This window comes from Robiginitalea rubriflava (assembly GCF_052540725.1).
In genome coordinates this window covers 3025400-3081452 of the sequence record NZ_CP199309.1, presented here as the reverse complement: position 1 = coordinate 3081452, position 56053 = coordinate 3025400, and the positions used below count along the sequence as shown (strand labels likewise).

The window sequence follows — 56053 nt, the reverse complement described above, 5'->3', positions numbered from 1 at the left end:
TCTTCCAATGGTCCGGGTTATAATATCCTTATCCAGGTCCCACCCCCTTGCCGGGGAATATTCCCTGCCATACCAGATAATCTGCAGGTGAAGTTTGTTCCACAGCTCTTTTGGGAATAGTCTTTTGGCATCTTTTTCGGTTTTTACAACATTTTTGCCTGTAGAGAAACCCCAGCGGTACATCAGCCGGTGAATATGGGTGTCTACCGGGAAGGCCGGAATGCCAAAGGCCTGTGATACCACCACGCTGGCGGTTTTATGACCAACTCCCGGCAATTCTTCGAGTGCTTCCAGGGTTTCTGGAACAGCCCCCTTATATTTCTCGAGTAAAATTTCAGATAACCGGTGTATTGCACGGGCCTTGGTAGGGGAGAGGCCTACCGGTTTTATGATTTCCCGGATCTCTTCTACGCTCAGGCGGACCATGGCTGCCGGGTTGTCGGCCCGGTCAAAGAGGATTGGGGTTGTTTTGTTAACGCGTACGTCGGTGCTTTGAGCCGACAATAATACGGCGATCAGCAGGGTATAGGGGTCGGTATGATCAAGGGGGACGGGAATTTCAGGGTATAGTTCATCGAGTGTTTTAAGAACGAAAGCGACCTTTTCTTTTTTAGTCATATATTGTTTAATTTTGCGTAAAAATAAGTAAACAAAAAAAATCAAACATATGCAAACACTGAAAGCAGGAGACAAAGTTCCTCAGTTTACCGCCCGGGACCAGGATGGAAATACCATTTCGAGTGCCGACTATAAAGGTAAAAAATGGATCGTTTTTTTCTATCCAAAGGCCAATACCCCTGGTTGCACGGCCGAAGCCTGTGACCTCAGGGACCACTATAAGGAACTTCAGGAAGCTGGTTACTCCCTCTTGGGGGTGAGCGCAGATTCTGAAAAAAAGCAACAGAATTTCCGCAATAAATACGATTTCCCGTTTCCCTTGTTAGCAGACGAGGATAAAACGGTTATTGAGGGTTTCGGTGTTTGGGGACCAAAGAAATTTATGGGCCGTGAATTCGACGGTATTCATCGCAAGACTTTTATCATTGATGAACAGGGAGTGATAAGCCGGGTGATTGATAAAGTAAAAACCAAAGAACACGCCTCCCAAATTCTGGAGGACTAATTATAAAAGCCGGCTAGCAGCCGGCTTTTTTTATTTTACGGTCTCTGTAGATTCTTCCTTTTTGGGGAGGAATAAACGCTTTTCTTTAATTATTTCCGCGATTCCTTCAGGAAGCATGTCTTCCCAGCCTTCTTCCCCGTTAGTAAGCTTTTTCAGTACATCCCGTGAGAAAATATGAAGGATATCGGGATCGTAATCGATAATATCCATCACCTTTCCATTGTATTTAAAGAACTTGTATAGTTCTTTCATACGCGGGTGTACTTTGATATTGTTGCTGGTCATGATCTGCCCGGTTTCCGGGTTTTTCATCGGATAGAGATAGACTTTAAGATCCTTGAAGAATAATTTTCCGAAGGCTTCCAGGATGCCCCCGCTCAGATGGCGGTAATATTTCTCGTCAAAAACCTCAATGAGGTTGTTAACCCCCATAGTCATACCTATTCGGGACTTGGTGTAGTTATTAAAATATTCCACAACCTTGTAATACTCCTGGAATTTTGAGATCATTACCATATGGCCCATGGAACAAAGCAGTTCCGCCCGGTCCATAAAATCCTGTTCGTCTATCTCTCCTGAGGCCTTCAGATTGGCAAGGGTAATCTCGAAAATCACGATTGTGTTCTCTTCATCCACCGTTTGCTCCCGTATAAAGATATCATAGGACTTCTGGAACATGTCCATATTCACTTTGGTAACCGGCCGGAAACTTCCGCGCAGGGCAAGGATATTCTTTTTATACAGCACGGCAGCCGGCAGGAGGTTATTCCCGTCTGCCCCGAACATCACAGCATCTGTCATATCGTTTCGGATCAGCTGCAGGCTCATCAGTCGGTTATCCACATGGGCGAAATTCGGTCCGGCAAAGTTTACCATATCGATCTCAAGGGTGTCCTTATCGATATGGTCATACAGGTATTTAAGGAGTTTACGCGGTTTATGGTATTTGTAGAAGGCTCCGTAAATCAGGTTTACCCCAACAATTCCGAGGGTTTCCTGTTGCAGGCGCGCCTCGTTCTGCTTAAAGCGTATATGCAGGATAATTTCATCGAATTCCTTTTGATTCGGGTCCAACTGAAAGCGGATCCCAACCCAGCCATGGCCTTTGTAGCGCTTGGAAAAATCAATAGTGGCCACGGTATTGGCGTATGAAAAGAAAAGGCGGTCCGGATAGGTTTTCCGGTCTATACGCTCTTCCATCAGTTGCATTTCGTAAGCCAGCATTTTTTTTAAGCGGCTCTGGGTAACGTAGCGCCCGTCTTCTTCCAATCCGTAAATAGCGTCACTGAAGGCTTTGTCATAGGCACTCATCGCTTTGGCAATGGTTCCGGAAGCACCTCCGGCCCTGAAAAAATGCCGTGCCGTTTCCTGACCGGCCCCAATCTCTGCAAAGGTTCCGTAAATTTCAGGGTTCAGATTGATGCGCAGGGTTTTGGCTTTGATGGAAGGAATATTCTCAAATGCAAATTCTTTCTTCTGAACCGTAGCCATATTAGGGAAGTTTCTGTAAGCAAAGTTAAAAAGATTGCGCATTTGGAGTAATAAATAAGTTATAAATTTGAATAAAATAGACCAGGCGTTGAAGATTACATTTTTAGGCACAGGTACTTCTCAGGGTATTCCCGTAATTGGCAGTGATGATCCGGTTTGCCTGAGTGAGGATCCCAGAGACAAACGCCTGCGGGTATCGGTAATGATTAGTTTTCCCGGCCAGAATTATGTTATTGACTGCGGACCGGACTTCAGGCAGCAAATGCTGCGTCATAATGTACAGCGTTTAGACGGTATCCTCTTCACCCATGAACATGCAGACCACACGGCGGGAATCGATGATATCCGTCCTTTTTTCTTCCGTCAGGGGGATATTCCCGTGTATGCGCATGAACGGGTTATAAAATCCCTTAAAAGGCGCTTTGATTATATTTTTGCAGGGGAAAACCGCTATCCGGGGGCCCCTGCCGTGCAGGTTCACCCCGTTTCAGGCGAAGCCCCATTCTTACTGGGCAAGCATTGGGTAACCCCCATCGAGGCCTGGCATAACCGCCTGCAGGTTTTTGGATACCGCATCGGGGATTTCGCCTACCTCACCGATGTCAAGACCATGGAGGAGACTGAAATCAAAAAGCTGGAAGGGGTACGAGTTTTAGTCATCAATGCTTTGCGGATAGAGCCGCATCACTCTCATTTCAATTTAAAAGAGGCGCTGGAATTCATAGAAATGGTGGGGCCTGAACGGGCCTATCTTACACATATCAGCCACCGGATGGGCTTTCATGCAGAGGTGGAAAAGACCTTGCCGGATCACGTCAGGCTGGCCTATGATAATTTAATACTTAATATTTGAACTTATGAGTCGGAGAATTTTTATGTATTTGTTCTTTTTTGCTGCCCTGATCATCCTGTATTTGGCTGTTGGCGGGAATAGACAATCCAAAAGCTGGCAAAAGGAAAAGTCGCGGATGCAGGGAAAGATCGGACAATTAGAAGATTCTATCCAGGGATTACACCTTGACCTTCTCGATATGCAGTATTTCAGCCTGGCAAATAATGATGACGCCCTTGCCTACTATGACCACCTCGGGATGGATGACCCGTCCGGATATATATCCGATAAACTCCTGGAGTCAAATGAAAGGGCGGGAGACAACCCGCTGGTCCCCTACGAGGGCATGCAGGGTGACTTTAAAATCAATAAGATTAAAATATTGAATCACAAGTGGATTGTAGCTGATTTTTCAGACGGGAAATTCTGGGGAGAATTGTTTTTACAATATGAACTCAAAGATAATGGCGATGTGGATTTTACGCTACTAGACCATCTTTTGTATACCCGTTCGCAATAATCAGTACACCCGGGAGAGCCAGCTTTGAAAATCCCTGAAATTTTCGGCTGACACCCCGTGGCCAACGGGAAACTCCCTGAATTGAAAACTCTTTAAGTCTACCCTGGCCAGAAAATCAGCAGATTGCTGGGCCCATGAAATCGGAATTACCGGGTCTAGTTGCCCGTGCGAAGCATAAATTTCCAGTGTACTGTGATCTTTCTTTTGCCAATCTGCCAGCAGCATTTCCCGGTCAATATACCCACTGAGGGCTACTATACTTCTGAATTGTTCAGGGTAGGAGAGGGCCAGGGCATAACTGAGGATGCTTCCCTGGCTAAAACCCAGCAGATTGATATGATTTTCATCGAGATTATAGGCTTCAACCGCTTCCCCTATAAAGGTTCGCAATCGTTCCCGGGTTTCACCTGCCTGTTGCACATCATTCCATTTTCCCTGTGGGGCATCGAAATGAATGCTGTACCAGGCATATCCGAAGGGTTGCAGGGCAAAAGGAGCCCGAATGGAAATAATACATAATTCCTCCGGCAGCTCAGGGGCAAAAGAAAAAAGGTCCTCTTCATTACTCCCGTACCCGTGCAGCAAAAATAGTACCGGGGCCTTGGCGTCCGTATCAATAGCGGGTCGGATAAGATGGGAAAGGGATAAATCTTTGGGATTCATAGGAGGGAATCTAGGAAATAAAGGTGAACCATTTCTGGAAATATTCTCCCAGGAAAGGAACCGGATTCATTTTATTGTTGATAGCCGAGAGAAATCCGTAAAGCCACAGGGCGAAGTAACCAACATACAGTCCGTACCAGGCGTATTGATTAAACCATACACTTAAAAATAATGCGAAACCCAGAAATCCAAGGTGTAGCCCGAATGCCTGGCGGCAGTGAAACCGGGCAAATGTGTATTTGGGTTCCGAATTCATGGTGATGGCAATTAGGGCTCCCACTATTGTCAGATAGGCTATAATAGCTGTTATTCTGGCTTCCTTCTGAGGATTTTTCATTTAGAGGTTTGTGCGGTTTCCAACAATGATGCCATATACCCTTCCCTGAAGTTCGGTCCCCACATACATGGAATTTTTGGAGGTAGAAGCCAGCTTGTCAACCTCTTGCGTATATCTGTAATCCGGGTCAAAAAGGGTAAGGTTGGCTTTTTCCCCAACGGCTATGCGGGGCTCCGGCAGCTTAAAGCGGTCCCTGCCCCGGGTAAGTAATTCAATACAGGTGTTCAGGTCAAAGAGCTGGTTAAGGATGCCAAAACTGCTTTCCAGGCCCAGACTACCAAACTCTGAACGGTCAAATTCCTGCTTTTTTCCTTCTATGTCTATCGGACAGTGATCGGAGCAAACAAAATCTATAACACCAGATTTTACGGCCTTAAGCAACGCTTTTTGATCAGAATTCCCCCTTAGCGGCGGCAGGATCTTATAAACGGAATCAAAATCTTCAAGGGCTTTATCTGTTTTGGCCAGATTGTGAATTGAAACACTGCAGCTAACATTAAGCCCTTTTTTCTTGGCGCCGGCAATCAATTTAACAGCCGCCTCCGTAGATATGGTTGGGATATGCAGCTTACCACCGGTATACTCCAGGATGGCAAGATCCCTTTCCACCCTCAGTTGTTCAGCCAGGGCGGGCATGCCTTTCAGCCCCAGCCTGACCGAAACCTCGCCTTCGTGCATCTGACCCTGTCCGGCCAGTTGTCCGTCCAAGGGAAAGGAAAAGACCAGGCCGTCAAAACTCTGGGAATAGAGCAGGGCCATCTTTAGCAGGTTGGGATTTTCAGTCGGATTTTTATAATCGCTGAACCCTACGGATCCCGAGAGATGCATATCGTAATGCTCAGCCAGGTCCCTGCCTTCAGACATCCGGCTTAGGGCCCCCAGAGGAAATAATTCGGTCAGGCTGCCCCTGGCCGTTTCCCTTAAATAACTGATGTCCCCGCTGGAGTCCGGTACCGGATGCGTATTGGTATTGAGGACAATCCCGGTAAATCCGCTCTTTCCGGCTACTCTAAGCCCGTTTTTAATGGTCTCCCGTTCCTCAAATCCGGGTTCCCCATAGCTAACACTACTGTCAAACCAACCCGGGGATACGTGCAATTTGTCTAAACGGATGGTTTTGACCGATTCGTCTTCCGAAACGCGGTTGGCTATCTTGGTAATTTGACCATTTTCAATTAGGATATCCTTTTTTTTCAGGTGTAGATCCGGCTGCTTCGGGTTTACTATGGTAGCGGATTTTAAAAGAATGGTCATTGAAGCGTTTTTTGGAGGATCATTTCAGCCAACACAAACAGCAGTGCTAAAATAACAAACCATTTCCAAAGCGACCTAATATTTGTTTCATTTTGATATTGTTCCAGTAATGCCTCTATACTTGGGGAGGTATAAACGTTTTCCGGAAAATTTAACTCCGGGTAAACCGATACGCTTTCTGTTCTGGGGAAATTAAAGCTGAGGTCCCTTAAAGGGTTATCGCCGTATCGGATGGTGAATATTCCGGCTATTTCGGGTTCTTCTGAAAAAAACAATCTGGTCTTCCTGGCAAATTGTTGTTGCCTTGGGATAAAGGCATAAGACTCAGACTGTAGTTCCATAACCCCGTCTTGCCGGGCTTTTGCTTCGAGGTCGAGGGAGTTCTGCCGGCCAATTTCAAAATATAAGGGGGCTGGGGAGAGGCTCTCTTTCGCAATCCTGTAAAAAGTAGGGACTATCAGGGGCGAGGCCGAAAAATTACTTTCATCCGGATTGATGGGAGCTGTAAACAAATAAGTTCCAGCCCTTCCACTGAGGAACGCCTCCCCGTTTTGTAATTCCAGAATCTTTGATGGGCCATTGATCAGTGGAAAATAAGCTTGAAGTACCGGAAAATCAAAATTGGCAACCTGTTTTTCAAAAACCTCACGGAATAAGGGATGTGCCGTATTGACCTTTGTAATGCGTATTTCCGTATCGAGCCGCTCCCCATAGCGAATACTCCCAAGCCCGGATAGCAGCTGGTTAATGCTGCTCACATTCATTTCCCTGTCAGGAATGATCAACAAACTCCCTCCCGTATCCCTGTAATCGCGGATAAGTTTTCCAAGCGACGGGCTGATATCCTTCAATTCGTTGAGGATGATCAGCTGCTGCTGTTCCATAAGTTTATAATCCAGCTGGCGTTCCGACATGCTGAGAAATTCAAATTCGTCAGGTGTGTAGATACGTTTCAAATAGTCGACAGGCCCTGGACCCAAAGACAATACCCTGATCAGGGGGTCCTGAAAAAGGTTGAAATAGAGCATATTGTCGTATTTCAGCCCATCGTCCATGACACTCAAAGTCCCATTTATGTTTTTGTCAGCGGGGAGGCTGAAAATAACAGCTGCACTACCATCGGATCTCATTTCCGGTGATGCCTTGGCTATAAGCGTATCGCCATTGAAAAGAGAAACCGGCTTTTTTTGCAGGCTGTCATCCAACCGGATCCCTACCTCTAATTCCAGGCCCTCGGCATTGTGGTTCAGTATAAAGGCGGTATCCAGAGAAATATTAAAACGCTTTTCGGGACGGGCCACCACAGTCCGAATTAAAAGGGAATCCGGACCTGAAGCTTCAGTGAGCCGCAAATTCTGGAAATCACTGATAAGCCAGAGTTCTTTGCGTGTCCTGTTATTTTTTGAAAAAAGTGCCCGGGCTTTCAATTGTAACTCTTCAAAATCCGGGGAATCGGCTGTGTATTTTAGGCCCAGCAGACTTTGTTGTATCTCTTTGGGACGTACACCAGGAAAACTACCGTTATTGGTTAAAATATGGAATTGTCGATTTTCAGGACTGTTTTGCAGCAGCGACTGCACTGTATTCTCCAAAAGCGTTGCATCTTCCTGTGGGGCCTGCATGCTAAACGAATTGTCCAGATAGAGTACAATTTCCCGTTCCACTTTGGCGGTGTCTGAGACTTCAAAAGGATTTGCAAAGGCAAAAACCAGCGCCGCGACCAGCCCAAGCCTGCTCAATAGTAATAACCATTTTTTGAGTTCACTGCTCTTTCGGGATTCTGCGAGGAGCTTTTGTAAAACCCTGACATTTGTAAAGGGGGTCTTCTGAAATCTCCGAAGTCGAAAAAGGTGAATTATTACAGGGATGACCAGCGCAAGCAGTCCCCAAAGAAGATCAGGTTTCTCAAACTGCATAAATCGATAGAGCTTGCTCCAAATATACGGAAATCCGAACGCCATGCATTCCGTTGTTTCCCAATTTATCCCTAAAACGAATAAGCCGGCCTAATCCTCCAAAATCCAAAGAAAAAGAATCCAAAGAAAAAGAATGAAGTAAGACCCAAAGGCCGGAGACCCCCTAACTTGGATTTGCAAATAGATGGGTTTGATTAGTTGAAAAGCAGTCAGAAATGGACCTGGAATGCAGGAGGAACTTCTAAGTTGTTTTCTGGGATTATTTCTGTGCTTTTTTAAGTGCCTTTTGAATGGCTGCTTCCGCCAATGGGCCCATGATGCGATAACCTGCAGTTGTGGGATGTACACCGTCTTCGGCCAGTTCAGGATCAAGGCCATTGGCCTCATTTACCATGGCAGAATAGTAATCCAGGTATACAATTCCCTTATTATTTGCATGTTGCCTTATCAGGGTATTGAGGGCCGGAATCTTTTCGGAGGGCTCTATTCCCGGTTTCCAGGGATACTCTGTCGCAGGCAGTACGGAACATAAAACAGGTATAATATCATTGGCCAGGGCGAGTTCCGTCATGGATTTCAGATTATCGAGAATTTGCTCCAGGCTCATTGGCCCGGTATTGCCTGCTATATCATTGGTGCCCGCCAGAATCAAAACGACCCGTGGTTGCAGGTCAATCACATCCTGCCGGAAACGCAGTAGCATTTGCGGGGTGGTTTGCCCGCCTATCCCTCTGTTTATATAGGGTTTTCCTTTAAAAAACTCCGGGCAGGCAGCCAGCCAGCCAATGGTAATTGAATTCCCCATAAAAACCACGCGCCCGGTCTCCCCTGATGGTTTTCCAAGCTCTTTATTCTCTTGCTGGTAGGCCGATAGGTTGGCCCAGTCTTGTGCGCTGCTATTGGTACTGCTCAACAGGAAAATATATAGGATTACGGCCGGCATTCGGCATTTTAAATTCATCTGATGCATATTCAAAAGGGGCTGTACGGGATTGTCCCATTCTATCTAAGGCCTTAGGTTTAATTGGATTTGGGGGGAGAAATCATAATATGTGCACGGTGGGTGCCCGGGTCCATCAGCCAGGCATGTCCGGGAGGGGTGGGAGTGGTGGGCAGACCTGTAGATTCCCCTGTTGCAAAAGGAATATACACCACATACCGGAGGTACGGGTCTTTGATTTCACCAGTTTCCTTTTCAACAGTCCCGGTAAATACACAAAGCGTAGCCCTTTCCGGCATAGGTAATTTCCCGTCCCTGACCTCGGCCTCGCGAATATCGAATACCTGCTTAAAATCTTTTCCCTCTGCCCGCAATTCCCTGCCCCTTGCCATAAATGGTTCGAGACTTTTATGATAGGCGGCTGTAGAAAAGTTCTCATTTGAAGGGTTGTCAGCCAGGGCTATATAGGCATTGTTTCCTTCCCTGAGGGTCGTAAAATTGCCCATGGCATCATATCCGTATACTTTGGCGGCATCCCGGTATTCCTCTGGTACGGCCATCAGAGCTGTTTTGATCTGCCACTCTTTAGGTGGAATGTACTGGCAATAAGCATAACCTGCCAGCAGCAGCATGCCCAGGAAGCCGGTAATAGTTTTCATCGGTTCAGCGGTTTTTAATGTATGTACGTTTTTAGTTTCCATTAAGATAGCCAATTTTATCACTAAATAATGGGAAGCCGAACCTTACCTCAATATTTGGCACTTTTCCCCTTTGCCTGGGTGCGGAGGATAAAGGCGCGCAGATCATCGTTGGCTTGTTTTAAATCTTCCCTTCGCAGATACATCATATGCCCGCTTCGGTACCCTTTGAATTCAAACCGGTCTTTCATGCGCCCGCTTGGGTCTACCTGCCACATGGTGTATTTCGCATTGAAATAAGTAGTGGCACCATCGTAATAGCCAGATTGAATGAGCACATTGAGATAGGGATTCTGAGCCATGGCCTGCCTGAGGTTGTCCCGGGTATTGTCGTTTTCGTTATTCCAGGGGCGTACGGGCCCAAACATATTGTATTTAATGTCTGTTTTAAACTTGAGCTCTTCCTGCAGGTAATAATTGATGGCAGGTGTAAAACTGTGAAGCCAGGAGGTAATTTCGGAATTATAATCGGGCCTTGTCCCGGCCAGCATTTTATCTATCCCCAGGTAACGGCTATCCAGCCTGCCTACAGTATAGCCACCGCGATCCCTGAGCAGTGCCTTCCAGAAATATGAAGTAGGGACATCCAGGTTGTGGTCCAGGATTTCCTTTTCGCTCAGGCCCGAGTAGTAGGACATTTTTGAAGCAATTGCCTGCCTTTCCTGCTCAGGGATAAAGCCTCCCTTGGCTATGGCCGGTATCAATTCATTAATGGTAAAGGTTTCGGATTCCGGTAAAATTTCCAGCAAGTCCTTTTGTTGCAGTGACGGAGGCAGGGCTTTCTGATGCCAGGCAGCTGCTGTATAATAAGGCAGGTTCAGGGCACTGCTAACCGGATTGTCTTGCCTGAGGACCTTGTAATCAGCCGGGGAGACCATAATAACGCCATTTAAATACATCCATTGCTGATTTTGCATGGCCAGGGAAAGCCCCATGACGCGTGTTCCCCCGTAGGATTCGCCAATGATATATTTGGGGGAACTCCAGCGATTATGGCGGGTAACAAAGGTGTTGAGCCATTCCGCCAGGTAAGCGACATCTGCGTTGATCCCGAAAAATTTATCCCGGTCCACATCTTTGCCCGTCTCCGGAATCGTTCTGGAATATCCGGTATTTGCAGGGTTCACGTAAACGATGTCTGTTACATCCAGCACCGAGTAGGGGTTGGAATCCACGCCATAGGGCTGTACCGGGTAACCTTCGTCATCAATCCGCAGTACCCGAGGGCCTGTATAGGCCAGGTGCATCCAGACGGAGCCGGAACCAGGGCCTCCGTTAAATGAGATCAATAAAGGCCTGGAAGCCCTGTCTTTTATGTTGTTACGGGTGTAATAGGTATAATGCAAGGTAGCAATGGGTTCGCCCATTTCATCCCAGACCGGTTGGGTTCCGGTCTCGGCCGTGTAGCTAAAGCTCTGGCCGTTGGCCGTAACCGAATGCTGCGTGACAACTGTGGTATCTACAGGGATTTTCCTGTTTTGACTGCTGAGTAGCAGAGTGGACAAAAAAAGCAGAGAGGTGCAGAAGTATTTAGTAGTCTTCATGTAATTGTTGGTTTAAAGCTCCTAAAAATAACATTTTTAAAGCAGTTGGGAGAGTGCACTGATACTGAATTTCATTTTTTCAAGCTCCTGATTCTTTAGTATCTTTTCAAAAACCGAAGTTATGGCCCCAGTAAACAGAAGACAGTTTAACCAACGGATGGGAAAGGGCCTGTTGGGAACCCTTGCCCTGGGAAGTTTGCCGCTGAACAGACTGATGGCCTCGTGCAGCTATCCCCAAAAGAAACTGGGTATTGCGCTGGTAGGCCTGGGCAGTTACAGCACTTACCAGCTGGCACCTGCTCTGCAGCAAACACAGTATTGCCGATTGACGGGAATTGTAACGGGTACCCCTGAAAAAGCCGAAGTTTGGAAAAAGAAATACAAACTGTCGGCTGAGCATGTCTATAATTATGAAAATTTTGACCATATCGCAGCCAACCCGGCCATAGATATTGTGTACATCGTTTTGCCCAACAGTATGCATGCCGAATATTCGATTCGGGCAGCCCGTGCCGGGAAGCACGTAATTTGTGAAAAACCCATGGGCCTGAATGTGGCGGAATGCGATGCCATAATCGCAGCTTGCAGGGAAGCAGGCGTAGCGCTGGGGATGGGATATCGCTTACATTCCGAACCCTATACGCAGCAAATCAAACGCTTTGTAAGGGACAAGACTTTTGGGGAGGTTCGTTTTATTTCGGCGGATGCTGCCTATATTTCCAGGGGGAACCCCAATCAATGGCGCCTGAACAAGGCCTTGTCAGGCGGTGGTGCACTGATGAACATGGGGGTCTATTCCATTCAGAGTTGTATTTATGGAAGCGGAAAAAACCCGGCAGCCGTTACAGCTCAGGAATTCAGTACCCGACCTGACTATTTTGGGGAAACCGATGAAACCATAACTGCCCAGTTTGAATTTCCCGGCGGAACCGTTGGGCAGATGATGACCTCGCATAATGCAAGGGCAAACCGCCTTTACGGTTCCTGCGATTCTGGCTGGTTTGAGCTGCAACCGGCTAACAATTACGGCCCGTTAAGCGGAAGGACCTCCCAGGGCCCTATTTCCTTTCCCCATGAAAGTCAGCAAAAATTGCAAATGGATGATTTTGCCAGGCACATATTGGAGGGTACTCCCAATTCAGCACCCGGGGAGATGGGTCGAAGGGACATGGTAATAGTTGAAGCGATATATCAGTCCATCCGGGAGGGCGGAAAACGGATCGCTATAGACCTGCCCGAAAACTATGGGATGGGCGGGTGATTTCAGAATTTTAAATTTTTACCCAAACTTTTCAAAGACACCCAGGCCGAATAGAGCAAAATCATATTTTACCGGATCATCAGGGTCTAACTTTCGCAAGGAGGCATCCAGTTCAGCCACAGCCCTGGCGTCATTTTGTTTGCGCTTAAGGAGTCCCAGGGCCCTTGCCACCTTTCCGGAATGCACATCCAGGGGGCAGGAAAGCTGGGACGGGCTCAATTTTTTCCAAAGGCCGAAATCCACCCCGGAATCTGCGGGGCGGACCATCCACCTCAGAAACATATTGATGCGCTTTGCTGCAGAACCTCTTTCAGGATCAGAAAAATGTTTCCGGCTTCGCTGCGGGTGCGGGATTTCAAAGAAATGCTGTTTTACAGCTGAAATAGCCGGTTGCAGGTTTTGGGCTTTGGCATAGCGCGCAAAAAGATGCTCCAGCCCTCCGTGATTCCTATAAATATTCCGCAAAGAGCGGATAAAGTGTTCGAGATCTGTTTCATTAAAAGTACGGTGCACAAAGGGTCCTAGTGCCTGAATTTCCTTTTCGGAAGCATTCATGACAAAATCAAACGGGCGGTTTTCGAAAAGCGAAATCAGCCTTCGGCCGCTTGTAAGAATGCTTTTGCGGTTACCCCATGCTATGGTGGCAGTAATAAAGCCTGCTATTTCAATATCCCCCTGATCTTCAAACAAATGAGGGATTTGTATCGGATCCGTTTCGAGAAAGGATGGGTGCTGGTAGGTCGCAACTTTTTCATCCAGAAATTCCCTGATTTCCGCTTTTTTCAATGGTTAACTGCTATTATCTGTTATGCCCTCAGCTTTGGCGGCAGGACATCTAATCTAGGATGAGGCCGTCCACCATGGTGAGTTTGCGATCCGCCATATCCGCAAGCTCTTCATTATGGGTCACTATAACAAAGGTCTGCCCAAAAGTGTCCCGGAGTTTGAAAAAAAGTTGGTGTAACCGATCGGCACTGGCCGAATCCAGGTTCCCGCTGGGTTCATCTGCAAGGACCACGGCCGGCTTGTTGATCAGTGCCCTTGCAACAGCTACACGTTGCTGTTCCCCCCCGGAAAGTTGTCGTGGCTTGTGTTCTGTACGGCCAGAGAGCCCCAGAAACTCCATGAGCTCCCTGGCGTGCTCACGGGCCTCTTCTGAGGGTACGCCCTGAATAAAGGCCGGAATACAAATATTTTCTATAGCTGTGAATTCCGGCAAGAGCTGGTGGAACTGGAATATAAATCCTATATGCCGGTTCCTGAACCGGGCTAATTTCTTTTCCCCCAGCCGGGTTACATCTACCTGGTCGATTTCTATCAGGCTCTCTTTGCCAGGGTCCGGACTATCCAGGGTCCCCAATATTTGAAGCAGGGTGGTTTTTCCAGCTCCTGAGGCACCTACAACCGATACGATTTCTCCAGCCTTTATCTCCAGATTTACCCCTTTGAGCACTTCTAGGTCCCCGTAGGTTTTATGTATATTCCGAGCCCTTATCATCCCCTGAAATTTGTTGGCCTGAAAGTAAACATTCGCTTACACTTGGCAAAATAGCATTCTATAAAAAACTCTTGGGAATACCCGGTGTTTTCTGTGGTAATTTTCAATAGCATTTAATCAGAATCCTATTGATCTCAACTTTTTTTAAGATATTTAGGCAAAAACCAAGCTATGGCTCCTTACAGGCACTTAGAGGAATACAATATTGAAATCACCAACGAGGTGCGCACCCGTTATGAGCGCATTCTGGATGAAATTGGAGAGGATGTAAAAAGGGAGGGCCTGGTTAAGACCCCGGAGCGGGCCGCCAAGGCAATGCTTTTTTTGACCCAGGGATATAAACAGGATGCGGTGGAAATCCTTAAAAGCGCCATGTTTAAGGAATCTTACAGCGAAATGGTGATTATCAAAGACATTGAGGTGTATTCCCTCTGTGAGCACCATATGCTACCCTTTTTCGGGAAAGCCCATATCGCATATATCCCGGACGGCCACATTGTGGGGCTGAGTAAAATCCCACGGGTGGTAGACGTCTTCGCAAGACGCCTGCAGGTACAGGAACGACTTACCGATGACATCCTGGAATGTATCAACAAAACCCTCAAACCCAAGGGGGTTGCCGTTGTGATTGAAGCTGCGCATATGTGCATGATGATGCGCGGGGTTCAGAAGCAAAACTCGGTTACCACTACCTCAGGCTTCAGGGGGCAGTTCGAGAAAATTGAAACCCGGAATGAATTTTTAAAGTTGATCAGTTCTCACTTGTCCTGAAACTTGCTTTACTAATTATCCTATGGGGAACTTTCCAGATAAATACAAGAAATTACTTGCCGGGCTGTTTTTCGATGGCCTTGGGATGCTTTCATTTGCCATCCCTGGCATAGGCGAATTTTCAGATATGATCTGGGCGCCCCTGGCCGGGTGGCTGATGACACGGATGTACAAGGGACGAGCCGGAAAAGCTGCAGGTTTTATTGCTTTTGTTGAAGAATTGATCCCCGGGACGGATTGGTTCCCTTCCTTTACACTGATGTGGATTTATACGTATCTCATCAACCCCGCAAAAAAAACGCCTGTCCGAAAACAGGCGTAAATCAGCATATTGCTTGGAGTTTTATTCGATAACAAGGCTAAAGCTTTGTGCAATGTCGGTCTCACCCCCTGCATCAAACAGACTTCCGTCATTGGGTTTTTTAGGCTCATGCCTCAGGGTAATGCTCAGGGTCCCGTTCCCCGCAGCAGCTGTTACCAGCTGGAAACTTAAGCCAAGGGGGTTGCCATTGGCATCCTGATCTGTTGCCGCAGCAGTATCTAAACTACCATCAATGTCAAAAAAGAATTGATGTTCTTCTGCCTCTTCCGCCACTTCTTCGGTAATATCTTCGGCAGGATTTACAGTTTCGTTGAGTAGTTCAATAGAACCCTGGTACGTGGTATTGGCACTGAGTGCTCCAGATATAGTTATCACAGGCGGATTCGGCCCGTCCCCGTCAAGGTCTCTTGCCTGAAGGGTTACAGTCGGATTTCCGCTGCTAAGCAGGCTAACATTCATGGTAGTAATGGTTTCCTCCTCGTCTATAGGTTCGGGGTTGTCGTTGTCATTGCTGCAGCTCAATAGCAAAAAAGAGCTTAAAGCAGCCATTAAGAAAATAGAGGTATGTTTCTGAAATTTAGTGTATTGTAACATGGTTTTATATTTATTAATAAGTGAATTTTATGTTTAAAATCATATTGATGCCCTGGTTGTCTGCAAAATAGCGCAGGCGATCCAGGTAGTCTCTGAAACGGGTGTTGAATAGGTTTCTTGCAGTAAGGGAAACTGCCAGTGCCTGGCTCTCGCCGAGGTCAAAATCAACACTGCTGTTCAGATTAAATAAATGATAGGCTTCCGGAGGGGTATTGATTTGTAACAATACCTCCTCGCCTTGTTCGGGTGAAAACACCTGAATATCTTCAGGGAACTCATTCTGCCGGAAAACATAATCGCTTTCCAGTTCCAGCTGGAAATTATTCCATCGGGACTTACTAAAAAGGACAGAATTGGTAAAACGAGCCGGAGGCATGTTAATAAGTGGTTCTTCCAGATTAACGTCCCTTCCCTTGACCAGCGAAAATTGATGGCGGGTAGTCAGTTGTGGCATCCAGTTAAGGTAGCCGGAAAAATCAACTCCTGCCAACACCGCATCGGTTTGCCTGTAACTCCATACCGGGAATGCACCACGGATGGTGAACTCCACTTCTGTAGGTTCCAGCAGGATAAAATTATTGATGCTGTTCAGGTAAGGATTTACACTTAGCCCCCAGAAGGTACTTTTATATTCAGCGGTTGCCGTAATCCTGTTTGCGATCTCGCTACTGATCCTGAGGTCTCCCAGCTCTATGCGCGCTGCAGAATGGTGTAAGCCATCGCTGAACAATTCTGAAGGGTTAGGAGCCCTTTGGGAACGCGCAAGATTCAGGGTAAGGTCCCAGTCGTTACTGGGAGCCCACCGAATACCGGCCGCTGCGGAAAAGTTATTGTAATCAAAAACCGGATTGGTCAGCAACTGGGTTCCCAGGTCTTCCACCACCAATTCCGGGAAGCTCTGATCATACCCGCGTTCCTCCCAGCGGCTGGTCCTGTAAAATTTCAGGGCATCTATCCGGCTGAAATCATAGCGCAGGCCTGCATCTGCTGTTAGTTTGTCCGAAAGCATCCACTCCGCAGAACCATAAGCCCCCAGTTCCAGCCGCGTGTAATCAGGAATGAGCCTGCGAACCCCGGTTTGGGGATCTGCAAAATTATCCTGATAGCGACCCAACAGGCCGAAATCGAGGGATACCTTCTCAGACCGGTCCAGGCTCAGGTCCGTTTGTAAACTATGCGTTGTGAGCGTGAGGTCTATTGAAGGAATATCCGACTGGGCCTGAGTGCGGTTAACATCAAATTCAAACCTTCGGTTACGCTGTACATCATACTGAATCTCCCAGGTCCCTACACCTGAGATCCGCCGGTAATATTTGGCTTTTCCCAGGTGGTGGCTAACTTCCTGCCGGGGTTCATTAATGCTGTAGGTAAAGGGCTCGATCACTTCCGGGCTGCGGTTGTTGATGCTCCGGATCAGGTCATCGACATTTCCAATATGCGAAGCCCTGAGGACGCCAATGGTCGCATCAAAATAAGAGTAGTTTACACTCCATCCCTGTTCAAAGGAGCGATTCCCGGTTTCAAAACTAAAGCCAAGCTGCCGGTTTCCGGTATTTGAAAGGATATAATCAGGTGCCCGGAGGTCCCCTATCAGGCGATAACTGGCCTGTCCCTTCAGGTAGAAGCCGCCGGACCAGGATCTGTTTAGCTCAGTAGTAAGGGAGCCGCCTTTTCCATTGGAAACGGCAGAGAGGCTGGTGCTTCCCCAAATGCTGTCCATACTCGGAACCCAGTCGCTTTCCAGCACTATAACCCCGCCAATGGCATCACCGCCATACTTAAGAGCTGCAGAGCCTTTGATAAGCCGGACCTGGTCAAGGCTGTTCAGATCAACATTGGGAGCGTGATCCTCACCCCACTCCATGTCCTGCATCCTCACATTATTGTTCATTACCAGTACACGACTCCCATAAAGTCCCTGAATAACCGGTTTCACTATCGCAGCACCGGTGTTGATGCTGGATACACCGCTAATCTCCTTCAGGGCATCACCCAGGCTTCCACTGGCGTAGCGCTCTAAAACCTTCTTTTCCAGTACAACCTCCGCACCGGAATTGGTTTCATTCGGGTTGGCTGCACCAACCACCTGCACCTCCTCCAGCTTCTCTAAATGGTGCTCCAGCAAAATAGTGGTGCTGAGGTTTTCCGATATGCGAAATACCTTAAAGGTGGTACGACATTCCGGATGCGAAACCTCCAATTCATAGACGCCCGGACACAAGCCGCTTATCTGGAAATTCCCGTTGAGGTCTGTCTGTGCATACTGCTCTTGTTTGTTTACCTGAATAAGGGCACCCACCAGGGGGGACCGGTCGTGATAATCCAGAATTTTCCCTTCGATTGTTAGCTGGCACTGTTGCCCGTTCACAACAAGGGTTAGAAACACGGTGCATGCAAAAAGACAGTGTCTTAAAAATGGCATTTAGTGAAATTTGATGCGTTTGATAATAACTTCTCCTGAGTATTACATCAAATATGAGGGTGGAGCCCGGCTTTTTTTATGATTGCTATGGTCCTGAAGATAAAAAAGACTTTTGGAAAAAGGGGCGTCCAGCAGGAGTCCTTCGGTAAACCAATCTGGTTCTGCAAAGGTTTGCTGATAAAGCAAATCCCTGTGATACTGGTCAAAATCGCAGCTGCTTTCACTACTGTGGAAATGATTGGGAATATCGTCCTGGCAGTGTCGCTCAATATGATCGGTCAGGGCATGCCTTACTGATGCGATGGTCGGATATACCATGCAGAAAAGCAAACAGATCGAAAAAAGCCTCTTGATCATCAAAAAAGCATTTTTTACAAATTAACCGTATAATAGCTGCTTTGCCTGTTAAAGAAAGCTTAATTTACCGGAACAGGAATCCCAACCCCAGGCGGACCAGCATTTGTTTTTCGAAATTCCAGAAGAACCGAAATTGCCCGAATAACCATCCGAACAGCACCAGTAAAACCTGATAAAAAGGAAAAATCAATAAAATGCGAAGGCTCCAGTAGATCCAGGGTCCCCACCAGTTATCATCAAAAGCCCCTGATGTAAGCCCAATCCATTGCAAAAAAGGTTTGGCCACATATACAGAAGAAGAGCCTGTAATGGCAAAGACAAAAAGGATTACTATTAATTGCCAGTTAGAGGTGATGCCCCAGCGTTCCTTAAGTCGGTTCATGGATTTTTAATTCTGGCCGCGAAGATAATAAATTATATTCTGGGCAGGTAAGGCCCGAGGCGCTGGTTGTACTTGCGCTGGAAATAGATAAAATAATTGTACAATTTGTAATTCACCTCATAGCCGTAATCGATATCGGGGTCATAATCGATTTGTAACTCATACAGGTTTGAGTTGTATTGCATGGGCAGAAGCACGCGCTGGTTCCAGTTCATGACATAGATGGCATTGCGGTTTTCCAGGAACGTCTGAGAATAATAACCCTCCGGTTGCGCAAAACTTTTCAGCCAGCTATAGAACCCCGGGTCAATAATGACTATCTCGTATTTGGATTCGGCATCTGCTATTTTAACGGGGTCACCCTTTTGCTGTTCAAATACTGCTTTTTCCTCTTGGCTTACACTCACTGCCCCGCTTTGGGTACCACAGGAAGCCAGCAGTATCATACTGAGGACCGTTGCGTATAATTGAAACACTCCTTTTACTCTCATTGCTATCTTTTTCTTTAAAATAAAAAAAACTGCCTGTGTCAGCAAGCAGTTTAACGTATTATAAAGGTATTTTACTATTTTCCGAATATTCCGCCCAAAAGACCACCAAGTCCTCCTTTTTTGGATTTGGAATTTCCAAGCACCATCCCTGCAACGTCATCCAGCACACTTCCATCCCCGTCCGAGTCGATCAGGCTGGTGATCAGGCTCTGGTTCTGCCTGGGCTGCCCTCCCAGCATACTTCCCAGGAGACTTGTAAGCCCGCTGGAGTCTGATACATTCCCTTGTGAGGCCTGCCTTCCCAGATATCCCATAATAATAGGTGCTGCAATCTTAAGGATTTCAGAGATTGCGCTACTGTCTACCCCGGTTTGTTTGCTGAGTGCGTTTTCCACTACGGGTTGTTTACTTCCCAGCACGTGGCCCAGAATACCTGCCCCGTCTTGTTTTAAGCCTGAATCTACGCCACCTCCAAACAACCCCCCCAGGTCATCTAAAATGCTGCCGTTGTGCTTGGAATTCAATGCCCCTATAAGCCCGGCTGCGCCCTGCGGGTCCGAGGCATTTTTCTTCATGGCTCCAACCAGTAAAGGCATGGCCATACTCAGGATATCAGCTGTTTTGTTCTCCGGTTGCCCCGTTTCCTTCGCAACTCCGCTAATGAGTTGTTTACCCATCGGGCTATTGATAAGATCTAATAATCCAGACATATGTTATTTTTTTATAGTTTGCTGGAGAAGATACGAAAAGCGCAAATTTTGTAAGCTTGGAACAGCCCTATTTTAACAAATTAATGATCTGCTCAGCCAATTCCAGGCCAATCCGGTCCTGAGCTTCTCGGGTTGCGGCCCCAATATGAGGGCTAAGGGATAGTTTAGGGTGCATTAACAACTGAACTTCTGGGCGGGGTTCGGATTCGAAGACATCCAGGCCCGCAAAACTGATCTTTTCCGATTCCAGGGCATCCAACAGGGCAACTTCGTCTACCACTCCGCCGCGGGCTGCATTAATCAGTGCGGCGCCCTCTTTCATAAGGCCCAGTTCTCTTTTCCCAATGATAGGGGAATCCTGAGCCGGTACGTGAAGACTTACGAAGTCAGATTTCTGAAGAAGCGAATCCAGGGAATAACCTTTCAGATTAAAATCCAGCTGTTGTCCGTCATGGAATTCGAGGGTAATGGTACATTGCTCCTGATGGGCATCACTGAAAATGACCTGCATCCCCATTCCGATTCCTATTTTGGCCACTGCTTTTCCAATTCTGCCAAAGCCTATAATTCCCAGCGTTTTTCCCTTTAACTCACTACCCTTGGAATAGGTCTTTTTCAGGCTTTTAAAATGCTGGTCTCCTTCCAGGGGCATATTTCGGTTCGAATCGTGAAGGAAGCGCACGCCTCCAAGCAAATGGGCAAAGACCAGTTCAGCCACAGAGCCTGCTGAAGCCTCGGGTGTATTGATTACATGGATACCCTTAGATTTTGCAAAATCCACATCAATATTGTCCATTCCTACGCCTGCTCTTCCTATAAGCTTTAAAGCCGGGCAGGCTGTGATTATTTCCCGGGTCACGCTGGTTGCGGAACGCACCAGCAGTGCGTTAACCCGGTGTTGTTGTAAATAGGGGATGAGTTGCTCGCTGGCCACCCGGGTGGTCAGGACGGTAAAACCTTCTTTTTCAAGGACACTTTTCCCCGTTTCGGATAATCCGTCATTTGCATGTATAACCATTGATAAGTAATTAAGGCAGGTATTAATTAGGGGTCAGGCTTTTCGCTCCAGATCACTCATCACATCTACCAGTACCCCAACGCTTTCCAGGGAAAGGGCATTGTACATGGAGGCACGGTATCCCCCCACAGAACGGTGTCCTGCAAGGCCATTAATTCCCGCTTCCTGCCACATTTTGTCAAAGGTTTCCTTGAGCTTTGGCTCTTTCAGGTTAAAGGTTGCATTCATAAGGGAGCGATCGGCTTTGGCTGCATATCCTTCGAACAAAGGATTCAGGTCAATCTCCGAGTAGAGCAGTTTGGCTTTTTTCTCATTGATTTCTTCAATGGCCGAAACCCCTCCCAGTTCTTTTAACCATTGCAGGGTAAGCATGGAGACATACACTGCGAAAACAGATGGCGTATTGAACATACTGTCTTTGCTCAGATGAACCAGATAATCCATCATGGAAGGTATTTTTCGGCTTACATTTCCAAGGATTTCCTTTTTGACCACAACCAGGGTAGTACCGGCAGGGCCCATATTTTTCTGAGCTCCGGCGTAAATGAGGTCAAATTGCGAATAATCGATAGCCCGTGAGAAAATATCCGAACTCATATCAGCCACCACAGGCAACTTGGTTTCTGGAAAGGACTTGAACTGCGTGCCAAATATGGTGTTGTTGGATGTAAGGTGGAGGTAATCCAAATCATTGGGTACACTGAAACCCTTGGGGATATAGTTGTAATTCTTATCCTTGGAAGAAGCAATTTCAACTACGGTTCCAAATAACTTGGCCTCTTTTATGGCCTTGTCGCTCCAGGTACCAGTATTGATATATCCAGCCTTGTTTTCGAGCAGATTGTAAGGGACCATAAGAAATTCCAAACTCGCTCCACCCTGCAAAAAGAGGGCTTCGTAGCCTTTATCCTGCAATCCGAGCAATTCCAGGGCCAGCTCACGTGCCTGTTCCATAATCCCGACAAAAGCCTTGCTGCGATGGGATATTTCAATGAGGGACAGCCCCATTCCATCGAGTTCTGCAACCGCCTCGGATGCTTTTTTCATTACTTCCTGCGGCAGGATACAAGGCCCGGCACTGAAATTATGCTTTTTCATTTGTAGGTTTTTAGAATTGCAAAGGTCTGAAAATAGACCTTAAATACCAGTACACTGCTGGCTTATTTTATGGAGTTTTTTAACAGAAATTCAACAGTGTCCACTCCGTCTGCGTAATCGGAAAGGTCTGGTTTCTGGGCCTTTCCGAACGGGATTGCCCCAGGAATGACCATATCTCCCACCAGGCACTGAATAGACTCATTGTTTTGTTCAAGAAGGTGCTTTAATGCTTCTTCCGACTCGTAATGCTCATAGAAGAGGGTCCCGATAGGCGAACCGAAACCGGTATCCTCCTTTAATAAGAGGAAGTCATTATCCAGCATCTGGCTACCGCTCATCAGGTATACCGCCTTATTGTAATCGTAATTATTGGCATACTTATGATGGTTTATGACATCCCGGAACTCATAAAAAGCTTTAAATAAGTCAGAGAAGTCATAGTTGCCGGGAACGTACAATTTCGAAACGCTGCGGCATCCCATCCCAAAATAACGAAAGACATCTGACGCCAGCCCGCTGAGGTCTGCCTGCGTTTCTTTGCCGTTAAGCACGGCAACGCTATTTCTGTTTTTACGTATAATGTGCGGTTTATCTGCAAAATAGTATTCGAAATATCTGCTGGTATTGTTGCTGCCTGTGGCGATAACAGCATCGAAATTATCCAGTTGGCCCGTCGTAAATTCCATGCAACCTTCTAAATCCGGATCGTATTCCATTAGTTTTTGGGCCAGAAAAGGCAATAATCGCTGGTCTTTTGCAGAGCATTTAACCAGGGCCTTGTGCCGGCATACCAATACAGACAAAAAATCGTGGAAGCCTACAAGCGGGATGTTCCCCGCCATAATCAGGGCAACTGTTAAGGGATTTTGGGCTGGCAGTGTATACCTGCCAAGCCAGTCGCTTAGGGTTTCTTCTCTCAGATTTCCGGCCCATGAGTGCAAGGCAAACAGTATTTCTGCCTCTGTAAACCAGGCATTTTCGGCTGTTGCCCTCAGCAGCACCTCATCAAAAGCACTGAATGGAGCAGGCACTGATTTAAAAGCATTGTCTCCGGCAGTCTTGTATGCGACATATTCCCTGAGAAAGGAACCTAATTTCACCAATGCGGGTAGAGAAGAATAGTGTTGGCTCATAATATTTGTTGGAAAATGGTTTAGCCATTACCTTTGTGCAAAAATAAAGATACACTGCGCCTGAGACAAACCCTCGGCCGGGTATTTACCTGAAAAAGAAAACTATGGCAATTATCATCACAGACGAATGTATTAACTGCGGGGCCTGCGAACCGGAATGTCCGAATACGGCAATCTATGAGGGTGCCGATGAATGGCGCTACAGTGATGGTACTTCCCTCAGCGGCAAGGTAATGCTGCCCGATGGTAAGGAGGTGGATGCAGATGCGGTTCAGGAACCCATCAGCGATGAGGTTTATTACATAGCGCCCGATAAATGTACCGAATGCATGGGCTTTCATGAGGAACCCCAATGTGCGGCAGTCTGCCCGGTAGATTGTTGTGTTCCGGATGAAGATCATGTTGAAACCGAAGAGCAACTCCTGGGCAAGCAACGCTTTATGCACCCAGAGGATTAAACTATTCGGACACCCTGAAATTTTTCATTTCCTGTAAGGGAGCAATAATTTCGGAATCCTGCCAAATGGTGGGTTCGTATTGTGTCAATTTTATAACCGGTACTTTTTTTGGTTCCTTATAGGCTAGCAGTTCTGCACTTTGATCAGTACTTGCAGGCCGAATCAGCAGGAGTTCATTTTCCCGGGTGCCACCTTCTAGAAGAAAGTCAAAGCGCACTTTTTTACGACTGGCACTGTTTTCAATGAATTTAAGGCTCCGGTGCAGGTAAATGTAGTTACCCATCTGTCTTTGAATGAAATAGGGCTTGTAAAGGCCTTCAATATCTTTTTGAAATATAACTGTGCCCCTATGGAGGTTTTCAATAAACTTAATCCCCAGAAGCAATTTTAAATTTACTTTCTGACCCTCCTTTCCCTTAGCGTACTCGTAATCTGCTTTCAGGACGGCAAAATTAATTGCGTCTACATAGAGCGTTCCAGTGAATTTAGCCTTTGAGCGCCTGGGTATAAAACCGAGGGCATACACGTAGTTTCCATTAAAATAGGTGGCCTTTTTAAAGGAATAACTGTACAAATCCCCATCCAGGAAATTCAGCAAGCGGCTTTCCGGTTTCCAACTCGCAATTTTAAGCAAGGACATAGATTTTTTTTTCAGGTACTTCAGCTCCATACTGTCTGATGGTTTACTTTCTTCGAAGGCCTCCTTCAGGGAAATACTGTCCTCTATTTTAAATATCCCTGTTTTAACTTTGTAGGTCTGGGTGCTATCCAAATGTGACAGGATTATCTGCTGGGCCCTTTCCTGGATTTTATCCGTAGAATAATTCTTTTTGGAATCGGTAAGCTGTGTGGCTCGTTGCATGCGGAAGGTGCTGGCCGTATCGGAATCGATTCTGAGCAGGCCCTTAAAATCGAGGAAATCCTTCGCTTCGCTGGCTATAATTGCATCCCCCAACCCCTGTAATTCCTTGTCCGCTGCCTCTATTTCCCTGCGATTCAGGTCTGAGGCTTTTTCCAGTTCTAAATCCAGATCGTCAAATTGCATGTATTCCGATTTCCGGTAAAAAAGCTCATAGGCAGGTTGCACAAGCCCGTAGTTTACCTTAAGGCGATCCCGCACATTTGCGATGATTTCATCCGCATCCGGAATCCGATTGGACAATTGTACCTCGTTGAGGTTGATAGCCGCTGGTTCAAGCGAAATCTCGGTAAGGGAGGCCGAAAGTTTCCCTGTTTGGACAGCGGTGGTCCTGTACCCCATACAGGAAATCTCAATTCCGCTTGCTTCCAGGGTTCCGATGTCTATAGTGAAATAACCTTCTTCGTTGCTTATTGTTCCCCTGTCGGTGCCGGTTTTGATAGTGGCGAAAGGGACGGGTTCGCCGTTGGAGGCGTCCAGCAACCTGGCGGTGTAGTTCTGCCCGAAGCCGGGGATTACCAATAAAAATGCTATACTAAACAGTATTTTTTTCATTATTCTGAAGTCTTCCATGGCTTAGACGATGCGGTTGGCGTATTGTTACGCATTGTTTGGAATTAATTTGCAAACACTAACCATTAGCACCAGGCTTTAGAAAGGTAAAATAGAACTATATTTGCAGCCATAAAAATCAGGGCTGTTTCTTATGGCCTTTCCTAAGTGAGCGAGAATTATGAAAGCTGGAATAGTTGGCCTCCCAAATGTGGGCAAATCCACCTTATTTAACTGCCTTTCCAATGCAAAGGCCCAAAGTGCGAATTTCCCCTTCTGCACCATAGAACCGAACATAGGGGTGGTTAATGTGCCAGACCCCCGTCTGCAGGAGCTTGAAAGCCTCGTAAAACCCCAGCGTGTCATTCCGGCCACTGTTGAAATTGTAGATATTGCGGGCCTGGTCAAAGGGGCCAGCAAAGGTGAGGGGCTGGGAAACCAGTTTCTTGGCAACATTCGCGAGACAGATGCCATTCTGCACGTACTTCGCTGCTTCGACAATGATAATGTAGTACACGTAGATGGCTCTGTTGACCCGATTAGGGACAAGGAGACCATAGACATGGAACTGCAGCTCAAGGATCTTGAAACCGTGGAAAAACGCCTGGAGCGGGTGGGGCGCACCGCCAAAACCGGCAATAAAGAAGCACAACAGGAAGCCGAAATATTGCAGCTGTTGAAAAAGAATCTGGAAAGCGGGACTTCGGTAAGGGCCATATCCCTGCCGGAGGAGGGGTATCAGGCCTATGTAAAACCGCTTCAGCTTATTACAGACAAGCCGGTCTTATACGTCTGCAATGTGGATGAGAGTGCAGCAACCTCCGGGAACGCCTACGTGGAACAAGTCCGCGAGGCAGTAAAAGATGAACAGGCTGAAGTGCTCGTACTGGCGGTAGCCACCGAAGCAGATATCAACGAACTGGACACTTACGAAGAACGCCAGCTCTTTCTCGAAGACCTGGGGCTTGAGGAGCCGGGCTCTTCCAAACTGATCCGGGCTGCCTACAGGCTCCTGAATTTACAGACCTATTTTACGGCCGGGGAAAAAGAAGTAAGGGCATGGACTATTCCGGTTGGGTCAACAGCCCCTCAGGCAGCCGGGGTAATTCACACGGATTTCGAAAAGGGTTTTATAAGGGCTGAGGTTATTTCTTTTGATGATTACCAGAAGTACGGAAGCGAAGCCAAAGTCAGGGAAGCCGGTAAAATGCGGGTTGAAGGCAAGGAGTATGTGGTTGCGGACGGGGATGTGATGCACTTCCGTTTTAACGTTTAGTGGCTTAAAAGCTGCTGAATTCAAAGGAAAAGGCCATAAATAGGGTATATCAACAAACATTGGGCGTATTGTTAATTACTTTAGCATGCCCTGATTTTGATTTGTTAGCCTAAATTTTATATTAGCAGGGATAATCTCCGAATTTATGTCTCAAACACAATATACCGAAGATAATATCCGCTCTTTGGACTGGAAGGAGCATATCCGTATGCGCCCCGGGATGTATATCGGAAAACTGGGAGACGGCTCCTCCCAGGATGATGGAATATATATCCTGCTCAAAGAAGTCATCGACAACTGTATCGATGAATTTGTTATGGGAGCCGGAAAGACCATTGAAATCAGCATCAAAGAGGATAAGGTAAACGTCCGGGACTACGGGCGTGGTATTCCGCTGGGGAAGGTTGTGGACGTTGTCTCCAAAATGAATACCGGAGGAAAATACGATACCCGTGCCTTTAAAAAATCCGTGGGGCTCAATGGGGTGGGGACAAAGGCTGTTAATGCACTTTCCACTTTTTTCAGGGTAGAGTCTAACCGGGACGGCAAATCCAAGGCGGCTGAGTTTCAAACCGGGGAATTGGTAAATGAGGAGTTGCTTGAAGAAAGCTCGAGAAGGAGGGGCACCAAGATAACTTTTACTCCGGATGAGAGCATTTTCAAAAAGTACAAATACCGCAATGAGTATGTGGAACGCATGCTCCGCAATTACGTGTACCTGAATCCCGGCCTGACCATTGTTTTTAACGGGGAAAAATTCTATTCCGAGAACGGCCTGAAAGACCTTCTGGAAGACTACAACAGTCCGGACGACCTGCTGTACCCTATCATTCACTTAAAGGGAGAGGATATTGAAGTGGCCCTGACTCACAGCAAGACCCAGTATAGCGAAGAATACCACTCTTTTGTCAACGGACAAAATACGACACAGGGCGGGACGCACCAGGCTGCTTTCCGCGAGGCTTTGGTAAAGACCATCCGGGATTTTTACGGAAAGAATTACGATTCCTCGGATGTCCGGAAATCGGTAATTGCAGCGATATCCATAAAGGTAATGGAGCCGGTTTTCGAAAGCCAGACCAAAACCAAGCTGGGCTCTACCGACATGGGGGGAGACCTGCCTACCGTTCGGACCTACATAAATGATTTTGTGGGCCGCCAGCTGGATAATTACCTACATAAAAACCCGGAAACCGCTGAAAAAATACAGCGGAAAATAATGCAGGCCGAAAAGGAGCGAAAAGAGCTGTCCGGAATTCGGAAACTTGCCAGGGAGCGGGCCAAAAAGGCAAGCCTGCACAATAAAAAACTCCGGGATTGCCGCATCCACCTGGGTGATATGAAAAACGAGCGAAGGCTTGAAAGCACACTGTTTATCACTGAGGGAGACTCAGCTTCGGGCTCTATAACCAAATCGAGGGATGTAAACACACAGGCCGTTTTTAGTTTGAGGGGAAAACCGCTGAACTCATACGGCATGTCTAAGAAGATTGTGTACGAAAATGAGGAATTCAACCTCCTGCAGGCTGCTTTAAACATTGAAGAATCTATAGAAGACCTGCGATATAATAATATCGTGATCGCAACGGATGCCGATGTTGACGGGATGCATATCCGTTTGTTGCTAATTACCTTTTTCCTGCAGTTTTTTCCGGAACTGATCAAGGAGAACCATCTGTACATACTGCAGACACCCCTGTTCCGGGTACGAAACAAGAAGGAAACGATTTATTGCTACAGCGAGGAAGAAAAAAAGGCAGCATTGGTAAAATTAAGCGGGAAACCGGAGATTACCCGTTTTAAGGGTCTGGGGGAAATTTCACCCGATGAGTTCAAGCATTTTATTGGGGATGATATCCGCCTGGAACCCGTAATGCTTGATAAGGCTATGTCAATTGAGGAGTTACTGAAGTTTTATATGGGGAAAAATACCCCGGACCGGCAGGAATTCATCATAGAAAACCTCAAGGTCGAAGTGGATCTGGTACAGGAAAATCAAATTTAAACAGGATTAGGATTCTTTCCATATGGAGGAAAATGAGAAGGTGACGGACCCGGAGGGTAGCCATGAAGAGAATCAGCAGGATGCCCTGACCCGGGTAACCGGTATGTATAAGGATTGGTTTCTGGACTACGCCTCGTATGTTATCCTTGAACGGGCGGTCCCGGCCATTGAAGACGGCTTTAAACCCGTGCAAAGGCGAATAATGCATGCGCTCAAGGAAATGGACGACGGGCGCTATAACAAAGTAGCCAATGTAGTAGGGCATACCATGCAATACCACCCGCATGGAGATGCCAGCATTGCGGATGCCATGGTGCAAATAGGGCAGAAGGACCTGCTTATTGACACACAGGGGAACTGGGGTAATATCCTTACCGGAGACGGGGCTGCGGCCTCGCGTTACATTGAGGCCCGACTTTCAAAATTTGCCCTGGAGGTTGTCTTCAGCCCGAAAATAACCGAATGGCAGCTGTCTTATGACGGGCGTAAAAAAGAACCCGTAAACCTCCCTGTAAAATTTCCACTCTTGCTGGCTCAGGGAGCTGAAGGAATTGCAGTGGGTCTTTCTACGAAAATACTTCCGCACAATTTCAATGAACTGATAGATGCCTCTGTCAAACATTTGAAAGGACAGCGATTCAAGCTTTTCCCGGACTTCCCAACGGGGGGCATCATCGATGTCACCAATTACAATGACGGGCTCAGAGGAGGTAAGATAAGGGTGCGTGCAAAAATAGCACAATACGATAAGAACACCCTGGTAATTAATGAAATACCCTATGGCACCAACACCTCTTCTTTAATAGACTCCATCCTTAAAGCCAATGATAAGGGGAAGATTAAAATCAAAAAAATTGAGGATAATACGGCTGCCGAGGTTGAAATCCTGATCCACCTGCCTTCCGGTATTTCTCCGGACAAAACTATTGACGCCCTGTATGCCTTTACGGCCTGTGAATCATCCATTTCGCCCCTGGCCTGTATCATTGAAGATAACAAGCCCATCTTTATAGGAGTGAGCGAAATGCTGCAGCGCTCTACAGACAATACGGTGGAAATGCTTAAGGAAGAATTGCAGATTCAATTGGGGGAGTTGGAAGAGCAATGGCATTTTGCCTCCCTGGAGCGTATTTTTATTGAGCATCGTATCTACCGCGACATTGAGGAAGAAAAGACATGGGAGGGCGTTATAAAGGCCATAGCAGCCGGATTAAAGCCCCACACAAAGGAACTGAAAAGAGAAGTTACTGAAGAGGATATTATCAGGCTCACAGAGATACGCATCAAGAAAATTTCGCGCTTTGATCTGAACAAGGCCCAGCAACAGCTGGATGAATTACAAGCCAAAATTGCTGAAACCAAACACCACCTGGCACACCTGGTCGATTTCGCAATCGCTTATTTTGATTCTTTAAAAAAGAAATACGGAGCAGGTAGGGAACGCAAATCCGAGATCCGCATTTTTGATGAAATTGAGGCCACCAAGGTGGTTATCCGGAACACCAAGTTGTACGTTAACCGTGAAGAAGGTTTTGTGGGGACCTCGCTGAAACGGGACGAATACGTCACAGACTGCAGTGACATCGATGATATAATTGTATTCACCAAAGAAGGCAAGATGATGGTGACCAAGGTAGACTCCAAAACCTTTGTCGGCAAGAATATAATCCATGTGGCGGTTTTTAAGAAGAAAGACAAGCGCACTACCTACAATATGATTTACAAAGATGGCAGGGGCGGGGCAGCCTATGTGAAACGGTTTAATGTTACCTCCATCACCCGCGATAAGATGTACGACCTGACCGCCGGTAAAGCGCAGTCTGATGTCTTGTATTTCAGCGCCAACCCCAATGGCGAGGCTGAGATAGTGACAATCAACCTCCGGCAGGCGGGCAGCATTAAAAAACTAAAATGGGATCTCGATTTTGCCGATGTCCTGATCAAGGGAAGGGGTGCCAAAGGGAATATTGTTACCAAATACTCCGTAAAACGCATCGAACTGAAGGAGAAAGGCCTTTCCACCCTGAAACCGAGGAAGATTTGGTTTGACGACACTGTCCAACGCCTCAATGTGGACGGCAGGGGGGAATTGCTGGGCGAATTTACTTCTGATGACCGCCTGCTTATTGTCAATCAGAAGGGATGGGTTAAAACGGTCATACCTGAAATTACGATGCGCTTTGACGATGACATGATTGTCCTTGAAAAATGGCGTCCGGAAAAGCCGCTCTCGGCTATTTACTGGGAAGGGGAGAAGGAGCTGTTTTATGTTAAGCGCTTTCTTATTGAAAATCCGGACCGGGAAGAAAATATCCTGACGGACCACTCCAAATCTTACCTTGAAAAGATTTTTACCGACTTCAGGCCTGTTGCAGAAGTGGTCTTTGCAAAGAAAAGGGGGCAGGAGCGTAAACCCAACTGGGAGGTAGACCTTGAAGGTTTTATATCGGTCAAGGGGATTACTGCCATGGGCAACCAGCTAACCAGGGAGAAGGTCCTGGAGATAAATGCCAAAGATCCGCTGCCGTATTCAGAACCAGAGAAAGTAGATGCCAAAGATATGGAGGTGGTTGACGAGGAAAATATCACGGAATCACCAGAGGATACAGAAAAAGGAGACGCTTCTCCAAAAAAAGGGCGCTCCTCAAAGGATGATAAAGAACCCGGAGAATCAGACGGGCAGCCAACTCTCTTTTAAATCTGCACATTATGAAATCTTTTTTCAATGAATTCAAGCAGTTTGCCATCAAAGGCAACATGATTGATATGGCCATTGGAATCGTTATCGGGACGGCCTTTAACAACGTGGTAAACACCATTGTAAAAGAAATAATAACGCCGCCCCTGGCCTATTTTACAAGTACGGTGCAATTTGCAGACATGCGTTTTGTGATTCGGGAGGCCAGTGAAACAGCAGAAGAAATAGCCCTGGGGTACGGAGCGCTTCTGGAAGCGCTAATAGATTTTACGATTATTGCCCTTACGATTTTCCTTTTGATAAAAGGGATGAACCGTATCCGGTCCAGGGCGGAAGATCCGGAAAACAGCAAGGAAGTAACCCCAAAAAATATTGAGTTGCTTTCCAGGATTGAAAAACTGATGGAAGAGCAGAATGAATTGCTTAAAAAACGAAGTGTTTAAAACTATTGTAGATTGGGGCTCAATATACTTTCGCCTACCGATTTTTATTAGTATCATTGGAGCCACACTACCTAACCCAAATTTTGGTTTTAATTAAGAATGGATTTTACCAACCCCCTGGTATACGGAGTACCCTGTTTTATTGCTTTTATTATTCTCGAACTTGCTTACAGTAAAACCCATGGGGATGATCATCTCTACCATTGGAAAGACCTGTTTGCAAGCGGATTTATGGGAGTGGGTTCTGCATTTTTAGGAGCACTATTCAAAGTAGTGCTTGCAATTGCCCTTTTTGAAGGAACGTATGAGGTTTTCAACCCTGTAAATGCTGAAGGTGTTCGGACCAACATTATGGGTTATGAATCTTTTGGTTATGCCTGGTATGTCTGGTTGCTCTGCATGCTGGCTGACGACTTTACGTATTACTGGTTCCACAGGGCCAATCATGAAGTGCGCATCCTCTGGGCAGCCCATATTGTGCATCACTCTTCAGAAAACTTTAATCTGGGTACGGCAATTCGAAACGGATGGTTTACCATCGTTTACAAGCCCTTTTTCTATGCCTGGCTGCCAGCTATTGGCTTTCCGCCCGAAATGGTGCTGGTTTGCCTCGGAATAGAAGCCCTCTGGCAATTTCAATTGCATACGGTATATGTCCCAAAACTGGGTTTCCTGGAAAGGTTTATCAATACACACACCATGCACCAGGTTCATCACGCACAAAACGTGGAGTACCTGGATAAGAATCACGGGGGCATCCTCAATATCTTTGACCGGATGTTCGGCACCTGGAAACCCCTGGATGATGCAGTGGATATAGAATACGGCGTTATACATGCTCCGGAATCCTACAATCCCCTGGTGATACTCACGCACGAATTCAAGGATATCTGGCGGGATGTCCGGAAATCCAAAAACGTCAGGCATGCATTTATGTATGTTTTCGGGCCTCCGGGATGGAGTCCTGACGGAAGCACCCTTACGGTTAAGCAACAGCAAAAGCTTTACAGGGAGTACAAGAAAAAGGATCTTAAAACGGCCTTTTTGCGGCCCAATTAAACAAAATATACACTCCTGAAACTTCTAATGTCAGGGGTTTTCTTCTACTTCTTCTTCTTTGGAGTTTCGGTTTTTAAGTCTTCTTAAATCCAGGAATTCCACCATTAACGAAAAGGCAATCGCAAAATACAGGTAACCCTTTGGAATGCTGCCTACCTCGTTGTCAAAGACTACCAGGTGGGAAAGGTGAGCCGCTTCTGCAATCAGCATAAAGCCGATAAGTATCAGGAATGAAAGCCCCAGGATCTGAATAGAAGGGTGGCGGCTGACAAAGTTGCCTACCGGGTTGGCAAACAGCATCATAATAATTACGGAGATCACTACAGCTACAATCATAAGGATAAGCGCATCGTTGGGATTTGGAGAGATCCCGTTGGTCATCCCTATAGCCGTTAGTATAGAGTCAAAGGAGAAAACGATGTTGATTACGGTGATTTGCACAATAGCATTCATAAGGGATTTGGACTGTGCTTTCTTGACTTCCCGTTCATCATGACCCCGGTCTTCAACTTTTTCGTGTATTTCCTTGGTGCTTTTGTATAACAGGAATAATCCCCCAGCGAATAGTATAAGGGCCTGCCAGCTAATACCTCCATGGATCCAGGATTCTTTAAGGATGAGAAAGGGCTTTTTGAGGGAAGTTAGCCAAGTGATTCCAAAGAGGAGGAGGATACGCATTGCCATGGCCAGAACCAGACCAACATTGGTGGCTTTATTGCGTTGTTTGCGCTGGAGCTTTCCGGCAGCAATGGAGATGAAAATGATGTTGTCTATCCCCAGGATGATTTCCAAAAATGTGAGGGTGAGAAGGGCAATCCAGGCATCCGGGCTGCTGAAAATATCGAACATTCTCAATTGGTTTTTATGGCCGTACCCCTCGAAGTTTTGGTGCTTCCGACCAGTTTGTACTCAAAAGTATAGGAATTATCCGTGGTAGACAATATTTTCATATGGATGGGCTTCTCCTCATTGCGGTTTTTGGGGTTCAGGTTGGTCAGGATATATTCACAATCATTGATCCAGCGAACGGAAGCAGAATCTACCACCCCTTTAAACTCCGAGATTTCAAGATCCCCGGTTCGCCTGAATCGGGTGGTTATTTCAGCCCCTTCCAGTTCTGTGGTAAAAGTAAAGGTCCCGGTTTTAAAGGAGGTACAATCCCGCTTGGGCTGATAACAATTGATAAGGAGCAATAAGATGGGTAGCAGGCACACTTTTTTCATGGGAGCAAAGATAGGAAACCTGCAAGCCTTTTGCCAGCCTCAGTTAAGGGAATCAAAAGCTTCGAAACTTCCATCCGAATAGAGAACCAGCACTTTTGATATCTCCTTTGATGTATTGACGAGCTCCTTTTCCGGCAGGGAGGAAACTTTGGCTGCGGTTTGTTTTTCCGATAGGGCAGGAAAGCTTCCTTTGCCATTGAGTAACCAATACAGATTTACCTCAGGATATTGCTGAATTACCTTCATCACAAAATCGAGACTGGGCTTGTTCCTCCCGCTGAGCAAGTGTGAAATGCTGGATCGCTGTACCCCGATGGTATCTGCAAAAGCAGTAGCGCTAAGGTCGTAATACGACATTATTTTTTCTAAACGGGATTTAAAGGCTTCGTTGTTTACCATGATAAACAGTATTTAATAAGGTTATCTCAAAAACGAGCTACTACATTCTATTATATTTATAAATAGGCTTTAAATGAAATGTTATAATGCATTGGAAAACAATAGTATAGGATTAATTTTGTATTTGACGTTTACAATTGTATAAAATCAAAGAGTATTCCTAATATATAATATACAAATGTAACTTTTAATTATACAATTGTAACCTAAATAGCGACTAAATTTGTAAGGTTAAATCAATAGAGTATTGGACAAGGAGTACGAGAAAATTAAATTCACTCAGATAAGCGGTCGGTATTTGCCTTCGGATAAGATAGCTGCATTGGCATCAAAAAACTATCCTTCTGACAAGTGGCGTACAGCTGGTTTTTCGGTACTGGGAAAAGCAGTTTACAACATCAGATTAGGCCAGGGGGCAAAACGAATTCTAATGTGGTCCCAAATGCATGGGAATGAATCTACCACTACCAAAGGCCTTTTGGATTTTATGGCATGGCTGCATTCGGGCACTGAAACCAGTAAGAAGTTTATGGATCATTTTAGTTTTTCACTGCTCCCCATTCTTAATCCGGACGGGGCGGATCGCTATACCCGTTTTAATGCAAATGAAACAGACCTTAACCGGGATGCCGTAAATCAATCTCAGCCGGAGAGCACGGTACTCCACAGGGAGTATGAGGATTTTCAGCCGGACTTTTGCTTTAATTTGCACGACCAGCGTACCATGTATAATGTAGGTAGCAGCAGGGTTCCTGCTACCCTGTCATTTCTTGCGCCGGCCATGGACACCGGGCGTTCGGTTTCCACCAACCGTCTTACAGCTATGCAACTGATAGCATGTATGAATAAAAGGCTTCAGACGATCCTGCCCGGAGGGGTGGGGCGTTATGATGACACCTTCAACCCCAATTGCGTAGGTGACCATTTTCAGTCCCTGGGTACGCCAACACTTTTATTTGAGGCCGGTCACTACCCCGGGGATTATGGGCGGGAAAGCAGTCGTTATTATTTTTTTAAGTCATTGGTATTTGCGCTTGAAGGTATCATGACAGGAGATTATGCCTCCTTTGCTCAGGACGATTATTTAGGTATCCCTGAAAATGGAAAACAGTTTGAGGATATCCTGATCCGAAGGCCGGACCTAATCAGTGATAAACACCAGCGCGACACCATCATAGGTATATGTTTTAAGGAGGTTCTCTTAAACGGAGAAATACAATTTGTGCCCGAACTCAGTGAGAAGGAGGGTAAAGAAGAGCTGTTCGGACATCAGGAATGGGATTTAAGCCAGCCCGAACAGATGGCGTTGTTGCAAAAACAACCCGGTATAATCAAATTAATTTCCTGAATAAAAGCGGTAAAAATTACACATATTGCAAAAAAAGAATTCGTTTGTTAAATAATATTTTATAATTACGTATTTTTGGCAAAAATATCGTTAATAATGGGCAAGATTAAATTAGACGAAATAGACCACCAGATCCTGGACATGTTAATAGACAACACCAGGACACCTTTTACCGATATAGCCAAGAAACTCCTTATTTCTGCGGGTACGGTTCACGTGCGTGTTAAGAAAATGGAAGAAGCCGGAATTATAAAGGGTAGTTCTCTAACCCTGGATTACGTTAAACTCGGTTATGCATTTATCGCTTATATCGGGATTTTCCTGGAGAAAACCCATCAAACCAAATTTGTGATGGAACGCCTGGCGCAGATCCCGAATGTGACTGTGGCCCATATCACCACCGGCAAGTTCAATATCTTCTGCAAAATCCGCGCGAAGGATACCAATCATGCAAAAAATATCATCTTTAAGATAGACGATATAGAGGGGATAAGCCGCACGGAGACGATGATTTCGCTGGAAGAGAGTATCAACGATAAAAAACGTTTGATGCACACCATATTTAACGAACTGTAAGCCTCTGCTTCGCAAACAAATTTAAATGCTGCTCTCTGCACTACCCGCTGCTGCCTGTCCGGAATATTATAAACCCTACCTGCAGGTATTAGGCGAGGTAGAACTCCTGGACCAGCTTAAAAATCAAAGCAAAAACTTTCCAAATTTTATAAAAAGTATCCCTGAGGCGGCATGGACATCCTCCTATGCAGCGGGAAAATGGACAATAGTCGAAGTACTGCTACATATTCTGGATACCGAGCGCGTCTTCCAGTACAGGGCTTTGCGATTTGGCAGAAATGACAAAACTTCCCTTCCGGGCTTTGACCAGGACCTCTATGTTCCACAGAGCCAGGCCAATCAAAGAAGTAAGCAAAGCGTATTGGCTGAATACGGTTCCATCCGGGCTGCAACTATCAGCCTATTTGAAACTTTTTCAAAAGAGGAGCTGGTCAGACAGGGAACCGCCAGCGGCGTCCCTATTAGCGTTGCAGCTCTGGGGTTCATCATCTGCGGGCATCAGAAACATCACCGCAACATTATACGGCAACGATACCTCAACACGGATCAGTCTTCGGGCAGCACGTAATTCTCTGTAGCTCCGTCGTATTCTGTTTCCAGACCGAAGGATTCGGAAAAGGTATCGGAAGATGCCAAATCATCAAAGTATGCCAATAAATCGGTCATCCCCTGATTGATCTTTACCAGATAGAGTGTGTCGCTGGTGGGCAGCTCCACTGCTTCAATCCAGTCGCCGCTTGGTTTTTTAAAAGCCAGGATGTCGTCATCGCCATAACCCCCCGGGTAACGCTGTAAAAATAAGGCTGCCAGTTCCGGGCTAAGTTTTTTGAAATCTGTAATAACTCGTTTCATCACTGATTGGTATTGCGAAACACATACATGTTTCAGTTGTTATATCCAATCTAACCAAATTATAAATGGATGGGAACCAAAGAGTTGTGAAACAGATATTTTAGTAAGTCAAATCAGCTTTCGGCGTAGTCATCAAAAGCCTGCAGCAGTAATTTTTCGGGAACTTCCACATCAATGCAAGCAGAACCTATGGTATCCAGGAGGCTAAACAATACCTTGCCGTGGGTGTTTTTCTTGTCGTGCCGCAACAGGGAAATAATAGCACTGCGTTCTGACTGATCAATGGCCTTGTGGGGAAAATGCCCTGCAAACACCTTTTTGATTTCAGTATGGGCCTGTTCAGACATCCCCCTCAATTTTACTGACAAGAAGGATTCCATGATCATGCCGATAGCAATAGCTTCTCCGTGCAACAGCTGCTTTGAAGACGATTTATCGAGAAAGTAGGATTCAATTGCATGACCGAGGGTATGTCCGAAATTTAGCATTTTTCGGATATTGCGCTCAAAGGGGTCTTTTAACACTACTTCGTTCTTGAGAACAACAGAGCGGTATATATATTCCCTGAGATCGGAATAATCTGTAATTTCAGATAATTCCTGCCAATAGTCGCGATCCTGTATCAGCCCGTGCTTCAACATTTCCGCAAAACCGCTTTTAATTTGCCTAAGCTCCAGGGTCTTAAGGTAATCGGGTTGAATGATAACCATTTCCGGTTGCCTTATCAGGCCAATCTGGTTCTTTAACCTGCCCAGGTCAATCCCTGTTTTGCCACCAACAGATGCATCCACCATAGAAAGCAGGGTAGTGGGGATGTTTATAAAGGCTATCCCTCGCTGATAGGTAGAGGCTACAAAACCACCCAGATCTGTAAGAACACCACCTCCCAGGTTGATGAGCAGGCTGTTCCTATCTGCACCTTGCTCCGAAAGCCATTCCCAGACCCTAATGCAGCTTTGGATGTTTTTATGCTGTTCCCCTGCCGGGATGGAAAAAACATCCCTGTCTTTAAGCATAGGACATTGCGCCATCAGAACAGGAAGGCATAATTCACGGGTATTAGTATCTGTAAGGATAAATACCTTTGAATAATTTTTCTCCTGCATATGCCACGCCAGCTGTTTTTCCCCGGCTCCGGAGAAATGTATGGCATATGACTCTGTTAAAATGGACTCCATAAAGGGGATGCTTAATACAGGCAAAATAACCGAAAATTTTATAGATTTCTTTACAATTACTGTCAGTATATTTGGGGTATTGAGAATTCCTTAAAAATGACCCGAATTTTTGAAGATACCGCAACCGCATTCGCCCTAAAAAGTGACGCGGAACTGGAAAGGGCTTATTTCCTTTTCAAATTAATTTCCAATGAGCCGCTGGTTAAAATTGGCACAGGCCTCACCAACTTTGCTATTAAAGCGCGATTGCCTGTAGAAGGTCTAATACGGACAACCGTGTTTGATCACTTTTGTGGGGGAGTAAGCGAACAGGACTGTATGCCGGTGGTAGAAAAAATGTGGGCCAAAAGGGTTAGCACCGTCCTTGATTATTCTGTAGAAGGAAAGGAAACAGAAGATCCTCTTGATGATGCCCTGGATAAGACACTCGAGATGCTTGACTTTGTGAAGCGGAAAGATGCTATTCCCTTCGCGGTCTTTAAGCCTACCGGATACGGGAGGTTCGCACTTTTCCAAAAGGTAAGTGAAGGGAAAACACTGACGGGTTCGGAAAAAAGCGAGTGGGAAAGGGTAGTGAACCGATTTGACCGAACCTGTAAAAAGGCCCATGATTTGGGAGTATCCCTGTTGATAGACGCAGAAGAAAGCTGGATGCAGGATGCAGCAGACCAGCTGGTTGAGCAAATGATGCGCAAATACAACCGGGAGCACGCAATTGTTTTCAATACGCTTCAGATGTACCGATGGGACCGTATGGAATATCTGGAGAAATTGCATGAAACTGCCCAGAAAGAAGGATTTAAAATCGGGATTAAGGTTGTACGCGGAGCGTATCTGGAAAAGGAAAACGAACGTGCCGCAGATAAAGGATATAAATCCCCCATTTGCAGTTCCAAGCAGGAAACGGATGAGAATTTTGACAGGGCTGTTGTTTTTTGCCTGGATCATCTGGACATCATATCAGTATTCGCGGGTACCCATAACGAATTGAGTTCCCATAAACTTATGGAGCAAATGCAGCAAAGGGGAATCCCCGCCAGTGATCCCCGGATTTGGTTTGGGCAATTGTATGGGATGAGCGACCACATTAGTTTTAACATGGCAAAAGAGGGCTACAACGTAGCCAAGTACCTGCCTTTTGGCCCGGTAAGGGATGTGATGCCCTACCTGATCCGGCGTGCCGAGGAAAACACCTCTGTAGCCGGACAGACCAACCGGGAACTGGAGCTGCTCAAAAAAGAGCGCAAACGAAGAAAATTATAAAAGTTTCAGGCTGTAAGCGGGATCGGCTATAACTTTATATAGTTCTTTAGACGCGTTTCGCTTTCGCAATTCAGGAAGGTGAGCTCTAATTCCTGTTTATCGGATTGCCCGCGCACCACATATATTTTGCAGGGCTTAGCTTCTGTATCGCTTTTTCTGAAAAGCACATCACCCTCCTCCAGTACTGCCCTGGTTGCAAGGGAGTCCGAAAAGGGCTGTAGGGAATCATCAATTACCAGAGGTTTGGATCGCAATTCTTTTAAGACCCTGCAATTGGGCAGGTAGCAGAATTCAACCCCGGTTTCATCTGATTTCTTTTTAAGGAAAAAAGTAAGGAAAATCAGGCCTATAGACAGCCCTATTAAAAAATAGCCCAAGCGTTTTAAAAACGGCATGCTTAAAATATAAGGAAATTGATATCACTAAACTTCATTGAAAACCATTCTCCCACGGTGCGGTTGGTCAGAATTCCATGATACATATACAGGCCGTTTCTGAGTCCCTTGTCGAATCGCAAGGAATTTTCCAGACCCCCGTCTTCTCCAATTTTCATCAGATAGGGCGTAAAGATGTTGCTGATGGAGATGGAAGAGGTCTTGGGGTAGCGTGCGGGAATATTGGGTACTGCATAATGTATAACCCCATATTTTTTGTGGGTTGGCTTGTTGTGGGTGGTTAGTTCGCTGGTTTCAAAACAGCCGCCCATATCTATGCTCACGTCAATAATCACGGCCCCTTTTTTCATGTTTTCCACCATAGATTTGGATACCAGTATGGGGGAGCGGTCTTTTCCCCTGACAGCCCCAATGGCCACATCGCAGCGTTTCAGGGCCTTCAGCAGGTTCTTGGGTTGCAGGGTAGAGGTGTATAGGGTTCTGTTTAGATTGGTCTGTATACTCCGCAGCTTGGTTATGGAGTTGTCAAATATCTTGACATTGGCTCCCAGGCCAAGGGCAGAGCGCGCAGCAAACTCGCCAACCGTACCTGCCCCCAGAATTACTACTTCAACCGGGGGAACCCCGCTTATATTGCCAAACATCAGGCCGTTGCCCTCGTCGGCCGCCATAATTTCTGCTGCAATCAGCACGGATGAAATACCGGCTATTTCACTAAGCGACCGAACGGCCGGATATTTTCCTTCATCATCCCGGATATACTCAAAGGCGATGGCGGTAATCCGCTTTTTGGCCAGGGTTTCGAAATAGGATTTGGTTTGTGTCTTTATCTGTAGGGCTGAAATGACCGTACTCTGCGGGTTGATCAGTTCAATTTCGGAAAGGGTAGGGGGCTCCACCTTCAGGATAAGCGGGCAGCCGAAGACTTTTTTGGTATCGCGTGTAATGGTTCCTCCGGCATTGGTATAGTCCAGGTCACTGAAACTGGCTCCTTCCCCGGCTCCGGATTCCAATAAAACCCTATGCCCATTGGCGGTAAGCGCATTAACAGCGTCGGGGGTCAGGCAGATACGCTTTTCCTGGTACTGGCTTTCTTTAGGAATGCCAATAAATAATTCGCCTTTCTGCTGTAATATCTCTAGCTTTTCCTCCTGAGGGAGCAATTGTTGTTTGCTGAATGGGGAAGAGGGTTGGTTCATACCATTATATTGGAAGGGCCGTCAAAAACGGCCTATCTCCCAAAAATACAATAAATTCCAAAATTTAAAGCTGCCGGACACGTGAAGCTAAGGAGTTGTTGCCATTAGAGGCTCAACAGGCTCTTCATGGCAGTCTGCAATTGTTTCATAAGCTGGTTGAGGGTGCGCTTGGGGGTTCTATTGCTTAAATCTTCTTCAGCATCAGTAACAAGATGATTATCGATTTGAATCCCTGCCTTTTGCATTTGTTCCCTTTCCTTGTTCTTATAATACTGCAGTTCTGCGTCCATGGCCTCCAGGTCTATGCCGTGTACATACTTATCGAATAGTTTTAATCGGATAAAGTAAACAAAGGGAATGACCACCATACATACAGGAAGTAGCCAAAGGACATTTTCAGTGTCTACATACAGATCTTCCGAATAGATTACTTCAAAGATCTGGAAGGCATACATACAGATAGGGATCAATAGGATATGGTACCACCAGTGTTTACAGGTAAAGAACCAAATAGTCAATAGGTAGAGTGGAATTAATTTTCCGAGAAGAAACCAAATATAAACGTCAACAGATTGAAATCCATTCTTTGTAATTTCAATTCCGATGAAATTTAAAGTATCGTTCGGTCCTGAGGGTACATACTCGTGTAACTTAAAGATAAATGGGCAACCGATTATTAATAGTAACCAAAAAGATTCAATTAAAAATCTTTTCTTCGCTTTTCCCCTTTCTTGGCTTTCTACCTTCATTTTAGAAGATTTAATTTGACTATTGTTTAAGAAGAAAACGAAAAAAAAACCGACTTATTGGCCGGTTTTTAACTTATCGATAAATGGTCTGATAAATCGGATAAAATATATAATAGTCTTTGGTTCTGACTTATGACCTAATTTTGATTGTTGCTTTTGGTGATTTTGCTTTTGTCGATTGCATCTGTCCCTTTAGTAATCTTGCTTTTATCAATTGAATCGGGACCTTTTGTAATCTTACTTTTATCTATACCTACTTCATATAATTCAGCATCTGCAGTGTCATTTGTACATGATGCGAATATCAAGACTGAAAAAGTCATTATCCCAAATAAAATTTTTCTAGTGTTCATCGTCTCGGAGGCTTTAAGGTATTCTTAATCTCAAATGTAGGAAAAATTCCCTATGAACTTTTCATACTACAATCAAAAATAGTGCATTTCATCGATCAAAGCAAGCATTTAAGCGAAAATTATGCATTTCATCGAATTAACTGCAATAAAAATGCGGTCCGGACGATACGTCTTTTGCACTTAAACGGCCTGCAGCCTCAGTATGCGGTCCCCTTCAGGAAGCATTTCAAGCTGTATGGAGGTATAATGCAGCGGGAGCAGGTTTTGTATCCGTTCAGGCCATTCGATAAAGTGCCAGCAATCGGCTTCCAATAATTCCTCCATTCCCATATCCAGGGCTTCTTCTTCGTCTTTTAAACGGTAGCAATCATAATGCAGTGCAAGCAGCCCTCCTTCCCGGTTGTGGTATTCATTGATAATTCCAAAAGACGGACTATTTCCCGCATCAAGGGTGCCCAGGTTGGTTATCAAAGCCTTGATCAGGGTTGTTTTTCCGGAACCCATAGGGCCATACAGGCAAACAGTTTTGTGCCTGGTTTTGGAGAGTAGATTTTCGGCTACTTTATAAATATTTTCTATATTATAGATTATTTTCTCCATTAAATTTATATATTAGTAACGTTCTTCTGATTTTTAAATTTTTTTACTCAAAATTGTTGTTGCTTTTAAGTAGAATCCGTTGTCTAATACTTCAAAAAATAAAGTTCAATTTTATCCATCCAATTGGATTAGTAAATTTAAAAAGGAGGTCATTATTATCTTGATAGTAATACTTTTGCCCTTTAGTTCATTTTTACATTTGTTCTTCAATACTGAAATTAACTCCTTATCCGTCTTAGGGATTGTAATCAATCATGGCTTTAAGAATAATCAATTATTCGTTTGGTCCCTTTTTTTAAATTTAATTCCCCTAATTCTATCTTCTATTTATTTCATTACCTCGTTAAGTAAACTTAAGTATTTTGTCTACCCATTTATCTATTATCATGTAAGTTATTTGGTCTTTTTATATTTAAGTAACAGTCCTATTTATCACTATTTTGTGTTTTCGGAAGGAGGTATGCTATTATTTTTAATGATTCTTTTCACCTTACTACTTTTGGATCGATTATCAAATAAAATTGGTCTAAGTAGGGTTGTTAGCATTTCAATTCCTGAAGTTGCAAAGGAATGGATTTTTAAAAAAACACTTAGACTTAATTCTCAGATAATAGCAACATTGAAAAATAAAAAGTTGACTATAAAAGGCTACTTAGTTAGGCTTCAATATCTACAAATAATCATTAATCAAATAGTACACAGCAAGGAACAGAACTCCTTGTACTTTTCCGATAGATATAAAAATAAAATTAACATATTATCTGCATTGGGTTTGATTATGTCGGGTGCTTTGGTCTATTTAAATAACTTTATACCAGAAAATTTTACAACTTTAAGACTTGGCATCTTAAAGATTGGAAGTTTTGGTTTTGCAGACGTCAATACGTTCATCTGGTACATCACTCAAAAACTTTCCATGATCATCGTCCTGGCAGTGTGGTTTGTCAGTAATCCGCATTGGTGGCGATATGCCCTGCTGTCTCCCCTGGTGCTTTACGTATATCAATTCTGGGAGACTTTTCAGGGGCTGGAAACAGTAGAAGACTATGAAAACGTCAGGGTCTTTCCCCTGGTGTTCCTGACCATTAGTTTTATTATGCTGCTTTCGAAGGTGATCAGAAGGCGTAGCCGCACCCTGGACTATCAGATCCATTTACAGGCAGAACTGGACAAGGGAATAGAGGTGCTTAGTCGACGCGGGATGGAGTATTAAGTTATTTCTTCCGTATCTCGTCGGTGATTTCCTTTAGCATATTCCGCATTTCCTCCCTTTGCCTTTCCTTGATCTTTTTTTCAATAATCTGTTCGATCTCCTGTTGGCGGGCGGGCGGGAGCTTATCAAAATCCAAAGGTTCTTCCTCCATTTCTGATTTTAGCATACTGCCTTCCCCTGTGAGCAGCCAGGCAACATTCAGATCCGGATAGGTCCGAATAATATTTTCGATAACATCACTACCCACTGAAGCTTTGTTTTTACTCATCCTTAAGGTATAGCCGTTGCTGGCTCCTATGGATAAGTCAAATTGGCGAGCACTTAAACCCGCATGTTCAATAAACTGCATGAGTCGATCGATGGTCTTTATCATGATTGCTGCTATACTTTTGCACAAAGATAAGGTATCTTGAGGTATTAAGAAAATATACTCTAAAAACATTTTTATCACTCTAAAATATAGATTATAATTTGTATATATAGAAAATATACTATATTTTTAATATACTTTGGTCGCCCATAGCTGTATTATTAACCCTACAAAATTCCATCCTATGAAAACCATTAAGCACATTGAGCGTCTGCAGCGGCTGCATTACCTCATTCAACAAGAATGTACAGGCTCCCCTTCTGAAATAGCCGACCGCCTTGAAATCAGTGAGCGCACCGTTTATTATTTAATTGAACAATTAAAGGATTACGATGCGATCATTGCTTACGATCGAAGCAGAAGGACCTACTATTACAAGGATGACTTTGTGCTGGAGGTTAATTTTTCAATATGCATTGGCAACCACGATCAGGTTACCGAAATACTCGAAGGCAGCTACTTCAACAACAATACCAGCGGATATGCACGTTAATTTCCTGAAATTAATCAGGTTTTTTACTTACCGCGGTTTCAAGCTGATAAAGGGTACAATCATTTCCTCAAGGGAAACCCCGCCATGCTGATAGGTGTTACGGTAATAACTGACGTAGTGGTTATAATTATTGGGGTAGGCAAAAAACAAATCGTTTTTGGCAAAGATATAGGAGCTGCTGACATTTATTGTGGGCAGGTACAGTTCTGCGGGCCGGGTTGCGGCCATTACATCCCGGTCTTCATAAGTGAGGCTCCGGCCGGTTTTATATCTGAGGTTCAGGCTGGTTTCTTTGTCTCCAATTACTTTGGAAGCCTGTTTGACGTTTATGGTTCCGTGATCTGTGGTTATTATCAATTGCAGCCCCATGGTCTGGGCCTGCTGAATGATTTCCAGCAAGGGGGAATTGCGGAACCAGCTTTGGGTAAGGGAGCGGTAGGCCTTGTCATTAGAGGCCAGCTCCTTGATTACCTCCATTTCTGTTTTCGCATGCGAGAGCATATCCACGAAATTATAAACCACAACAGTCAGGTCATTCTTTTTCAGTGATTTGCTCTGTTGTACCAGCTGTTTGCCCTGCCTGAGGTTGCTAATTTTATGGTACTCCCATTGCAGATCCAGCCCCAGCCTTTTGAGCTGGGCTCCTAAAAATTCGGCTTCGTGCAAATTTTTGCCTCCCTCATCCGTATCGTTTTTCCACCACTTTGGAAATTGTTTTTCCATATCCAGCGGCATCAATCCGGAAAAAATAGCGTTCCGGGCGTACTGGGTAGCTGTCGGTAAAATGCTGTAATAGGGGGTTTCCTGAGACTTTTTGTAAAAAGGGGACAGGCATTCCTCGAAAGCAAACCACTGGTCATACCGCAAATTGTCGATTACCACCATAAGGGTGGGGCCCTGTTCGATGATGGGGACAACTTTTTCCCGGAAAAGCGTATGGGACATGATGGGCCCGCCACCGTTTTGAAACCATCCGGGGTAATTTTTTTCAATAAACTTCCCGAATTGCATGTTGGCTTCCGATTTCTGGGACTCCAGAATTTCGAACATACCGCTGTCTTCAATGGATTCCAGTTGCAGTTCCCAATAAATTAGTTTTTTATACAAATCTGCCCAAGCCTCATAGGTATTTACCATAGAGAGGTCCATGGCAATCCTCCCAAATTCCTGTTGGTAGCTGGCCGTTGTCTTTTCCGACACCAGCCGGGAGTGATCCAGGTTTTTTTTAAGGGAGAGCAGTATCTGGTTGGGGTTAACAGGCTTGATCAGGTAATCTGCAATCTTGGAGCCGATGGCTTCTTCCATAATGGCTTCTTCCTCGTTTTTGGTGATCATTACCACGGGAAGGGCGGGTTGCTTCTGTTTTAATTCACTGAGGGTTTCCAGTCCGGATAGCCCGGGCATGTTCTCGTCAAGAAATACAATGTCGAATGGCTGCTTTTCAATCGCCTCGAGGGCATCCTGCCCGCTTCTGCAGGTAACCACCTCGTAATTGCGCTCCTTGAGGAATAACAGGTGGGATTTCAGTAAATCTATCTCATCATCAACCCACAATACGGTTATTTTCTTCATCTTTAATAAAATTTGGGACATTCTGATTGTATCGTTCACCTAAAATAGTGATGACACTCTCTGGTCAATTTTCTACCTTTGGAAAGACAACACAAAATGAAAGATTTGAAGCAATCTTCAAAGCTCAAAATATTTAATGATCCAATTTACGGATTTATAAGTATTCCCAGCCCACTGGTTTTCAATTTAATTGCCCATCCCTACTTTCAGCGCCTCAGGCGGATCTCACAAATGGGGCTTAGCTACCTGGTCTATCCGGGGGCCCATCACACCCGGTTCCATCACGCTTTAGGTGCCATGCACCTGATGCAGCAGGCTATATCCCTGCTAAGGCGAAAGGGCTTTGAGATTAACCAAGATGAGGAAGAGGGCCTGCTTTGCGCAATCCTGTTGCACGATATAGGACACGGTCCTTTTTCCCACGCCCTGGAAAACGAATGGGTGAGTGGCATCTCCCATGAGGCAATTTCCCTGCGGTTTATGGAAGAGCTCAACAAGGAGTTCTCCGGCAGACTTGATCTGGCCATTGCCATTTTTACCGGGTCTTATAACAAAAAATATCTGAACGAGCTGGTATCCAGCCAATTGGATATGGATCGTCTGGACTACCTCAAACGGGACAGCTTTTATTCTGGCGTCGCAGAGGGCAATATCAACGCAGAACGGCTCATAACGATGCTGTCGGTTCATGAAGGAAGGCTGGTTGTGGAAGAAAAGGGAATCTATTCGGTTGAAAAGTATTTACTGGCCCGCCGCTTTATGTATTGGCAGGTCTATTTGCATAAAACAGGCGTGGTTGCAGAACAGTTACTGATACGTGTTATTCAGCGGGCCCGGGAATTAGGGCAGAGCGCCAGCCTGCAATCGGTTTCGCCGGCTCTCGATTTTTTCCTGAAACAAAACCCTGGAAAATTGGAGTTTACAGAGGAGGCCCTGAAGCAGTATGCAGAACTGGACGATATCGATATTCTGGCCAGCCTTAAAAAGTGGCAAAAGGCTGATGACAGGGTGCTGGCCGCTTTATGCAAGATGCTGCTGCAGCGCAGACTTTTATCCATTAAAATCAAAAAGGCCCCGATTTCTGCCCGCAGCCTGCAAACCAAACTGGAAAAATGCCGGGCCAAAACAGGTATGACAGAGTCGGAAGCCGCCTATTTTGTTTTTGAGGGGGTTTTACATAACCGCGCCTACAACCAGGACAACCAGAATATCAATATAATTAAGCCAAACGGGAAGGTGATAGATGTAGCCAGCGCTTCGGATCATCTCAACTTAGAGGTCCTCTCCCAACCGGTCACCAAATATTATATATGTTATCCCAAAAAAGGCATATAACAATTTTTCTTACTTTTGTCAGCATCTTAATCAAACAGCAATTTACCTTTGGAATTTACGGCTAGTCAGATCGCAGGAATCTTGGAAGGAGAGGTTGAAGGCAACCCGGAAATTGCGGTTCATAAACTTGCTAAAATTGAAGAAGGTACTGAGGGCTCCCTTACCTTTCTGGCAAACCCAAAATACACGCCCTATATATACAGCACGGAGGCATCCATCATTATCGTCAATAAGGGCTTTGTGCCCGAGCAAGACCTGAAATCTACGCTTATTAAAGTGGAGGACGCATACAAGTCCTTTTCCAAACTCCTGGCTTATTACAACCAGGTAAAAAATAACAAAACGGGAATAGAGAGCCCGGTATTTGTTTCAGATTCAGCTAATTACGGATCTGACCTCTATCTTGGGGCTTTCTCTTATTTGGGGAATAATGTAGAAATAGGGAACAACGTAAAAATCTACCCCAATGTCTATATAGGGGATAATGTAAAAATAGGAGATAACAGCACGGTTTTTGCCGGTGCGAAAATCTATTCCGAAACCATCATTGGCAAGGATTGTGTGATCCATAGTGGTGTTATTTTAGGCGCAGACGGATTTGGTTTTACTCCGGACGAGGAAGGGGCTTTTTCCAAGGTCCCCCAGACAGGAAATGTGATTCTGGAAGACCATGTGGATGTAGGTGCCGGCACAACCATTGACCGCGCCACCCTGGGTTCAACAATCCTGAGGAGGGGTGTGAAACTCGATAACCAGATCCAGATAGCTCACAATGTTGAAATAGGCGAACACACTGTAATTGCTGCGCAGACGGGAATAGCAGGTTCTACCAAAATCGGGAAGCATTGTATGATCGGGGGGCAGGTTGGAATTGTAGGGCATATTGTGATAGGAGACCGGGTAAAGATTCAGGCCCAGTCCGGGATTTCACGGAATATAAAGAGTGATGAAGTGCTACAGGGCTCTCCAGCTTTAAACTATGGGGACTACAACAAATCCTACGTTCATTTTAAAAATTTACCCAGAATTGTTAATCGCATAGAAGATCTCGAAAAAAACAAGGGGAAAAGCAATGGTTAAGCAAAGAACAATTTCCAAGGAGGTTACCCTCAAAGGGGTGGGGCTTCACACAGGAGCACAGGTCACTATGAAGTTTGTTCCCGCACCGGAAAACCATGGGTATGCCTTTAAAAGAGTAGACCTGGAAGGGGAACCGATTATTGAGGCGGATGCCAATTATGTAATTAATACACAGCGCGGGACCAACCTTGAAAAGCGGGGCGTAAAAATCCAGACCTCAGAACACGTATTGGCAGCTCTGGTAGGCCTTGAGATAGATAATGTGATGATTGAACTGGATGCGCCGGAACCGCCAATTATGGATGGTTCGTCCAAGTATTTTGTGGAATCCCTGGAAAAGGCCGGTATAGTGGAACAGGATGCCGAAAGGGAAGTCTATGAGGTAAAAGAAGTCATTACCTACAGGGATGAGGCCACCGGCAGTGAAATTACGGTTATCCCGGCTGAAGAATACCAGATTACCACCATGGTGGATTTTGGGACCAAGGTCCTTGGAACCCAGAATGCCTCCATTGAACACCTTTCACAATTTAAAGAAGCTATTGCGGATTCCCGGACCTTTAGCTTTTTGCACGAGCTGGAAATGCTTTTGGAACACGGCCTGATAAAAGGGGGAGACCTTAACAACGCCATTGTTTATGTGGATAAGGAAATTTCCCCGGAGACCATGAAAAAGCTTGAAAAAGCCTTTAAAAAGAAAAAGTTATCCGTAAAACCCAATGGCATACTCGACAACCTGACCCTGCATTATCCCAATGAGGCGGCCCGACATAAATTGCTGGACGTTATTGGGGATCTGGCCCTGATAGGGACCCGGATCAAGGGAAAGGTTATCGCCAATAAACCCGGGCACTATGTGAACACACAGTTTGCAAAAAAGCTTTCTAAAATAATCAAGCTGGAAAAAAGGAATAATGTTCCCAAATACGACCTGAACCAGGAACCATTGATGGATGTGGTTCAGATCATGAAAATGCTACCCCATCGACCGCCTTTTTTATTGGTGGATAAGATCCTGGAACTGTCCGATACGCACGTTGTGGGCATAAAGAACGTAACGATGAATGAGCCCTTTTTTGTGGGGCATTTTCCAGGAGCCCCCGTTATGCCAGGGGTACTGCAGGTGGAAGCCATGGCGCAAACCGGAGGCATTCTGGTTCTCAGCACGGTGCCGGACCCGGAAAATTACCTGACGTATTTTATGAAGATTGACAACGTGAAGTTTAAACAGCAGGTTTTACCCGGAGACACCCTTATTTTTAAATGCGATCTTATTTCGCCAATCAGACGCGGGATATGCCATATGCAGGCTTATGCCTACGCCAATGGCAAACTGGTTTCGGAAGCCGAGCTAATGGCGCAGATCGTTAAAACCAAAAAAGACTAGTATGAATCAGCCTTTGGCTTATGTACACCCCGGCGCTAAAATTGCCAAAAATGTGGTAATTGAACCCTTCGCTACCATCCATAATAACGTGACTATAGGAGAGGGAACCTGGATCGGTTCCAACGTAACCATCATGGAAGGCGCCCGGATTGGTAAAAATTGCAATATATTCCCCGGAGCCATTATATCGGCCCCTCCCCAGGACCTGAAATACGAGGGAGAAGACACCACCGTGGAAATTGGGGATAACACCACTATACGCGAATGTGCAACTATCAATAAAGGTACGGCAGACCGGATGAAAACCGTTATTGGCAAGAACTGCCTGATCATGGCCTATTGCCATGTGGCTCACGATTGTGTAGTGGGCAATAATTGCATATTCTCCAATAATTCAACCCTTGCAGGCCACGTGACCATTGGTGACCATGTGGTGCTGGCCGGTCTGGTGGCCGTTCATCAGTTTGTTTCAATTGGCACCCACGCTTTTGTAACCGGAGGTTCTTTGGTGAGAAAGGATGTTCCTCCCTTTGTGAAGGGGGCCAGGGAGCCCATGTCTTATGTGGGGATCAATTCTGTAGGGCTCCGGAGAAGGGGGTTTACAGCCGAAAAAATCAGAGAAATACAAAATATTTACCGCATCCTGTATCAGCAGAATTACAATAATTCCCAGGCGGTACAAATCATCGAGGCTGAAATGGAGGCAACTCCTGAGCGGGATGAAATTCTACAGTTTATACGGGACTCTCAGCGTGGAATAATGAAAGGATATTTTAGCAGCAATTAAATTATGGCATCAACATCAGATATCAGGAAGGGACTTTGTATTCGCTACAACAACGACATCTATAAGATTACGGAATTCCTGCATGTAAAACCGGGAAAAGGCCCGGCTTTTGTCCGGACCAAGCTCAAAAGCGTAACGACCGGTAAAGTGCTGGACAATACCTTTTCAGCCGGGCACAAAATAGAAGATGTCCGGGTCGAAACGCGTTCATATCAGTTCCTGTATAAGGAAGGGGAGACCTACCACTTTATGAATACGGAAGATTACAATCAGATAGCCTTGCAGGAGAGCGCCCTGGACGCTCCCGAATTACTCAAGGAAGGGGAAGTGGTGACCATTATGTTCAACACGGAAGATGCCATGCCCCTGTCTGTGGAGATGCCGGCCAGTGTGATCCTGGAGGTTACCCATACGGAACCCGGAGTAAAAGGGAATACGGCCACCAATGCAACCAAGCCGGCAACCTTAGAGACCGGGGCCCGAATCAACGTTCCGCTATTCATCAATGAGGGGGATAAAATAAAAGTGGATACCGAGAAAAGCAACTATATGGAACGCGCCAAAGAATAGTTGTAGATATGAAATTCCCAAGGACCCATACTTTATCGGAAATCGCTGGAATTATCGGCAAGGAATATGTCGGGGACCCGGATTTTCCGGTTCAGGGGATCAATGAAATTCACGTGGTGGAACCCGGAGATATTGTTTTTGTGGACCACCCAAAATACTATGACAAGGCGCTTAATTCCAGGGCAACGGTTATCCTGATCAACAAGCATGTGGACTGCCCGGAGAACAAGGCATTGCTTATCTCGGACGATCCCTTTCGGGACTTTAACCACATTACAAAACATTTCAGGCCCTTTCAAAATTCCAATACTGCAATAGCTGAAACTGCAAGCATTGGGGAAGGCACCATTATCCAGCCAAATGTCTTTATAGGAAACCACGTAACCATCGGCAGAAACTGTTTTATCCATTCCAATGTCAGCATCAATGACCATTGCGTTATCGGAGACGGGGTAATAATCCATTCCGGGAGCGTTCTGGGTTCAGATGCTTTTTACTACAAAAAGCGGCCTGAAGGATTCGACCGGCTGCTATCCGGTGGCCGGGTAGTTCTTGAGGACGGGGTGGAGCTTGGATCGCTTTGCACAATAGACAGGGGTGTAAGTGGCGATACCATAATTGGACAGGGCAGTAAGCTCGATAATCAGGTTCATGTGGGGCATGATACCCAAATCGGGAAAAAGTGTCTGATAGCCTCACAAACGGGAATTGCAGGCTGCGTTATCATTGAAGACGAAGTAACTTTGTGGGGACAGGTAGGCGTTACCAGCGCCATTACCATTGGAAAAGGAGCCGTGGTCCTGGCTCAAACCGGGGTTTCAAAATCCCTGGCTGGTGGGAAGTCCTACTTTGGCAGTCCGGCGGAAGAAGCCCGGGAACGACTCAAACAACTGGCAAACGTCCGGCAGATCCCGTCCATGATGGAACAACTAAAAAAACTATAGGATTTTTTAGCCTTTCTGCTGTAAAGGCTATTTTTGTTAAAAATTAAATACAACTAAATGAGTGTTCTAGTAAACAAAAACTCCAAAATAATAGTACAGGGCTTTACGGGAAGTGAAGGGACCTTCCATGCCGAGCAAATGATTGAATACGGGACCAACGTGGTTGGAGGAGTTACCCCCGGTAAAGGAGGGCAGGAACATTTGGGCAAGCCAGTTTTTAACACGGTTTCCGACGCTGTTGAAAAAACGGGAGCCGATACTACCATTATTTTTGTGCCACCTGCTTTTGCTGCAGACGCCATCATGGAGGCTGCCAATGCAGGCATATCGGTGATTATCACTATAACAGAAGGAATACCGGTGGCAGATATGATCAAGGCCAATACCTATGTAAAGGAAAGGGGAGCACGCCTGGTAGGCCCTAATTGTCCTGGTGTGATCACCCCGGGAGAAGCCAAAGTGGGAATTATGCCCGGTTTCGTGTTTAAAAAAGGAGGCGTGGGGATTGTTTCAAAATCCGGTACGCTCACTTACGAGGCTGCCGATCAGGTAGTGCGTCAGGGACTTGGTATAACTACGGCCATAGGAATCGGGGGTGACCCTATCATCGGCACCACAACCAAGGAGGCCCTTGAGATGCTGGTAGAAGACCCTGAGACCGAATGCGTGGTAATGATAGGTGAGATTGGCGGGCAGCTGGAAGCAGAAGCGGCCAGGTGGTATAAAGCAAATGGCAGTAAAAAACCAGTAATCGGATTTATTGCAGGGGAAACAGCACCGGCTGGAAGAACCATGGGTCACGCGGGAGCGATCGTTGGCGGTAGCGACGATACCGCCCAGGCTAAAAAGCGCATTATGCGCGAATGCGGTATTCATGTTGTGGATTCCCCAGCCCAGATTGGCATGAAGGTCAAGGAAGTAATGGCTTGAAACAGTTAACAGTATAATAAAATCCCGCAATCGCGGGATTTTTTGTTGGTCACTTCTCCGAAAGGGAAGTATATTTGATAGTCGTCCAACCGATAAATACTAATTATATGAAAATCCTGGAAGGAAAGAAAGCGATAATAACCGGTGCCAGCCGTGGCATTGGAAAAGGAATTGCAGAAGTATTTGCAGCGCACGGGGCAGATGTTGCCTTTACCTACAGCAGTAGTGAAGGGCCCGCCCTGGAGCTGGAAAAAGAACTCAAAGCAAAAGGAGTTAATGCCAAAGCTTATAAGAGTAATGCTGCCAGCTTTGAGGAAGCTGAGAAACTGGTAAACGCCGTATTGGAAGATTTTGGGTCTGTGGATATCCTCATTAACAACGCGGGGATTACCAAAGATAATTTGCTGATGCGGATGAGCGAAGAAGATTTTGACCAGGTAATAGATATTAATCTGAAGTCGGTTTTTAATATGACCAAGGCCATCCAGAGAACTTTTCTTAAACAGCGCAGTGGATCCATAATCAATATGAGTAGTGTAGTGGGGGTAAAGGGTAATGCCGGCCAGGCCAACTATGCGGCTTCCAAGGCAGGGATGATTGGCTTTACCAAAAGTATTGCCCTTGAACTGGGTTCCCGAAATATTCGTTGTAATGCCATTGCTCCGGGCTTTATCGAAACCGAAATGACCGGAAAGCTGGATGAAAAAACAGTGCAGGGCTGGAGGGATGCTATCCCGCTTAAACGCGGAGGAAGTCCTGAGGACATTGCCAATGCCTGCCTTTTTCTGTCCTCAGACCTTTCTGCCTATATCACCGGGCAGGTCCTCAATGTTGACGGTGGCATGCTCACCTAAAACAGATGCGGGTAGTTTAAATAAAAGCAGGTCCTGCCAGCTACAATGGCTTTCAGGGCCATCGCTTACTTCTCGCCAAGTTGTAAAATAACTGTCTGCTAAAACACGAATCAATGCCCAGGTCTGCCTTTTTATGGATTCTTGCTGCTCTTGTAGTATCCGGCTTGCTGGTCTGGTTTCAATATTATTACAAAACAAAGCCCAGGCCCTGGAGAAATACCCTTGCATTGCTCAGGTTTCTGGCTGTTTTTGGCATTTTGCTCCTATTGGTTAATCCGGAGGTTGAAAAACTTCAGACCTATCTTACCAAAACAAAGCTCCTTTTGCTTGCCGATAACAGCGCATCCATCGATTTGCCGGAGGAGCGTCAGGCCCTTCTCAGGACACGTTCATTCCTGGAAAATAATCCAGAGCTGCAGGATCGGTTTGAAATTCAAAAGTATCGATTTGGAAAAAACCTTGAGGCGGGAGACAGCCTGGACTTTGCTGAAGGCCAGACAGATATCAGTGCAGCCATGGAATCCCTTTCCCGGGTGCATAACAATGAAAAAGCCGTGGTTGTTGTGTTTACAGATGGCAATCTGAATAGGGGCAGCAGCCAATGGTATTCAGCCAATTCGGAGCTGGATATCTACCCTGTGGTAATCGGGGATACAACAACCTTCAGTGATCTCAGGATAGACCGCATCATTGCGAATAAATATGCATTCGAAGGAAATAAGTATCCTGTAGAAATTCTTTTTTCCTATTCCGGAGAGGCCTCCGCAGAGGTTAGCTTACAAATTACGGATAATGGGCAGCCCGTCTATCGCAACAGGATTTCCTTCCCGGCCGGGGGTGGGTCCGGACAAAGGGAATTGCTGTTAGACGCCGGCCAGCCCGGACTGCATATCCTTCGGGCTTCTATTACATCCCTGGAAGGGGAACGCAACCTTCAGAATAATTCTGCAACTGCCGGGATAGAGGTACTTGATGAACAATTGCAGATCGGTTTGGTGAGTACACAAACCCATCCTGATATTGGAAGTCTACTGCGCAGCCTGACGCAGAATCAGCAAAGACAGCTGGAGATAATGAGCCCGGTTGACGCTTCAGGCATGCTTGAGGAAACCGACCTTTGGATACTTTATCAGCCGGATGCGTCCTTTGCCCCCCTGTATGCACTGCTGAAAAACAAGAATACCCCCATTTTCTGGCTGTGCGGACCGGAGGCAGACTGGAACTTTGTGAATGCTGTTCAGCAGGGGTTTCAGCTGGAAGAGCGGGGACCTTCCGAGGAAATATTTGCAGAACTGAATGCCGGGTTCGGCTATTTTGATGTCAGCTCTTGGAAAACGGAGGATTTCCCTCCGGTAGAGGGCCTTTTAGGCTCTTATGATTTTACGGTTCCAAACGAATGGATACTGGGCCAGCGGGTAAAAGGAATTTCCCTGGAAGAACCTTTGCTGGCTTTATTAAAAGGCAGCGATCGGAGGCAAGCCGTTTTTTTTGGAAGCGGGTTATGGAAATGGCGAATGGCTACCTTTAAATCGGAGCGCAGTTTTGAATCGTTTGACCGCCTGATTTCCAAGGTCGTTCAGTTTCTAACCGCAGATGCG

General features: G+C 45.8%; 60 protein-coding genes (2 of these 60 cut by a window edge). 27 read left to right on the top strand and 33 right to left on the bottom strand.

The features are described 5' to 3' along the window. Positions 1 to 618, bottom strand: partial view of an endonuclease III gene (nth, locus tag ACT6NU_RS13955; protein ID WP_445382287.1) — the 5' portion only. The gene continues 45 nt to the left of window position 1, outside the view; 618 of the gene's 663 nt are visible here — the first part of the coding sequence; it begins with the start codon at positions 616 to 618; its stop codon lies off the left edge, out of view. Between the two features lie 49 nt (positions 619 to 667). On the opposite strand from nth, the gene bcp reads away from it, so the two are divergent. Then, positions 668 to 1123 carry a thioredoxin-dependent thiol peroxidase gene (gene bcp / locus ACT6NU_RS13950; RefSeq protein WP_445382286.1) on the top strand — a complete coding sequence of 152 codons (456 nt, stop codon included), beginning with the start codon at positions 668 to 670 and terminating at the stop codon, positions 1121 to 1123. A 30-nt stretch (positions 1124 to 1153) separates the two neighbouring features. Here the strand turns inward: bcp and ACT6NU_RS13945 are convergent, their stop codons facing one another. Continuing rightward, a complete protein-coding gene (locus ACT6NU_RS13945) occupies positions 1154 to 2614 on the bottom strand; it encodes a TonB-dependent receptor (protein WP_445382285.1) in 1461 nt (486 codons plus the stop codon). Between the two features lie 88 nt (positions 2615 to 2702). On the opposite strand from ACT6NU_RS13945, the gene ACT6NU_RS13940 reads away from it, so the two are divergent. Both ACT6NU_RS13940 and ACT6NU_RS13935 read left to right on the top strand, forming a co-directional pair. Beyond that, complete coding sequence (locus ACT6NU_RS13940) at positions 2703 to 3467, top strand: MBL fold metallo-hydrolase (protein ID WP_445383871.1); 765 nt, start codon at positions 2703 to 2705, stop codon at positions 3465 to 3467. 4 nt (positions 3468 to 3471) lie between these two features. Next, complete coding sequence (locus ACT6NU_RS13935; protein WP_445382284.1) at positions 3472 to 3966, top strand: hydrolase; 495 nt, start codon at positions 3472 to 3474, stop codon at positions 3964 to 3966. Here the strand turns inward: ACT6NU_RS13935 and ACT6NU_RS13930 are convergent, their stop codons facing one another. From ACT6NU_RS13930 to ACT6NU_RS13900, 7 genes are all read right to left on the bottom strand, one after another. Next, positions 3967 to 4629, bottom strand: coding sequence for an alpha/beta hydrolase (locus tag ACT6NU_RS13930; RefSeq protein ID WP_445382283.1), 663 nt, complete (start codon positions 4627 to 4629; stop codon positions 3967 to 3969). It lies immediately after the preceding gene. Between the two features lie 10 nt (positions 4630 to 4639). Then, positions 4640 to 4966 carry a hypothetical protein gene (locus tag ACT6NU_RS13925; RefSeq protein WP_445382282.1) on the bottom strand — a complete coding sequence of 109 codons (327 nt, stop codon included), beginning with the start codon at positions 4964 to 4966 and terminating at the stop codon, positions 4640 to 4642. After that, complete coding sequence (locus ACT6NU_RS13920; RefSeq protein ID WP_445382281.1) at positions 4967 to 6220, bottom strand: dihydroorotase; 1254 nt, start codon at positions 6218 to 6220, stop codon at positions 4967 to 4969. It lies immediately after the preceding gene. After that, a complete protein-coding gene (locus tag ACT6NU_RS13915; RefSeq protein WP_445382280.1) occupies positions 6217 to 8181 on the bottom strand; it encodes a BatA domain-containing protein in 1965 nt (654 codons plus the stop codon). Before ACT6NU_RS13915 ends, ACT6NU_RS13920 begins: the two co-directional genes overlap by 4 nt. 214 nt (positions 8182 to 8395) lie before the next feature. Then, positions 8396 to 9079, bottom strand: coding sequence for an SGNH/GDSL hydrolase family protein (locus ACT6NU_RS13910; RefSeq protein ID WP_445382279.1), 684 nt, complete (start codon positions 9077 to 9079; stop codon positions 8396 to 8398). A gap of 77 nt (positions 9080 to 9156) precedes the next feature. Then, positions 9157 to 9735, bottom strand: coding sequence for a hypothetical protein (locus ACT6NU_RS13905; protein ID WP_445382278.1), 579 nt, complete (start codon positions 9733 to 9735; stop codon positions 9157 to 9159). Positions 9736 to 9824: 89 nt separating this feature from the next. After that, a complete protein-coding gene (locus ACT6NU_RS13900) occupies positions 9825 to 11318 on the bottom strand; it encodes a S10 family peptidase (protein WP_445382277.1) in 1494 nt (497 codons plus the stop codon). A 121-nt stretch (positions 11319 to 11439) separates the two neighbouring features. On the opposite strand from ACT6NU_RS13900, the gene ACT6NU_RS13895 reads away from it, so the two are divergent. Then, positions 11440 to 12579, top strand: coding sequence for a Gfo/Idh/MocA family protein (locus tag ACT6NU_RS13895; RefSeq protein ID WP_445382276.1), 1140 nt, complete (start codon positions 11440 to 11442; stop codon positions 12577 to 12579). Between the two features lie 18 nt (positions 12580 to 12597). Here ACT6NU_RS13895 and ACT6NU_RS13890 read toward each other — a convergent pair whose 3' ends face one another. Both ACT6NU_RS13890 and ACT6NU_RS13885 read right to left on the bottom strand, forming a co-directional pair. Further along, entirely contained in the window at positions 12598 to 13365 is a 768-nt protein-coding gene (locus tag ACT6NU_RS13890) for a TIGR02757 family protein (RefSeq protein WP_445382275.1), read from the bottom strand. Between the two features lie 49 nt (positions 13366 to 13414). After that, a complete protein-coding gene (locus ACT6NU_RS13885; RefSeq protein ID WP_445382274.1) occupies positions 13415 to 14077 on the bottom strand; it encodes an ABC transporter ATP-binding protein in 663 nt (220 codons plus the stop codon). A gap of 171 nt (positions 14078 to 14248) precedes the next feature. On the opposite strand from ACT6NU_RS13885, the gene folE reads away from it, so the two are divergent. Both folE and ACT6NU_RS13875 read left to right on the top strand, forming a co-directional pair. Beyond that, a complete protein-coding gene (gene folE / locus ACT6NU_RS13880) occupies positions 14249 to 14848 on the top strand; it encodes a GTP cyclohydrolase I FolE (protein ID WP_445382273.1) in 600 nt (199 codons plus the stop codon). A gap of 22 nt (positions 14849 to 14870) precedes the next feature. Beyond that, entirely contained in the window at positions 14871 to 15170 is a 300-nt protein-coding gene (locus ACT6NU_RS13875) for a hypothetical protein (protein ID WP_445382272.1), read from the top strand. Between the two features lie 21 nt (positions 15171 to 15191). Here ACT6NU_RS13875 and ACT6NU_RS13870 read toward each other — a convergent pair whose 3' ends face one another. From ACT6NU_RS13870 to ACT6NU_RS13830, 9 genes are all read right to left on the bottom strand, one after another. Beyond that, positions 15192 to 15764, bottom strand: a complete 573-nt coding sequence (locus ACT6NU_RS13870; RefSeq protein WP_445382271.1) for a type 1 periplasmic binding fold superfamily protein — start codon at positions 15762 to 15764, stop codon at positions 15192 to 15194. A 13-nt stretch (positions 15765 to 15777) separates the two neighbouring features. Further along, the gene (locus ACT6NU_RS13865; protein WP_445382270.1) at positions 15778 to 18132 is read right to left on the bottom strand and encodes a TonB-dependent receptor; all 2355 of its coding nucleotides are present in this window, start codon (positions 18130 to 18132) and stop codon (positions 15778 to 15780) included. 96 nt (positions 18133 to 18228) lie between these two features. Continuing rightward, on the bottom strand, positions 18229 to 18543 hold the full coding sequence (locus ACT6NU_RS13860; protein ID WP_445382269.1) for a hypothetical protein: 315 nt from the start codon (positions 18541 to 18543) through the stop codon (positions 18229 to 18231). A 64-nt stretch (positions 18544 to 18607) separates the two neighbouring features. Beyond that, positions 18608 to 18925: a DUF6787 family protein gene (locus ACT6NU_RS13855; protein ID WP_445382268.1), complete on the bottom strand. Its 318-nt coding sequence runs from the start codon at positions 18923 to 18925 to the stop codon at positions 18608 to 18610. A gap of 32 nt (positions 18926 to 18957) precedes the next feature. Further along, positions 18958 to 19416 (bottom strand): DUF6146 family protein, encoded by a 459-nt coding sequence (locus ACT6NU_RS13850; protein ID WP_445382267.1) that lies wholly within the window; start codon positions 19414 to 19416, stop codon positions 18958 to 18960. Between the two features lie 74 nt (positions 19417 to 19490). Continuing rightward, positions 19491 to 20126 (bottom strand): DUF937 domain-containing protein, encoded by a 636-nt coding sequence (locus tag ACT6NU_RS13845; RefSeq protein WP_445382266.1) that lies wholly within the window; start codon positions 20124 to 20126, stop codon positions 19491 to 19493. A gap of 67 nt (positions 20127 to 20193) precedes the next feature. Further along, positions 20194 to 21144: a D-2-hydroxyacid dehydrogenase gene (locus tag ACT6NU_RS13840; protein WP_445382265.1), complete on the bottom strand. Its 951-nt coding sequence runs from the start codon at positions 21142 to 21144 to the stop codon at positions 20194 to 20196. 33 nt (positions 21145 to 21177) lie between these two features. Next, positions 21178 to 22242 (bottom strand): 3-phosphoserine/phosphohydroxythreonine transaminase, encoded by a 1065-nt coding sequence (serC, locus tag ACT6NU_RS13835; RefSeq protein ID WP_445382264.1) that lies wholly within the window; start codon positions 22240 to 22242, stop codon positions 21178 to 21180. A gap of 62 nt (positions 22243 to 22304) precedes the next feature. Beyond that, positions 22305 to 23375, bottom strand: a complete 1071-nt coding sequence (locus ACT6NU_RS13830) for an acyl-CoA reductase (protein WP_445382263.1) — start codon at positions 23373 to 23375, stop codon at positions 22305 to 22307. A gap of 104 nt (positions 23376 to 23479) precedes the next feature. Here ACT6NU_RS13830 and ACT6NU_RS13825 point away from each other — a divergent pair, with 104 nt between their 5' ends. Then, positions 23480 to 23833, top strand: a complete 354-nt coding sequence (locus tag ACT6NU_RS13825) for a 4Fe-4S dicluster domain-containing protein (protein WP_445382262.1) — start codon at positions 23480 to 23482, stop codon at positions 23831 to 23833. Between the two features lies 1 nt (position 23834). Here ACT6NU_RS13825 and ACT6NU_RS13820 read toward each other — a convergent pair whose 3' ends face one another. Further along, the gene (locus ACT6NU_RS13820) at positions 23835 to 25307 is read right to left on the bottom strand and encodes a carboxypeptidase-like regulatory domain-containing protein (RefSeq protein ID WP_445382261.1); all 1473 of its coding nucleotides are present in this window, start codon (positions 25305 to 25307) and stop codon (positions 23835 to 23837) included. Between the two features lie 178 nt (positions 25308 to 25485). On the opposite strand from ACT6NU_RS13820, the gene ychF reads away from it, so the two are divergent. The 5 genes from ychF (at position 25486) to ACT6NU_RS13795 (ending at position 32785) form a co-directional block, all read left to right on the top strand. Next, positions 25486 to 26580: a redox-regulated ATPase YchF gene (gene ychF, locus ACT6NU_RS13815; RefSeq protein ID WP_445382260.1), complete on the top strand. Its 1095-nt coding sequence runs from the start codon at positions 25486 to 25488 to the stop codon at positions 26578 to 26580. A gap of 145 nt (positions 26581 to 26725) precedes the next feature. Next, on the top strand, positions 26726 to 28585 hold the full coding sequence (locus tag ACT6NU_RS13810; protein WP_445382259.1) for a DNA topoisomerase IV subunit B: 1860 nt from the start codon (positions 26726 to 26728) through the stop codon (positions 28583 to 28585). 22 nt (positions 28586 to 28607) lie between these two features. Beyond that, positions 28608 to 31283, top strand: a complete 2676-nt coding sequence (locus tag ACT6NU_RS13805) for a DNA gyrase/topoisomerase IV subunit A (protein WP_445382258.1) — start codon at positions 28608 to 28610, stop codon at positions 31281 to 31283. An 11-nt stretch (positions 31284 to 31294) separates the two neighbouring features. After that, complete coding sequence (gene mscL / locus ACT6NU_RS13800; protein ID WP_445382257.1) at positions 31295 to 31726, top strand: large conductance mechanosensitive channel protein MscL; 432 nt, start codon at positions 31295 to 31297, stop codon at positions 31724 to 31726. Positions 31727 to 31825: 99 nt separating this feature from the next. After that, complete coding sequence (locus ACT6NU_RS13795; RefSeq protein WP_445382256.1) at positions 31826 to 32785, top strand: sterol desaturase family protein; 960 nt, start codon at positions 31826 to 31828, stop codon at positions 32783 to 32785. Between the two features lie 30 nt (positions 32786 to 32815). On the opposite strand, the gene ACT6NU_RS13790 is transcribed toward ACT6NU_RS13795, so the two are convergent. The 3 genes from ACT6NU_RS13790 to ACT6NU_RS13780 are packed head-to-tail and all read right to left on the bottom strand — an operon-like array spanning position 32816 to position 34407. Continuing rightward, positions 32816 to 33634 (bottom strand): TerC family protein, encoded by an 819-nt coding sequence (locus ACT6NU_RS13790; RefSeq protein ID WP_445382255.1) that lies wholly within the window; start codon positions 33632 to 33634, stop codon positions 32816 to 32818. 2 nt (positions 33635 to 33636) lie between these two features. Next, a complete protein-coding gene (locus ACT6NU_RS13785; protein WP_445382254.1) occupies positions 33637 to 34008 on the bottom strand; it encodes a DNA topoisomerase IV in 372 nt (123 codons plus the stop codon). 39 nt (positions 34009 to 34047) lie between these two features. Next, on the bottom strand, positions 34048 to 34407 hold the full coding sequence (locus ACT6NU_RS13780) for a helix-turn-helix transcriptional regulator (RefSeq protein ID WP_445382253.1): 360 nt from the start codon (positions 34405 to 34407) through the stop codon (positions 34048 to 34050). A gap of 247 nt (positions 34408 to 34654) precedes the next feature. On the opposite strand from ACT6NU_RS13780, the gene ACT6NU_RS13775 reads away from it, so the two are divergent. The 3 genes from ACT6NU_RS13775 to ACT6NU_RS13765 all read left to right on the top strand — a co-directional run bounded on the left by ACT6NU_RS13775 (position 34655) and on the right by ACT6NU_RS13765 (position 36899). Next, positions 34655 to 35755 (top strand): M14 family metallopeptidase, encoded by a 1101-nt coding sequence (locus tag ACT6NU_RS13775; RefSeq protein WP_445382252.1) that lies wholly within the window; start codon positions 34655 to 34657, stop codon positions 35753 to 35755. A gap of 96 nt (positions 35756 to 35851) precedes the next feature. Then, positions 35852 to 36331 carry an Lrp/AsnC family transcriptional regulator gene (locus ACT6NU_RS13770; RefSeq protein ID WP_445382251.1) on the top strand — a complete coding sequence of 160 codons (480 nt, stop codon included), beginning with the start codon at positions 35852 to 35854 and terminating at the stop codon, positions 36329 to 36331. A 25-nt stretch (positions 36332 to 36356) separates the two neighbouring features. Next, positions 36357 to 36899 (top strand): DinB family protein, encoded by a 543-nt coding sequence (locus ACT6NU_RS13765; protein WP_445382250.1) that lies wholly within the window; start codon positions 36357 to 36359, stop codon positions 36897 to 36899. Here ACT6NU_RS13765 and ACT6NU_RS13760 read toward each other — a convergent pair. Then, a complete protein-coding gene (locus ACT6NU_RS13760; RefSeq protein WP_445382249.1) occupies positions 36878 to 37183 on the bottom strand; it encodes a hypothetical protein in 306 nt (101 codons plus the stop codon). The genes ACT6NU_RS13765 and ACT6NU_RS13760 overlap by 22 nt on opposite strands. Positions 37184 to 37296: 113 nt before the next feature. Beyond that, positions 37297 to 38361: a 3-dehydroquinate synthase gene (gene aroB / locus ACT6NU_RS13755; RefSeq protein ID WP_445382248.1), complete on the bottom strand. Its 1065-nt coding sequence runs from the start codon at positions 38359 to 38361 to the stop codon at positions 37297 to 37299. Positions 38362 to 38457: 96 nt separating this feature from the next. Between aroB and ACT6NU_RS13750 the strand changes: the two genes are divergently transcribed. Beyond that, positions 38458 to 39624, top strand: a complete 1167-nt coding sequence (locus ACT6NU_RS13750; RefSeq protein WP_445382247.1) for a proline dehydrogenase family protein — start codon at positions 38458 to 38460, stop codon at positions 39622 to 39624. Positions 39625 to 39650: 26 nt separating this feature from the next. On the opposite strand, the gene ACT6NU_RS13745 is transcribed toward ACT6NU_RS13750, so the two are convergent. From ACT6NU_RS13745 to tsaE, 5 genes are all read right to left on the bottom strand, one after another. Next, positions 39651 to 40019, bottom strand: a complete 369-nt coding sequence (locus ACT6NU_RS13745; protein WP_445382246.1) for a DUF4258 domain-containing protein — start codon at positions 40017 to 40019, stop codon at positions 39651 to 39653. Between the two features lie 2 nt (positions 40020 to 40021). After that, on the bottom strand, positions 40022 to 41218 hold the full coding sequence (locus ACT6NU_RS13740) for an alanine dehydrogenase (RefSeq protein WP_445382245.1): 1197 nt from the start codon (positions 41216 to 41218) through the stop codon (positions 40022 to 40024). 104 nt (positions 41219 to 41322) lie between these two features. Beyond that, the gene (locus tag ACT6NU_RS13735) at positions 41323 to 41736 is read right to left on the bottom strand and encodes a hypothetical protein (protein WP_445382244.1); all 414 of its coding nucleotides are present in this window, start codon (positions 41734 to 41736) and stop codon (positions 41323 to 41325) included. Positions 41737 to 42104: 368 nt separating this feature from the next. Beyond that, on the bottom strand, positions 42105 to 42320 hold the full coding sequence (locus ACT6NU_RS13730; protein ID WP_445382243.1) for a hypothetical protein: 216 nt from the start codon (positions 42318 to 42320) through the stop codon (positions 42105 to 42107). 180 nt (positions 42321 to 42500) lie between these two features. Further along, positions 42501 to 42920, bottom strand: a complete 420-nt coding sequence (gene tsaE, locus ACT6NU_RS13725; RefSeq protein WP_445382242.1) for a tRNA (adenosine(37)-N6)-threonylcarbamoyltransferase complex ATPase subunit type 1 TsaE — start codon at positions 42918 to 42920, stop codon at positions 42501 to 42503. 916 nt (positions 42921 to 43836) lie between these two features. Here tsaE and ACT6NU_RS13720 point away from each other — a divergent pair. Continuing rightward, positions 43837 to 44133 carry a hypothetical protein gene (locus ACT6NU_RS13720; RefSeq protein ID WP_445382241.1) on the top strand — a complete coding sequence of 99 codons (297 nt, stop codon included), beginning with the start codon at positions 43837 to 43839 and terminating at the stop codon, positions 44131 to 44133. 1 nt (position 44134) lies between these two features. Here ACT6NU_RS13720 and ACT6NU_RS13715 read toward each other — a convergent pair whose 3' ends face one another. After that, positions 44135 to 44506 carry a hypothetical protein gene (locus ACT6NU_RS13715; protein WP_445382240.1) on the bottom strand — a complete coding sequence of 124 codons (372 nt, stop codon included), beginning with the start codon at positions 44504 to 44506 and terminating at the stop codon, positions 44135 to 44137. A gap of 181 nt (positions 44507 to 44687) precedes the next feature. Here ACT6NU_RS13715 and ACT6NU_RS13710 point away from each other — a divergent pair, with 181 nt between their 5' ends. Continuing rightward, positions 44688 to 44996: an HTH domain-containing protein gene (locus ACT6NU_RS13710; RefSeq protein ID WP_445382239.1), complete on the top strand. Its 309-nt coding sequence runs from the start codon at positions 44688 to 44690 to the stop codon at positions 44994 to 44996. 27 nt (positions 44997 to 45023) lie between these two features. Here ACT6NU_RS13710 and porX read toward each other — a convergent pair whose 3' ends face one another. Continuing rightward, on the bottom strand, positions 45024 to 46568 hold the full coding sequence (gene porX / locus ACT6NU_RS13705) for a T9SS response regulator signal transducer PorX (protein WP_445382238.1): 1545 nt from the start codon (positions 46566 to 46568) through the stop codon (positions 45024 to 45026). A gap of 105 nt (positions 46569 to 46673) precedes the next feature. Between porX and ACT6NU_RS13700 the strand changes: the two genes are divergently transcribed. The 9 genes from ACT6NU_RS13700 to ACT6NU_RS13660 form a co-directional block, all read left to right on the top strand. Next, on the top strand, positions 46674 to 47903 hold the full coding sequence (locus ACT6NU_RS13700; RefSeq protein WP_445383870.1) for an HD domain-containing protein: 1230 nt from the start codon (positions 46674 to 46676) through the stop codon (positions 47901 to 47903). 48 nt (positions 47904 to 47951) lie between these two features. Then, a complete protein-coding gene (gene lpxD / locus ACT6NU_RS13695; protein WP_445382237.1) occupies positions 47952 to 48983 on the top strand; it encodes a UDP-3-O-(3-hydroxymyristoyl)glucosamine N-acyltransferase in 1032 nt (343 codons plus the stop codon). Beyond that, positions 48976 to 50370 carry a bifunctional UDP-3-O-[3-hydroxymyristoyl] N-acetylglucosamine deacetylase/3-hydroxyacyl-ACP dehydratase gene (locus ACT6NU_RS13690; RefSeq protein WP_445382236.1) on the top strand — a complete coding sequence of 465 codons (1395 nt, stop codon included), beginning with the start codon at positions 48976 to 48978 and terminating at the stop codon, positions 50368 to 50370. The genes lpxD and ACT6NU_RS13690 overlap by 8 nt, the downstream gene beginning before the upstream one ends. A 1-nt stretch (position 50371) precedes the next feature. Beyond that, positions 50372 to 51157, top strand: a complete 786-nt coding sequence (lpxA, locus tag ACT6NU_RS13685; RefSeq protein WP_445382235.1) for an acyl-ACP--UDP-N-acetylglucosamine O-acyltransferase — start codon at positions 50372 to 50374, stop codon at positions 51155 to 51157. A gap of 3 nt (positions 51158 to 51160) precedes the next feature. Beyond that, positions 51161 to 51727, top strand: coding sequence for an elongation factor P (gene efp / locus ACT6NU_RS13680; protein ID WP_445382234.1), 567 nt, complete (start codon positions 51161 to 51163; stop codon positions 51725 to 51727). Between the two features lie 8 nt (positions 51728 to 51735). Next, positions 51736 to 52671, top strand: coding sequence for a UDP-3-O-(3-hydroxymyristoyl)glucosamine N-acyltransferase (locus ACT6NU_RS13675; protein ID WP_445382233.1), 936 nt, complete (start codon positions 51736 to 51738; stop codon positions 52669 to 52671). A gap of 57 nt (positions 52672 to 52728) precedes the next feature. Then, positions 52729 to 53601, top strand: a complete 873-nt coding sequence (gene sucD, locus ACT6NU_RS13670) for a succinate--CoA ligase subunit alpha (protein WP_445382232.1) — start codon at positions 52729 to 52731, stop codon at positions 53599 to 53601. A gap of 107 nt (positions 53602 to 53708) precedes the next feature. Beyond that, positions 53709 to 54455 (top strand): 3-oxoacyl-[acyl-carrier-protein] reductase, encoded by a 747-nt coding sequence (gene fabG / locus ACT6NU_RS13665; protein ID WP_445382231.1) that lies wholly within the window; start codon positions 53709 to 53711, stop codon positions 54453 to 54455. 113 nt (positions 54456 to 54568) lie between these two features. Then, on the top strand, positions 54569 to 56053 hold the 5' portion of the coding sequence (locus tag ACT6NU_RS13660; protein WP_445382230.1) for a vWA domain-containing protein. It continues 543 nt past the right edge of the window; 1485 of the gene's 2028 nt are visible here — the first part of the coding sequence; it begins with the start codon at positions 54569 to 54571; the stop codon falls past the right edge of the window.

Coding starts and splice junctions, on each gene's coding strand:
- ACT6NU_RS13745 (WP_445382246.1), bottom strand. CDS start 40,019: ATGCCGTTTTTAAAACGCTTGGGCTATTTTTTAATAGGGCTGTCTATA.
- ACT6NU_RS13820 (WP_445382261.1), bottom strand. CDS start 25,307: ATGAAAAAAATACTGTTTAGTATAGCATTTTTATTGGTAATCCCCGGC.
- serC (WP_445382264.1), bottom strand. CDS start 22,242: ATGAAAAAGCATAATTTCAGTGCCGGGCCTTGTATCCTGCCGCAGGAA.
- ACT6NU_RS13795 (WP_445382256.1), top strand. CDS start 31,826: ATGGATTTTACCAACCCCCTGGTATACGGAGTACCCTGTTTTATTGCT.
- ACT6NU_RS13720 (WP_445382241.1), top strand. CDS start 43,837: ATGATCATCGTCCTGGCAGTGTGGTTTGTCAGTAATCCGCATTGGTGG.
- tsaE (WP_445382242.1), bottom strand. CDS start 42,920: ATGGAGAAAATAATCTATAATATAGAAAATATTTATAAAGTAGCCGAA.
- ACT6NU_RS13780 (WP_445382253.1), bottom strand. CDS start 34,407: ATGGTAAACAACGAAGCCTTTAAATCCCGTTTAGAAAAAATAATGTCG.
- ACT6NU_RS13790 (WP_445382255.1), bottom strand. CDS start 33,634: ATGTTCGATATTTTCAGCAGCCCGGATGCCTGGATTGCCCTTCTCACC.
- ACT6NU_RS13905 (WP_445382278.1), bottom strand. CDS start 9,735: ATGAAAACTATTACCGGCTTCCTGGGCATGCTGCTGCTGGCAGGTTAT.
- aroB (WP_445382248.1), bottom strand. CDS start 38,361: ATGGAGTCCATTTTAACAGAGTCATATGCCATACATTTCTCCGGAGCC.
- ACT6NU_RS13935 (WP_445382284.1), top strand. CDS start 3,472: ATGAGTCGGAGAATTTTTATGTATTTGTTCTTTTTTGCTGCCCTGATC.
- ACT6NU_RS13845 (WP_445382266.1), bottom strand. CDS start 20,126: ATGTCTGGATTATTAGATCTTATCAATAGCCCGATGGGTAAACAACTC.
- ACT6NU_RS13855 (WP_445382268.1), bottom strand. CDS start 18,925: ATGAACCGACTTAAGGAACGCTGGGGCATCACCTCTAACTGGCAATTA.
- ACT6NU_RS13840 (WP_445382265.1), bottom strand. CDS start 21,144: ATGGTTATACATGCAAATGACGGATTATCCGAAACGGGGAAAAGTGTC.
- ACT6NU_RS13915 (WP_445382280.1), bottom strand. CDS start 8,181: ATGGCGTTCGGATTTCCGTATATTTGGAGCAAGCTCTATCGATTTATG.
- ACT6NU_RS13925 (WP_445382282.1), bottom strand. CDS start 4,966: ATGAAAAATCCTCAGAAGGAAGCCAGAATAACAGCTATTATAGCCTAT.
- ACT6NU_RS13900 (WP_445382277.1), bottom strand. CDS start 11,318: ATGAAGACTACTAAATACTTCTGCACCTCTCTGCTTTTTTTGTCCACT.
- lpxA (WP_445382235.1), top strand. CDS start 50,372: ATGAATCAGCCTTTGGCTTATGTACACCCCGGCGCTAAAATTGCCAAA.
- ACT6NU_RS13895 (WP_445382276.1), top strand. CDS start 11,440: ATGGCCCCAGTAAACAGAAGACAGTTTAACCAACGGATGGGAAAGGGC.
- mscL (WP_445382257.1), top strand. CDS start 31,295: ATGAAATCTTTTTTCAATGAATTCAAGCAGTTTGCCATCAAAGGCAAC.
- folE (WP_445382273.1), top strand. CDS start 14,249: ATGGCTCCTTACAGGCACTTAGAGGAATACAATATTGAAATCACCAAC.
- ACT6NU_RS13710 (WP_445382239.1), top strand. CDS start 44,688: ATGAAAACCATTAAGCACATTGAGCGTCTGCAGCGGCTGCATTACCTC.
- ACT6NU_RS13785 (WP_445382254.1), bottom strand. CDS start 34,008: ATGAAAAAAGTGTGCCTGCTACCCATCTTATTGCTCCTTATCAATTGT.
- ACT6NU_RS13910 (WP_445382279.1), bottom strand. CDS start 9,079: ATGCCGGCCGTAATCCTATATATTTTCCTGTTGAGCAGTACCAATAGC.
- ACT6NU_RS13690 (WP_445382236.1), top strand. CDS start 48,976: ATGGTTAAGCAAAGAACAATTTCCAAGGAGGTTACCCTCAAAGGGGTG.
- ACT6NU_RS13885 (WP_445382274.1), bottom strand. CDS start 14,077: ATGATAAGGGCTCGGAATATACATAAAACCTACGGGGACCTAGAAGTG.
- ACT6NU_RS13730 (WP_445382243.1), bottom strand. CDS start 42,320: ATGAACACTAGAAAAATTTTATTTGGGATAATGACTTTTTCAGTCTTG.
- ACT6NU_RS13760 (WP_445382249.1), bottom strand. CDS start 37,183: ATGAAACGAGTTATTACAGATTTCAAAAAACTTAGCCCGGAACTGGCA.
- efp (WP_445382234.1), top strand. CDS start 51,161: ATGGCATCAACATCAGATATCAGGAAGGGACTTTGTATTCGCTACAAC.
- ACT6NU_RS13740 (WP_445382245.1), bottom strand. CDS start 41,218: ATGAACCAACCCTCTTCCCCATTCAGCAAACAACAATTGCTCCCTCAG.
- fabG (WP_445382231.1), top strand. CDS start 53,709: ATGAAAATCCTGGAAGGAAAGAAAGCGATAATAACCGGTGCCAGCCGT.
- ACT6NU_RS13945 (WP_445382285.1), bottom strand. CDS start 2,614: ATGGCTACGGTTCAGAAGAAAGAATTTGCATTTGAGAATATTCCTTCC.
- ychF (WP_445382260.1), top strand. CDS start 25,486: ATGAAAGCTGGAATAGTTGGCCTCCCAAATGTGGGCAAATCCACCTTA.
- ACT6NU_RS13920 (WP_445382281.1), bottom strand. CDS start 6,220: ATGACCATTCTTTTAAAATCCGCTACCATAGTAAACCCGAAGCAGCCG.
- bcp (WP_445382286.1), top strand. CDS start 668: ATGCAAACACTGAAAGCAGGAGACAAAGTTCCTCAGTTTACCGCCCGG.
- sucD (WP_445382232.1), top strand. CDS start 52,729: ATGAGTGTTCTAGTAAACAAAAACTCCAAAATAATAGTACAGGGCTTT.
- ACT6NU_RS13850 (WP_445382267.1), bottom strand. CDS start 19,416: ATGAGAGTAAAAGGAGTGTTTCAATTATACGCAACGGTCCTCAGTATG.
- ACT6NU_RS13930 (WP_445382283.1), bottom strand. CDS start 4,629: ATGAATCCCAAAGATTTATCCCTTTCCCATCTTATCCGACCCGCTATT.
- ACT6NU_RS13810 (WP_445382259.1), top strand. CDS start 26,726: ATGTCTCAAACACAATATACCGAAGATAATATCCGCTCTTTGGACTGG.
- ACT6NU_RS13825 (WP_445382262.1), top strand. CDS start 23,480: ATGGCAATTATCATCACAGACGAATGTATTAACTGCGGGGCCTGCGAA.
- ACT6NU_RS13770 (WP_445382251.1), top strand. CDS start 35,852: ATGGGCAAGATTAAATTAGACGAAATAGACCACCAGATCCTGGACATG.
- ACT6NU_RS13830 (WP_445382263.1), bottom strand. CDS start 23,375: ATGAGCCAACACTATTCTTCTCTACCCGCATTGGTGAAATTAGGTTCC.
- ACT6NU_RS13750 (WP_445382247.1), top strand. CDS start 38,458: ATGACCCGAATTTTTGAAGATACCGCAACCGCATTCGCCCTAAAAAGT.
- ACT6NU_RS13860 (WP_445382269.1), bottom strand. CDS start 18,543: ATGATCAAGAGGCTTTTTTCGATCTGTTTGCTTTTCTGCATGGTATAT.
- ACT6NU_RS13870 (WP_445382271.1), bottom strand. CDS start 15,764: ATGTTACAATACACTAAATTTCAGAAACATACCTCTATTTTCTTAATG.
- ACT6NU_RS13805 (WP_445382258.1), top strand. CDS start 28,608: ATGGAGGAAAATGAGAAGGTGACGGACCCGGAGGGTAGCCATGAAGAG.
- ACT6NU_RS13875 (WP_445382272.1), top strand. CDS start 14,871: ATGGGGAACTTTCCAGATAAATACAAGAAATTACTTGCCGGGCTGTTT.
- porX (WP_445382238.1), bottom strand. CDS start 46,568: ATGAAGAAAATAACCGTATTGTGGGTTGATGATGAGATAGATTTACTG.
- ACT6NU_RS13765 (WP_445382250.1), top strand. CDS start 36,357: ATGCTGCTCTCTGCACTACCCGCTGCTGCCTGTCCGGAATATTATAAA.
- ACT6NU_RS13715 (WP_445382240.1), bottom strand. CDS start 44,506: ATGATAAAGACCATCGATCGACTCATGCAGTTTATTGAACATGCGGGT.
- ACT6NU_RS13675 (WP_445382233.1), top strand. CDS start 51,736: ATGAAATTCCCAAGGACCCATACTTTATCGGAAATCGCTGGAATTATC.